55 protein-coding genes and 1 tRNA gene (1 of these 56 running past the window's edge) are annotated in these 57,671 nt (G+C 59.7%); 26 read left to right on the top strand and 30 right to left on the bottom strand.

What is annotated here, in order from left to right:
• The 3 genes from JQ609_RS20055 to JQ609_RS20045 form a co-directional block, all read left to right on the top strand.
• Positions 1-8,463 carry the final stretch of a leukotoxin LktA family filamentous adhesin gene (locus JQ609_RS20055; RefSeq protein WP_212274674.1) on the top strand. 9,840 nt of this gene lie to the left of the window's left edge, so 8,463 of the gene's 18,303 nt are visible here — the last part of the coding sequence; the start codon falls outside the window, past its left edge; its stop codon occupies positions 8,461-8,463.
• A 15-nt stretch (positions 8,464-8,478) separates the two neighbouring features.
• Positions 8,479-10,140 (top strand): ShlB/FhaC/HecB family hemolysin secretion/activation protein, encoded by a 1,662-nt coding sequence (locus JQ609_RS20050; RefSeq protein ID WP_212274673.1) that lies wholly within the window; start codon positions 8,479-8,481, stop codon positions 10,138-10,140.
• A gap of 141 nt (positions 10,141-10,281) precedes the next feature.
• Positions 10,282-11,094: an aspartate dehydrogenase gene (locus JQ609_RS20045; RefSeq protein WP_212274672.1), complete on the top strand. Its 813-nt coding sequence runs from the start codon at positions 10,282-10,284 to the stop codon at positions 11,092-11,094.
• 39 nt (positions 11,095-11,133) lie between these two features.
• Here the strand turns inward: JQ609_RS20045 and JQ609_RS20040 are convergent, their stop codons facing one another.
• On the bottom strand, positions 11,134-11,403 hold the full coding sequence (locus JQ609_RS20040) for a hypothetical protein (protein ID WP_212208668.1): 270 nt from the start codon (positions 11,401-11,403) through the stop codon (positions 11,134-11,136).
• A gap of 526 nt (positions 11,404-11,929) precedes the next feature.
• Here JQ609_RS20040 and JQ609_RS20035 point away from each other — a divergent pair.
• The 3 genes from JQ609_RS20035 (at position 11,930) to JQ609_RS20025 (ending at position 13,442) form a co-directional block, all read left to right on the top strand.
• Positions 11,930-12,295 (top strand): hypothetical protein, encoded by a 366-nt coding sequence (locus JQ609_RS20035; protein WP_212274671.1) that lies wholly within the window; start codon positions 11,930-11,932, stop codon positions 12,293-12,295.
• Positions 12,296-12,357: 62 nt separating this feature from the next.
• A complete protein-coding gene (locus JQ609_RS20030; RefSeq protein ID WP_212274670.1) occupies positions 12,358-12,903 on the top strand; it encodes a DUF2441 domain-containing protein in 546 nt (181 codons plus the stop codon).
• 80 nt (positions 12,904-12,983) lie between these two features.
• Positions 12,984-13,442, top strand: a complete 459-nt coding sequence (locus tag JQ609_RS20025) for a hypothetical protein (protein WP_212274669.1) — start codon at positions 12,984-12,986, stop codon at positions 13,440-13,442.
• Between the two features lie 805 nt (positions 13,443-14,247).
• Here the strand turns inward: JQ609_RS20025 and JQ609_RS20015 are convergent.
• On the bottom strand, positions 14,248-15,123 hold the full coding sequence (locus JQ609_RS20015; RefSeq protein WP_212274667.1) for a hypothetical protein: 876 nt from the start codon (positions 15,121-15,123) through the stop codon (positions 14,248-14,250).
• A 548-nt stretch (positions 15,124-15,671) separates the two neighbouring features.
• Here JQ609_RS20015 and JQ609_RS20010 point away from each other — a divergent pair.
• From JQ609_RS20010 to JQ609_RS19995, 4 genes are all read left to right on the top strand, one after another.
• Positions 15,672-16,181 carry a DUF6932 family protein gene (locus JQ609_RS20010; protein WP_212274666.1) on the top strand — a complete coding sequence of 170 codons (510 nt, stop codon included), beginning with the start codon at positions 15,672-15,674 and terminating at the stop codon, positions 16,179-16,181.
• Between the two features lie 41 nt (positions 16,182-16,222).
• On the top strand, positions 16,223-17,164 hold the full coding sequence (locus JQ609_RS20005; protein ID WP_212274665.1) for a hypothetical protein: 942 nt from the start codon (positions 16,223-16,225) through the stop codon (positions 17,162-17,164).
• Between the two features lie 100 nt (positions 17,165-17,264).
• A complete protein-coding gene (locus JQ609_RS20000; protein WP_212274664.1) occupies positions 17,265-17,711 on the top strand; it encodes a hypothetical protein in 447 nt (148 codons plus the stop codon).
• Positions 17,712-18,650: 939 nt separating this feature from the next.
• The gene (locus JQ609_RS19995) at positions 18,651-19,340 is read left to right on the top strand and encodes a DUF6602 domain-containing protein (protein WP_212274663.1); all 690 of its coding nucleotides are present in this window, start codon (positions 18,651-18,653) and stop codon (positions 19,338-19,340) included.
• Between the two features lie 654 nt (positions 19,341-19,994).
• Here the strand turns inward: JQ609_RS19995 and JQ609_RS19990 are convergent.
• The 14 genes from JQ609_RS19990 to JQ609_RS19925 all read right to left on the bottom strand — a co-directional run bounded on the left by JQ609_RS19990 (position 19,995) and on the right by JQ609_RS19925 (position 29,926).
• The gene (locus JQ609_RS19990; protein WP_212274662.1) at positions 19,995-20,147 is read right to left on the bottom strand and encodes a hypothetical protein; all 153 of its coding nucleotides are present in this window, start codon (positions 20,145-20,147) and stop codon (positions 19,995-19,997) included.
• Between the two features lie 63 nt (positions 20,148-20,210).
• Entirely contained in the window at positions 20,211-20,801 is a 591-nt protein-coding gene (locus tag JQ609_RS19985) for a hypothetical protein (RefSeq protein WP_212274661.1), read from the bottom strand.
• Positions 20,802-21,011: 210 nt separating this feature from the next.
• Positions 21,012-21,683, bottom strand: a complete 672-nt coding sequence (locus JQ609_RS19980; RefSeq protein ID WP_212274660.1) for a hypothetical protein — start codon at positions 21,681-21,683, stop codon at positions 21,012-21,014.
• A 465-nt stretch (positions 21,684-22,148) separates the two neighbouring features.
• Positions 22,149-22,493, bottom strand: coding sequence for a hypothetical protein (locus JQ609_RS19975; RefSeq protein ID WP_212274659.1), 345 nt, complete (start codon positions 22,491-22,493; stop codon positions 22,149-22,151).
• 295 nt (positions 22,494-22,788) lie between these two features.
• Positions 22,789-23,337 carry a hypothetical protein gene (locus JQ609_RS19970; protein ID WP_212274658.1) on the bottom strand — a complete coding sequence of 183 codons (549 nt, stop codon included), beginning with the start codon at positions 23,335-23,337 and terminating at the stop codon, positions 22,789-22,791.
• Positions 23,338-23,753: 416 nt separating this feature from the next.
• Positions 23,754-24,347: a hypothetical protein gene (locus tag JQ609_RS19965; RefSeq protein ID WP_212274657.1), complete on the bottom strand. Its 594-nt coding sequence runs from the start codon at positions 24,345-24,347 to the stop codon at positions 23,754-23,756.
• Positions 24,348-24,355: 8 nt separating this feature from the next.
• A complete protein-coding gene (locus tag JQ609_RS19960; RefSeq protein WP_212274656.1) occupies positions 24,356-24,556 on the bottom strand; it encodes a hypothetical protein in 201 nt (66 codons plus the stop codon).
• A gap of 14 nt (positions 24,557-24,570) precedes the next feature.
• Positions 24,571-25,380, bottom strand: coding sequence for a hypothetical protein (locus tag JQ609_RS19955; RefSeq protein WP_212274655.1), 810 nt, complete (start codon positions 25,378-25,380; stop codon positions 24,571-24,573).
• Between the two features lie 234 nt (positions 25,381-25,614).
• Positions 25,615-25,836 (bottom strand): helix-turn-helix domain-containing protein, encoded by a 222-nt coding sequence (locus JQ609_RS19950; RefSeq protein ID WP_212274654.1) that lies wholly within the window; start codon positions 25,834-25,836, stop codon positions 25,615-25,617.
• A 101-nt stretch (positions 25,837-25,937) separates the two neighbouring features.
• The gene (locus JQ609_RS19945; protein WP_212274653.1) at positions 25,938-26,462 is read right to left on the bottom strand and encodes a hypothetical protein; all 525 of its coding nucleotides are present in this window, start codon (positions 26,460-26,462) and stop codon (positions 25,938-25,940) included.
• A gap of 113 nt (positions 26,463-26,575) precedes the next feature.
• A complete protein-coding gene (locus tag JQ609_RS19940; RefSeq protein ID WP_212274652.1) occupies positions 26,576-27,814 on the bottom strand; it encodes a phage integrase central domain-containing protein in 1,239 nt (412 codons plus the stop codon).
• 163 nt (positions 27,815-27,977) lie between these two features.
• A tRNA-Ser gene (locus JQ609_RS19935) sits at positions 27,978-28,067 on the bottom strand.
• A gap of 78 nt (positions 28,068-28,145) precedes the next feature.
• Positions 28,146-29,375, bottom strand: a complete 1,230-nt coding sequence (locus JQ609_RS19930; protein WP_212274651.1) for a site-specific integrase — start codon at positions 29,373-29,375, stop codon at positions 28,146-28,148.
• Positions 29,372-29,926, bottom strand: a complete 555-nt coding sequence (locus JQ609_RS19925; protein ID WP_212274650.1) for a hypothetical protein — start codon at positions 29,924-29,926, stop codon at positions 29,372-29,374. The genes JQ609_RS19930 and JQ609_RS19925 overlap by 4 nt, the downstream gene beginning before the upstream one ends.
• Positions 29,927-30,079: 153 nt before the next feature.
• On the opposite strand from JQ609_RS19925, the gene JQ609_RS35925 reads away from it, so the two are divergent.
• The 10 genes from JQ609_RS35925 (at position 30,080) to JQ609_RS19875 (ending at position 40,434) form a co-directional block, all read left to right on the top strand.
• On the top strand, positions 30,080-30,253 hold the full coding sequence (locus tag JQ609_RS35925; RefSeq protein WP_212274649.1) for an excisionase family DNA-binding protein: 174 nt from the start codon (positions 30,080-30,082) through the stop codon (positions 30,251-30,253).
• 200 nt (positions 30,254-30,453) lie between these two features.
• Entirely contained in the window at positions 30,454-32,214 is a 1,761-nt protein-coding gene (locus JQ609_RS19915) for a YfjI family protein (protein WP_212274648.1), read from the top strand.
• A 1,637-nt stretch (positions 32,215-33,851) separates the two neighbouring features.
• A complete protein-coding gene (locus JQ609_RS19910; protein ID WP_212274647.1) occupies positions 33,852-34,355 on the top strand; it encodes a ferritin-like domain-containing protein in 504 nt (167 codons plus the stop codon).
• 424 nt (positions 34,356-34,779) lie between these two features.
• A complete protein-coding gene (locus tag JQ609_RS19905) occupies positions 34,780-35,277 on the top strand; it encodes a DUF4142 domain-containing protein (RefSeq protein ID WP_212274646.1) in 498 nt (165 codons plus the stop codon).
• Between the two features lie 1,272 nt (positions 35,278-36,549).
• Positions 36,550-36,693: a hypothetical protein gene (locus JQ609_RS19900; RefSeq protein ID WP_212274645.1), complete on the top strand. Its 144-nt coding sequence runs from the start codon at positions 36,550-36,552 to the stop codon at positions 36,691-36,693.
• Between the two features lie 339 nt (positions 36,694-37,032).
• A complete protein-coding gene (locus JQ609_RS19895; RefSeq protein ID WP_212274644.1) occupies positions 37,033-38,202 on the top strand; it encodes a hypothetical protein in 1,170 nt (389 codons plus the stop codon).
• A gap of 1 nt (position 38,203) precedes the next feature.
• The gene (locus JQ609_RS19890) at positions 38,204-38,830 is read left to right on the top strand and encodes a YtxH domain-containing protein (protein ID WP_212274643.1); all 627 of its coding nucleotides are present in this window, start codon (positions 38,204-38,206) and stop codon (positions 38,828-38,830) included.
• Complete coding sequence (locus JQ609_RS19885; protein ID WP_212274642.1) at positions 38,814-39,206, top strand: phage holin family protein; 393 nt, start codon at positions 38,814-38,816, stop codon at positions 39,204-39,206. The genes JQ609_RS19890 and JQ609_RS19885 overlap by 17 nt, the downstream gene beginning before the upstream one ends.
• On the top strand, positions 39,203-39,877 hold the full coding sequence (locus JQ609_RS19880) for a hypothetical protein (protein WP_212274641.1): 675 nt from the start codon (positions 39,203-39,205) through the stop codon (positions 39,875-39,877). Before JQ609_RS19885 ends, JQ609_RS19880 begins: the two co-directional genes overlap by 4 nt.
• Positions 39,878-39,990: 113 nt before the next feature.
• Positions 39,991-40,434 carry a hypothetical protein gene (locus JQ609_RS19875; RefSeq protein WP_212274640.1) on the top strand — a complete coding sequence of 148 codons (444 nt, stop codon included), beginning with the start codon at positions 39,991-39,993 and terminating at the stop codon, positions 40,432-40,434.
• Positions 40,435-40,903: 469 nt separating this feature from the next.
• Here the strand turns inward: JQ609_RS19875 and JQ609_RS19870 are convergent, their stop codons facing one another.
• The 11 genes from JQ609_RS19870 to JQ609_RS19820 form a co-directional block, all read right to left on the bottom strand.
• A complete protein-coding gene (locus tag JQ609_RS19870) occupies positions 40,904-41,242 on the bottom strand; it encodes a hypothetical protein (RefSeq protein WP_312014876.1) in 339 nt (112 codons plus the stop codon).
• A 16-nt stretch (positions 41,243-41,258) separates the two neighbouring features.
• Positions 41,259-41,693: a hypothetical protein gene (locus tag JQ609_RS19865; protein ID WP_212274639.1), complete on the bottom strand. Its 435-nt coding sequence runs from the start codon at positions 41,691-41,693 to the stop codon at positions 41,259-41,261.
• Between the two features lie 232 nt (positions 41,694-41,925).
• The gene (locus JQ609_RS19860; RefSeq protein ID WP_212274638.1) at positions 41,926-42,591 is read right to left on the bottom strand and encodes an ABC transporter ATP-binding protein; all 666 of its coding nucleotides are present in this window, start codon (positions 42,589-42,591) and stop codon (positions 41,926-41,928) included.
• On the bottom strand, positions 42,588-43,331 hold the full coding sequence (locus JQ609_RS19855; protein ID WP_212274637.1) for an ABC transporter ATP-binding protein: 744 nt from the start codon (positions 43,329-43,331) through the stop codon (positions 42,588-42,590). The genes JQ609_RS19860 and JQ609_RS19855 overlap by 4 nt, the downstream gene beginning before the upstream one ends.
• Entirely contained in the window at positions 43,331-44,287 is a 957-nt protein-coding gene (locus JQ609_RS19850) for a branched-chain amino acid ABC transporter permease (protein ID WP_212274636.1), read from the bottom strand. Before JQ609_RS19850 ends, JQ609_RS19855 begins: the two co-directional genes overlap by 1 nt.
• A complete protein-coding gene (locus JQ609_RS19845; protein WP_212274635.1) occupies positions 44,287-45,186 on the bottom strand; it encodes a branched-chain amino acid ABC transporter permease in 900 nt (299 codons plus the stop codon). Before JQ609_RS19845 ends, JQ609_RS19850 begins: the two co-directional genes overlap by 1 nt.
• A 55-nt stretch (positions 45,187-45,241) precedes the next feature.
• A complete protein-coding gene (locus JQ609_RS19840) occupies positions 45,242-46,543 on the bottom strand; it encodes an ABC transporter substrate-binding protein (RefSeq protein ID WP_212274634.1) in 1,302 nt (433 codons plus the stop codon).
• Positions 46,544-46,899: 356 nt separating this feature from the next.
• Positions 46,900-47,073, bottom strand: a complete 174-nt coding sequence (locus tag JQ609_RS19835; protein ID WP_212274633.1) for a hypothetical protein — start codon at positions 47,071-47,073, stop codon at positions 46,900-46,902.
• A 218-nt stretch (positions 47,074-47,291) separates the two neighbouring features.
• Positions 47,292-47,639, bottom strand: coding sequence for a hypothetical protein (locus tag JQ609_RS19830; protein WP_212274632.1), 348 nt, complete (start codon positions 47,637-47,639; stop codon positions 47,292-47,294).
• Positions 47,640-48,048: 409 nt separating this feature from the next.
• Positions 48,049-48,243: a hypothetical protein gene (locus JQ609_RS19825; protein ID WP_212274631.1), complete on the bottom strand. Its 195-nt coding sequence runs from the start codon at positions 48,241-48,243 to the stop codon at positions 48,049-48,051.
• A 592-nt stretch (positions 48,244-48,835) separates the two neighbouring features.
• Positions 48,836-49,069 (bottom strand): hypothetical protein, encoded by a 234-nt coding sequence (locus JQ609_RS19820; protein WP_212274630.1) that lies wholly within the window; start codon positions 49,067-49,069, stop codon positions 48,836-48,838.
• A gap of 816 nt (positions 49,070-49,885) precedes the next feature.
• Here JQ609_RS19820 and JQ609_RS19815 point away from each other — a divergent pair.
• The gene (locus tag JQ609_RS19815) at positions 49,886-50,059 is read left to right on the top strand and encodes a hypothetical protein (RefSeq protein ID WP_212274629.1); all 174 of its coding nucleotides are present in this window, start codon (positions 49,886-49,888) and stop codon (positions 50,057-50,059) included.
• Positions 50,060-51,419: 1,360 nt separating this feature from the next.
• Here the strand turns inward: JQ609_RS19815 and JQ609_RS19810 are convergent.
• Positions 51,420-51,587, bottom strand: coding sequence for a hypothetical protein (locus JQ609_RS19810; RefSeq protein WP_212274628.1), 168 nt, complete (start codon positions 51,585-51,587; stop codon positions 51,420-51,422).
• Positions 51,588-51,796: 209 nt separating this feature from the next.
• Between JQ609_RS19810 and JQ609_RS19805 the strand changes: the two genes are divergently transcribed.
• Positions 51,797-52,000, top strand: coding sequence for a cold-shock protein (locus tag JQ609_RS19805; RefSeq protein ID WP_212274627.1), 204 nt, complete (start codon positions 51,797-51,799; stop codon positions 51,998-52,000).
• Positions 52,001-52,666: 666 nt separating this feature from the next.
• Here the strand turns inward: JQ609_RS19805 and JQ609_RS19800 are convergent.
• Positions 52,667-52,873, bottom strand: a complete 207-nt coding sequence (locus JQ609_RS19800) for a hypothetical protein (protein WP_212274626.1) — start codon at positions 52,871-52,873, stop codon at positions 52,667-52,669.
• Between the two features lie 799 nt (positions 52,874-53,672).
• Here JQ609_RS19800 and JQ609_RS19795 point away from each other — a divergent pair.
• Complete coding sequence (locus JQ609_RS19795; RefSeq protein ID WP_212274625.1) at positions 53,673-54,236, top strand: hypothetical protein; 564 nt, start codon at positions 53,673-53,675, stop codon at positions 54,234-54,236.
• Positions 54,237-54,649: 413 nt separating this feature from the next.
• Positions 54,650-55,663, top strand: coding sequence for an alpha/beta fold hydrolase (locus JQ609_RS19790; protein ID WP_212274624.1), 1,014 nt, complete (start codon positions 54,650-54,652; stop codon positions 55,661-55,663).
• Positions 55,664-55,966: 303 nt separating this feature from the next.
• Here JQ609_RS19790 and JQ609_RS19785 read toward each other — a convergent pair whose 3' ends face one another.
• The gene (locus tag JQ609_RS19785) at positions 55,967-56,287 is read right to left on the bottom strand and encodes a VanZ family protein (protein ID WP_212215177.1); all 321 of its coding nucleotides are present in this window, start codon (positions 56,285-56,287) and stop codon (positions 55,967-55,969) included.
• Between the two features lie 531 nt (positions 56,288-56,818).
• Here JQ609_RS19785 and JQ609_RS19780 point away from each other — a divergent pair.
• The gene (locus tag JQ609_RS19780; protein ID WP_212274623.1) at positions 56,819-57,238 is read left to right on the top strand and encodes a hypothetical protein; all 420 of its coding nucleotides are present in this window, start codon (positions 56,819-56,821) and stop codon (positions 57,236-57,238) included.
• 228 nt (positions 57,239-57,466) lie between these two features.
• Positions 57,467-57,671 (top strand): hypothetical protein (locus JQ609_RS19775; RefSeq protein ID WP_212274622.1); only part of this gene is annotated, 205 nt, incomplete at its 3' end.

The following is a 57,671-nucleotide window of genomic DNA, read 5'->3' as shown; positions in this document are numbered from 1 at the left end:
ATCACCCAGAGGGCGACCACGAATATCGGCAGCGGCACGATCCTCAGCCTCAACGACGATCCGTTGACCTCAACGGCCAAGGTCAACATCGAGGCCTACAACTCGCTGCGCACCGTCGACAGCGTCAGCCTGACCGCGGGCGGCTTGTTTGCCGGCGGCGGGGCGCGGTCCAATATGACGGCGAACGCCTACGCCACGGTGAACATTGACGCGACCGAGATCTTCAGCGCCGGTAACCTCTTCATCGGCACGGCGTCGTCGCTGATCGCGTACAACTACGCCAACGCGAACCTCTACGGCGCCATCACCGGCGCCGGCGCCAGCACCAATACCTCGCTGACCGCGAACCAGACCGTCAACGTGAGCGGCGATACGACGCTCCTGGCCTGGGGCCTGCTCAATCTCACCGCCGGCCAGGCCGGCGACGGCAGCAAGTACAGCCAGGTGAGCGCCAACGCGACCACCGTGGTCTACAACCAGGCCTTGATCCCGATTACCGCCGTGTATAGCGGCACGGCCACGGCGCGCAGCTATACCGACCTGAATATCGCCGGCGGCGCGCGGGTGCTTGGTGTGAACAACGTCTCGCTTGCAGCGACCAAAGGCGCCGTATCCGCGAATGGCAGGGGCACCAATTACAATCCATATCTGACGCTGTTCAGCACCGAGAACCACGACAACCACAGCGATGCGACCCAGCTCCGCGGCAACATCTCGCAGAACGGCGTCGTGGTGGCCGGCATCTACAATCAGCAATCGATCCTCATCGCTGTCGGCGCCACCACGCCAACGCTAACAACGAACAGCCCGTACGCGCTGACTCTCGAACTGGTCTCCAATCCCAATAATTTCAGCACGGTCAAGAAGTACAATCACCAGACCATCCAGTACGCGGTCGTCAACGGGTTCAATCCCTATCAGACCATCGTCTCGCAGATCGCAACGTTGAGCGGGTTGTCGACGGCGGATGTGCAGACGGTGCTGTCGGGTGCCAATCCCACCATCACGATTGCCACTGCCAATGATCCGACCGGTGATATCCAGCGACAGGTCAACACGCTGATCCAGCAGGCGCCGTTCGCCGCCAACGTCGCCGGCGCGTCGATCGCGCTCGGCGATATCATGGTCTCGGGCGGCAACGTCTCGATCCTGGCCGATACGATGAGCGGCACGCAGGTGGCCGGCAAGGCCGCACCGCTTGTCTCGTCCCGGGACTCCGTCTCGATCAACATCGAGAACCAGGGCCTGAACTTCATGTCGGTGTCGAGGATGACGGTGACCGGGGTCAGCGGTGGCCACAATATCTTTACGGGTGCGGCGACCGACACCACGTCGCCCGGCATCACATTCCAGCAGGATCTGACGGGCTCGACGCCGGTCATCACCGTAAACGCCAGCTATAACCGCAAGGACCCGAACACCGGCCTCGGCGTCGATCTGAACGGAATCCCGCTGACCAAGACCCCCGATATCTACTTCAACGGCGAGGTCACCAACCTCAACGGCCTGCTCAACATCTCCAACGCGCTCGGCAACGTGGTCGCATCGAAGACCTACAACGCGGCGACGATCCAGGTGGTGGTCCCGAACGGCACCTTCACGTTCAATGGCGGGGTCGGCAGCATCTACAACACCAACGGCACCGTGTCGTCGCAGTGGGCGGGCGTCCAGTTCAGGCCCACCGACACGCTGACCGCCGTCATGACGGCGGCGACGTGGCTCGGAACGTACGGCCAGTACGTTCCAGGCGAGGTCTACATTGCCGGCAACGGCACCTACAAACCGTATACCCATTATTGCTGCAACGGCGGCAGCGGCAGCGCGGCTGCTGTACCGAACAGCGTGGTGTTCACCGCGCGCATGCTCAACCTGTTTTATGACGGCGTTTCGCTTTACTCGGCGATCTTCCTGCCGTCAGGCGAGGGCATTCCTGGAAACCTCGCTCAAATCGAGGGAGCCAATCCTGCCATCGTCTCGACCAGGCCTTGGGAGAAGAGCACCTATGACGGTCAGACCGTGTATGGTGACAACGGAAGCCCGTTCCATTGCTTGGGCTGCGCAGCCTTCTTCCAGGTCATCAACATCCAGTCCGCGGCGGTGACGCCAATAACCGCTGCGACGACCACCACGGCGGCGGCGCCCAACGCCTTTGCCATCGGCAAAGCCATCATCCTGTCGGCGTCGGTGCTCAACGTCAACGGAACCATCCAGAGCGGACAGAGCAGCAACTATTCGGTCAATATCGGCACCAACGTCAGGAACGCCATTGACAGCCTGCGCGCCGACACGCTGGCAAACTTGTCGCTCGCCCAGGCCCAGACCAATGCTCAGAACGGCAATTATCTCGACCTGACCCCGTATCTGACCAAGGTCAACGGCGGCGACGTGCAGGTTGGCGCTCGGTACAACGTGCTGACCGACCAGATCGTGCTGAACAGCGTGGTGCAGGGCACCGGTGGCTATGTCTACTTGAACGGCCGGATCATCAGCACGTCCACGAGCGGCACGTCGCAGGGCAACATCATCGTCAATGGCGGCGCCGGCACGATCACCGTCAACAACACGACCGGGACAACGCTCGTCACCAACACGATTAACACCGGCGTCAGCGCCGCAAGCGTCATCCAGATCGTCGACCAGCTCAAGCAGCAGACCACCTGGTACGTCTACAACGCCGCGGCGCCTGGCGGACAGCAGGTCAGCACCTACCGGACCGCAGGCGTCAACGCGAGCGGCTACAATTCGGGGATGCTGGTCGGCCTCAGCGGAACCTCGGGCGTGGTCTACCAGCCGCAGGCCAACCAATATTATCAATGGGTCGACACCGCGACGCTGACGCGTCCCGTCACCAGCACTGCCGCGGACTATGGCTGGACCTTCAGCGGCGTCTCGGCCAACTCGCAGACCTATCCCTACACACAGACCACGAGCCTCGTCTCGAACGTGCAGCAGGTCGTCAACGGCGTTGCGACCGGACAGTTGCAGACCGCCAACTTCCAGGAAGTCGTCACGGCGACCGGCGCTTACCATTCGAACAACTTCAACACCGGCAGTGGTGCATGCTGCGGCAGCCTCAAACAGTACAATTGGTACCAGCAGATCTACGACCGCCTGACCTTGACGTTGACGAACACCGTCAAGGCTTCCTACGACATCGGCATCCACTTCAACGGCGGCGGTTCCAGCTCGGTGGCGGTGACATCTGACGCCAGCATCGTGATCAATGGACCGATCAACAATCTGCAGGGCGCAACGACCGTCACCGCGACGGGCGCCAATTCGTCCATTACGGTCGGTGCGACCGCCAATAATCCGCTGATTTCCGGCACCAACGTCACGCTCAGGGCAGATGGCGGTATCGGCTCGCTCGCGGGGACGAAGACGCCGGTGCCGGTTCAGGTCTATGGCGGCAGGCTGAACGCAACATCGATCGACCGTGACATCGCCATTGCCGCGCAGGGATCGCTGGTGATCGGTCAGGTGAAGGCCAATTCGGCAATCGCGGGCAACGCGCCGCAAGGAAACATATTCCTGTCGGCGACCGGCGACATCAATTCGGGTTCACCCTACAACGTCGCCAACCCGGTCGTGGTCGGCAAATCGATCGAGATCAATTCGACGGGCGGCGCCATCGGCGCGGTTTCAGGTGTCAGCAACGGGGCAACGGTTCTCACCAACGTCAACCCGCTGGTGGTCCAGGCCACGGGGACGACCCTGATCAACGGCAGCGTCGATGGCGGGCTTCTCAACAGTACGTCCTCGACCGGTACCTACATCGTGCAATCGACCGGCGATCTCAGGCTCGGCAAGGTTTCGTCTGGCGGAGGAGTCTTCCTGGCGGCCGCAGCATCCGACGGTGGCACCGCCAACATCCTCAACGGCCTGTCGGCCGGCGGATTGACCGCCGAGCAGAGCGCGCACCTGCAGAGTGTCTGGACGGATCTGAACCTGGTAAGCGGCTCCGCGGCGGCTTCCGTGACCGCCTACGAGTCGATGATCAAGGCGGCCTACAACGATTATTGGCAGCTGCGGAATCTGGCGTTTGCCGACGGCAGCACCTACGCGCTCACCTCGCTGGGAGCCACCGTGCTCAGGGCCCAGGTCGCTGGCAAGCTCGACATCGATCCCGCTGCTGTCACGACGGCTCAGATGAAGACCGAGGCGGAAACGCGGTTTGAAAAGTCCCAATATCTGCTCGGCATCAAGACGGAAGCGCAGCTCACGAAAGATCTCACGACGCTGTTCGGCGCCAACCTTGCCAATAATGGAAACCTGCAGGCGGCGCCGGATCTGACTGTGTCGCTGACGGCCTACAACCCGAACTTCAGCTATTCGCTGTCGACCAGTTCGACGCTCTACGCGAAGATCACATCGGGTTCGCAGTGGACGCAGGACCAGCTCAAATACACCGTGAGCGCCGCCGCCAATCCGGCCACCGCTGTGGCGCCGGCGCCGATCGGCGAACTCACGCCGGCGAACGTCAGCGGCCGGCAAGTTATGCTCTATGCGCCGAACGGTTCGGTCGGCAACCTGGCCAGGCCCGTGGACTTCTCCTTCACCAGCAATGGTTCCTCGTCGTTGTCGGACGTACAGAAGGCCCTGCTGGCCTCGGCCGGTCCGTCACAACTGACGGTGACGCCGACAACCGACCAGGCTACCGGCGTCATCACGTATAATGTGAGCGTGTCGCAGCAGAGCTACGTCGTTCTCAATCCGATCGACGCCGTTGCCGCCAAGGTGCAGAGCGACATCTATCTGGCCAGCAAGTCCGACCTGAAGCTGGGTGGTATCGCCAACGCAACGTTTGGCCCGATCACGGCGGCACAGTCCAACGGCGTGCAGACCGTGAGTGGCGACGTCAAGCTTAACGCCGTCGGCGACATTTTCGCGGGCATTGCCAATCAGCCGGTAATCTCCGGCAACATCAGGGATCTCACCCTGATCTCGGAAACCGGCAACATCGGCCAGGCGCCGGCGGCCGGAACCAACCCGGCGAACAATCCGAACGCCCTCCAGATCGCTTTCGCCAACCCGTCGACCAACCAGCTCGACCAGGTCGTGGCGGCGCAGGGCGGCATCTATCTGAAACAGACCACCGGCGACCTTGTCCTCGGCAACGTCACCGCCGCCGGCGCGATCCAGTTCGCGGCGACCGGCAGCATCTATGCCCAGCCGCAGTTTACCGACCGGACCGCGGTCCATATCGCGGGCGCATCGCTGGACGTGCGCGCCGGTGGCAATGTCGGCTTCAACGGCACGACGGCCCAACCGCTGCAGGTCAAGATATCGGGCGCGATCACTGGCACCTCGGTCGGCGCCATGACGATCCTGGCCCCGTCGGACAACCTGAATATCGGTACGAGCGGAACCTACGGCGGGCTTTCCGCCGGCGGCGCGATGACGCTCCGGACGCCGGTTGGCGCGCTCAATATCAATGCCGACATCACCAGTGACGGCCTGATGCAATTGCTCGCCAACGGCGCGGTGACGTTCACGGCCGGTGCCAGCGCCGATCCGATTGTCGCCCAGAGCACCAACGGCGCGGTGACGCTGGCCTCGGCGTCGCTCACCATGGGCGCCTACACCGCCATCAACGCCGCGGGCGTGATCACCGTGGCGACCACCGGGGATGCCACGCTCGGCCAGCTCAACTCGTCGGCATCCTATGCCGCGGCCGGCAATGCGGCTTCCATCGTGGTTTCGGCCGGCGGCGTCTCCGCGGGCGCGATCCTGAGCAACGCCGACGGCCAGACCAACCTGGTAGCCTCGGGCGCCAACGCGCGGGTCGCGCTCAACGCCAACAGCATCGGGACATCGACGCAGCGGATCGCCTTGAACGCGCCATACCTGGCCGCCACGGCGACCGATGGCGGCATCTATATCGGCGCGCTGGCTGACCTTGAGGCGAGCCTGTTGTCGGCCGTCAAGGGTAGCGTGGACGTGCAGGGCAGCGGCAGTCTGACGCTGAACAGCGTCTTGGCCGGCACGGCGACCGGCGCCAACGGCACCTTCACCGCACGGGCAACCACCAGCGGCAGCAACATCGTCGTCGGGTCGGCCGCCAGCAGCGGCAGCCAGACGGTTCATGCCGACGGTAACGTGACCTTCAACCAGCTTGGCGCGACGGGCGCCGGCAGCGATCCCGGCGACATCACCGTCAACGCCGATCACGGGTTTATCCTGGCGCAGACGGTCACGAGCGGCGGCGTCACGACGCCGGGTTCGGTCGCGGCCAATGGTTCGGCTTCGCTGACGGCGGCCACCACCATCACCGGTTCAACGCTGTCCGCGACGACCGGATCGGCCTCGCTGCTGGCCGGCGGCCTGATCGACTGGACCGCGCTGACCGCGGGCACGACGCTGGGTGTCAACTCGACCGGCGGCAGCATCACGCTCAGGACCGCGCAGAGCGGCGGCAGCCTGACCCTGCATGCCAGCCAGAACGTCACGTTCATCCAGCAGTCCGCCACCGGCACCACCGGCGACGTCGGGAACGTCAACGTCAACGCCGCCAACGGCTTCATCCTGGCCGAGACCGTCGTTGCCGGCGGTGTCACGACGGCGGGCTCGGTCCCAGCCAATGGCTCGGTTTCGCTGACGGCCGCCACGACCATCACCGGCACGACGCTGGCGGCGACCACCGGTTCGGCCTCGCTCGTGGCCGGCGGCCTGATCGACTGGACCGCGCTGGTCGCGGGTACGACGTTGGGGATCAGTTCGACCGGCGGCAGCGTCACGCTCAGGACCGCGCAGAGCGGCGGTAGCCAGACGCTGCACGCCAGTCAGAACGTCACGTTCAACCAGCTGGCCGCCACCGGCATCAGCAGCGACGTCGGAAACATCAACGTCAATGCCGCCAACGGCTTCATCCTGGTAGAGACTGTCGTTGCCGGCGGCGTCACAACGCCGGGTTCGGTCTCAGCCAATGGCTCAGCTTCGCTGACGGCCGCCACGACCATCACCGGCACGACGCTGGCGGCGACGACCGGTTCGGCCTCGCTCCTGGCCGCCGGCCTGATCGACTGGACCGCTCTGACAGCAGGTACGACGCTGGGGGTCAATTCGACTGGCAGCAGCATCGCGCTTGCGTCAGCACAGAGCGGCGGCACGCAAACGCTGCACGCCAGGCAGAACGTGACGTTCAATCAGCTCACCACCAGCGGCATCGCGGGTGACGCGGGCAACGTCAACATCAACGCCGATACCGGCAAGCTCGCCGGCGGCTCGATCAATGCCCATGGTTCCGCCAGCCTGATCGCGGCGACCAGCAACACCGGCAACAACCTCACGGCCGTCACCGGCGGCGCGTTGCTGCAGGGAACGCTGATCGACTGGACCAACCTCAACGTTGCCGGCGCACTCGGCATCATCGCGACGGCGAACGGGATCACGCTGGGAACGGCGATCAGCGGCGGCACCCAGACCTTGCAGGCGCATGGCGACATCGTCTTCAAGCAGCTGACTGCCAATGGCATCCCCGGCGATGCCGGTGACGTCAATCTGAGCTCCAACTTCGGGTCAATCCTGGGCGGATCGGTCTATGCCAATGGCGACACCCGTTTCGATACGGCGGGCTCGATCAGCCTCGATCAGATCCGGGGCAATACGGTCGCACTGTCCGCGCCGGGCGACCTCACCATCAAATGGGTTCGCGTCGTCAAGCGACTGGATCTTGCCGCCAACACCATCAACGTCGTCGGCGGGCAAATTCCATCGACGCCGTCGATCCCGCTGATCATGAGCGTCACCGGTTACAAAGGCGGCGTCGCGACCTCGGCCAATCTCAACATCGATCCGGATACGATCATCGTGAACCAGTTCAGGGTCGTTGACGCGAACTTCGTCACCGACGCGCCGAACGTCACGATCGTCAACGGCTTCGTGCCGGGCCAGCTGATGCTGACGACGCTGACCCAACGGATCCTGCTGGACAACCGTTCGCCGTCGCCGTCGAACTGGGCGACGCTGCAGCTCTACCAGCCGGGCGGCGTGTTCACGATGAGCCACAACGGCAACGCCAACGTCACCGACAGCTACGTCGTTCTCTACAATGGCGACATCTCGGCGACCGTGACCAACTATATGGGTTCGCACACCTGCTGCAGCAGCTTCACCGGCTCGATGGCGATCCGCAACATCGCCAACGATACGGAGGGCACGGAAACGCTCAACACCTGGTTGGCGCAAAAGAGCGGCGCCGAAACGTTCTACCTGCTTGGCCTTGCCGGAAACGCGAGACTGGAGGCGCTGCTCACCCCGAAGCCGGTTGAGGTGATCGGATCGGGACCGGCCGTGAATATTGAGGGGCTTACGGAAGCCAGGAAGCTTCGGCAGCTCCAGCGTGAAGGGCGCAAGAACGGCCGTCCGGGCTGGAACAGCACCGGGCTTGATGGACGTGCAAAAGGGAATGCCAATCGGTTCGCGGATGCCAGGGAGAATGGCAATCCGGTAGTTCAGTTCTAAGGCAACAGGTTTTCAATGCGTAGGCAGGCAATAGCATTGGGCATCGGGCTTGCACTGTTGTGCAATGCATCCGCGCGCGCGCAGCTCGCCCCGCAGGTCAACCCCGGCGCCATCCAGACCGACATCGATCGCCAGCGGCAGCAACTCGAGCGGCAGAGCCAACCGCCCAAGCTCCAGGGCCCGGGCGTGGTCGGCGGCGAGCGGGAAAAGACCCAAACCCTGAAACCAGGTGGTCCAAAATTCCTGCTGCGCAAGCTTGAATTAGATTCATCCAAGTTCATCACGCCCGAAGAGCTCGACGAGATTGCGAAGAAATATATCGGCAAGAACGCCGATATCGCGACGCTTCAGCAGGTCGTAGCCGACATCAACGCGGTCTATGCCGAACGCGGGATCGTCACAGGGATCGCGACGCTGCCGGATCAGGATGCCAAGGGCGGGATCGTTCGTATCAAGCTGACGGAAGGTCGTCTGCAAAAGACCACCATCGAGGGCAACAAGCAGACGTCGACGTCTTATATCCTGCCGCGCGTCCAGGCGCCGGAAGGTGAAGTCCTCGATGTGCCGAAGCTCAACCGCGATGTGATCTGGTTCAATCGAACCAACGACGTGCAGATCAAGGCGTTGTTGCAGCCGGGGACCAGCTTCGGCCTGACCGACCTGCAATTCGCCGTTATCGAACCACCCACCGATACACTGCAATTATTTACCGACAATCAGGGTGTCCAGAACACCGGCCGGTTCGAGGGCGGCGCGTTTTACCGGCGTCACGGCCTGTTCGGCGTGGACGATCGCCTGACGTTCTATGGGGTGAGGTCGGACGGAAATCTCAACGGCAACGTCGCCTACAACATTCCGGTAAACCCCTGGGGCGGCCGCGTCGGCCTGAGTTACACGCAAGGCAAGATCAAGATCATCGACGGACCGTTCGTCGCGCTCGACGTAACCGGGCGGTCGACCCAGGCCTCCATCAATTTCAGCCAGCCGGCCTGGGTTACCCAGAATTGGCTGCTGCTGCTCAACGCGGCCCAGACCGACGGCAATACGGTAAGCCGGTTTAGCACCGTCGCGGTCACCAGCGACCGCTATCAGCGATCCACGGGCGGGTTTTCGTTGACCAATTCCGGCAACAATTATTCCATCACCGTCTCGCCGTCGATGAACTACATCGAGTGGCACGATTACATCCTGAACGGCAACCGAACCTTCAATACCTATACCGGCAGTGCGATAGCGTCGGGGGTGGGCCCTGCCAATTTCAGCGCCAATCTCTTGGGCAGCTGGCAATATTCGCCGACGAAGCTGTTGCCGGGCGACCAGATCTTTTCGATCGGCGGCCCGACCACCGTGCGCGGCTATCCCACCAATGCGGTGGCCGGCGACAGCGGCTACTACGTCAACGCTGAACTGCACTACAACTGGTCGGCCATTCTCAAGGGCCTGGACACGTATGTGTTCACCGATTGGGGCGCGGTGTACTCGACATTCCCCGGCATCGTGGAATTGGCTTCGATCGGGGTGGGTTTCTCGTGGACGATGGCGCCCTCGCTGACGTTCGAGGGCAGCTATGCAATGCCCCTGAAACTGGCCGTCTCCACCCAGCGGCACTACGAATACTATGGCCGGTTTATCTTCCGGCCTCTGCTGATGTTCCCCAAGCAGAACGTGCCCGGATAGGCACGCGGCCAGGATGCTGGCGAACCGCCCCGAAACATCTCCGGCAATCTCTGACGTCCCCCGTGGCCGCGTTGCCATTCTCGACGCGCGTCCGGGAAATGCTATGCAGGGCACCTGAGCGATTTCCAGGGAGTTCGTACGATGCCCACCCCATCGAGGCGCGTCGCCGTCGTCGGCCTTGGTCCGATCGGGCGTAAGGTTGTGGAAGCCCTGGATCAAGGCATCGACGGTCTGGTCCTCGCGGCGGTATCGGTACAGGACCCGGCGAAGCATGGCGATTTTCTCGCCAAGTTGAAGCGTTCGCCCGCCGTCTTGCCAATCGACGAGCTCTGCGCAGCGGCCGATATCGTGATTGAGTGCGCACCCAGCAAGCTCGTTCGATCGATTGTCATCCCGTTCGTGAGCCGCGGAAAGACCGCGATCGTCCTGAGCGTGGGCGCGCTTCTCGAGAACGATGATCTCATTGCGCTGGCCAGGCAGAACGGCGGCCAGATCGTGGTGCCGACCGGTGCGCTGATCGGTCTCGACGCCGTCACCGCCGCGGCGGAAGGCAATATCCAGTCGGTCAGGATGGTGACGCGAAAGCCGCTCAACGGCCTCGCCGGGGCTCCCTATCTGGTCGAAAACAACATCAACATTGCCGGCATCACCGAGCCCCTGAAGATTTTCGAGGGCACCGCGCGGGACGCCGCCAAGGGCTTTCCGGCGAATCTCAATGTTGCCGTGGCGCTTTCGCTGGCGGGCCTTGGGCCCGACCGGACCACGCTGCAGATCTGGGCCGACCCGACCGTGACCCGAAACGTGCACCGCGTTGAAGTGGAATCGGATTCCGCACGCTTTTCGATGACGATAGAAAACATTCCCTCGGAAAACCCCAAGACCGGCCGCATCACGGCACTTTCGGTCATTGCATATTTGCGCAAGCAGGGCGCAGCCTTGCGCGTCGGAACCTGAGCACTTCCGGATCAGGTCGTCACGGGCAGGGCAGGCGCCTCACTTCGTCAAGGCCATCCATCGCTCCGTGGCCCCGATCGCCGCCACCCAAAGCTGATCCGCAGGCTGACCGCGGTGCAGCGCCTTGCCGACCTCGCAGATCGCCATGAATGCACCAGAGCGCGCCTCTTCGACCTCCAGCGGCTGCTCGCCGCTTCCCTGTACCAGGCCGACCAGCCCGTTCAGTATCGGCAAGGCCTGTTGGGCCGGCTGATCTTCGGCGGCTTTCAAGGCGTCCAGCACGCGCGTCGCTTTTTCGAGATCACTCATGGCCACTTGCAAACTCGAGGGATGAAGAGCCCAGGATAGGCTGGATAATCGTCCAATATTGGCGGAAGGGGTGTCCTGTCAACCGCATTGAATTTACTTACTTTTTCGAGCGCCGATCGTCAAAAGCCACGGTCTCGACTACGGGCAGAGTAGGGCGGAATCGGGATTCGAACCCACAATTTTAAAGATCATTGAGATTGTGAGCGCCGTAGCCAACGGAGTGCCCTCCGAGCAGCCGAATTCCCTGGACGACGGTTTCCCGGGCGGATGAGGGCGGGCAGCTTCAGGCGCTTGGCGAGGGCCTTGCGATCGGCGGCAGATGCCTTCGCACTCGAGGAGGCCACCTTGTCCATTTCCTCAACAAGGCCCCTCAGCCAAGCAGTGCTTTGCTCGAATACTGGCCGGCCCATGGACTTACCCGCTCACTAGGGAAGTTAACCCTCGAGCTCAATGGAGGTTCCTGACAACGGTAGGCTCTGCACGAGTCCAGGAAGGCCGCTGCTGAGTCCGGGATTCGCCGGTCGCCATGCGCCGTCCGATCGGCGCCGGCGCAGCGCTGGACGCGCCGCAAGACCATTGGGCGATCCCACATCGGGCCTATTCGTTAGACAGCCTCTTCCCACTGTGGTTGTGTTACTGCACAACAAAACCATTGGGGGCTGGGAATGAAGAAAACGGGCCGATGATGACCTCTCTCTTGATCGTTGGTACGGTGGCTGCTGTGGCCGCCGGGTGGGGCGCGAACGGTCTGTGGGTCCAATGGGAGCGGGACTATCGCGAAAAGCATGGCGGGCCGCCACCGGGCGGCGATGCCACTGGGTATGCTGTTGTGATCGGAGCATTCTTCGCCGCCGCGACTCTCTCAACAAAAGTGCTTTTGTGGATGGGTTAGAAGCAGGGGCTGGAGTAGGTAGAGGCCTTACCTCTGATCGGGGAAGCGTTTGAGGAGAGGCAATGGTCGGCGACGTCGTTCAAGACTGGAATGGAAATAGCTTGATGCTCAGGCCGGGGAGTTACTGGCATCTCACCCCGGCCGTCGGCGGCCTTATCCGAAACAATGCGCGAGCAGGAAAGGGCGTTGTCTACAGCGTTAGCGCGATTGCCGCCCAGCCAGGGCTTTCTCAGGCATTTACGCCCTACGCCGCAGGGGCGATTGGGCAACCAAAAGAGATACTTTGGGAGCAGGTGCGCGCGCAGTCCTATCCAGCTTTGCCATCGCGGCTCAAATCTCTGTACTGCTTCGAAACAAAAGAGATTGCCGAACGCGCGGCTCGGGAATGGTTCGGTAACGAGGTCCGTATCCCATTGGAGCTTCGCATCGGGACAGCGGCTATCATGCATCGCTGTGACGCCAAGCTGCTGGAAGCGCCGGAGAGCGACTGGAAACAGAGCGCCGAACGATACTGGAAGGGTGAAATGACGGCTAAGCCAGTCCCGGAGACGATCGTGCACGGCCCCGTTTACTTCCCTGGTTGGGAGCAATTCCCAATCGGGTTTTAACAGGCGCGGGACCGGAGCCGTCGACACGCGGAATCGCGTTACTGACAAATTGTCCCGGGTCACGGAAAAGCGAAATCTCTATGGCTGCAAAAGCGATGCGCGCGAATGAAGAGTTCTTTGACCTGCTTGCCGGCGACGTCTTCGCGCGCCTCTACACCTCTTTTCCCGAACCGATCGACATCCATTCGGATGCGATAACGTACAATGATGCCTTAGGTGCGCAGGATGGGTTTGACGACGAGCCGGAGCGGCTGAAAAAGCTCTATCGACATGCCATCCAATGGCTGCAAGCCGAAGGATTTGTGCGCTTTGGATCCGTGGTCCCGGGTGATGAAGACGACGAGACCTTTTGCGACGTCGTCCTCACGAGCAAAGGATTGGCAGCTTTGCGCAAGATGCCCGAGTCTCTGACCGGCCCCGGTCTGACGCTCGGTGACAAGATCGAAGCGGCAGCAAAGGACATCGGAAGCGACGCCGCGAAGACTTCTCTGAAGCAACTTGTGCCGTATGCCCTCGGGTTGATCAAAACCTTGTTTTGAAGGGTGCCAGAGGGGGCGAGCGCAAGACCCGGGCCAACTGAGGCGGCAAGGCAGGACGATCCAAGAATCAGCTACCCTTGGAGCGGATCTTTTGGGGGATAGGATGCGAATTTCTGGATTGATTGCCGCGTTCGTTGCCGCACTTTCGCTAGCGGGCTGTTTCGAGGGCAAGCCCGGCCCACCTGGTCCCCCTGGCCCTCCGGGTGAACAAGGTCCGCCCGGTCCGCCAGGCCCGAAGGGCGAGAGGGGTGAAAAAGGCGAGCCTGGCCGCGATGCGGCGCCAGCACCGGCTGCAAAGAAAAAATGATTGAGGCCGACCGTCGCCTGATCTGCAACATCGCCCGGCCCAACTGAGGCGCTGAATGCCCGTCAAGAGTGAGAAAGCCAAGATAACCGCCGGCGCAATAACCGCCGTCGCTATCGTCGGATTGTTCGCGGTGATCGCGCTGGCCTTTCTCTGGACGACAACGCCACCGTAATCAGGCCACTGATATCAAACCGGGGCGAAATGACAGGTTCGCCACGGAGAGGCCTCGAGGATCGTCCTGTGCTAATCTGTTTGCTATGAACTGGATGGGCGCAATATTTGTGGCGGCGGTGATCGCGGTGGCGTTCGCCGTTTATTCGGACGTCACCATGACCCGGTGCGTCCCCAAGTCATTTGCGGCAGTCGTTGGATTGTGCACCGTCGTGGCTCAAGATTGAGAATCCGATCGGGCCGCCCGTATTTGTCATCCCTGTAGACTATGAGCGCGGGACCGTAGCCCCGCGCCCCTCGCTGAACATCTGATCGGAGCGTGAACGACTAAGCCACCGCGGTCGGGCCAGCGCGCAGAGCCGCGAGTCTCGTTTCCATTGCGTCCATCATAGGCCGCAAGCCGGTGACGTCGGCAGTCGCCCGCAATAAGCTTTCCGCTGACCTGTCGCCATCTCCAATGCTAAGATTTTCACCTCCCGCGAGGGCTGGAAGCGCCTCCCACAAGGACACCAACACCTTTGCGCGGAGACCTTGAAGCGATTCAGCAGTGGCTTCGGTTATCCGGTCGGCAAGAGGCTCCATCTTCTTCCAGAGGGCTGACATCTTGCGTTGAGAGGCGGTGGCCCCGAGACGCCTGAGAACCTTCGTGAGCAAGGCTTGCGCAGGGCTCGCGGCGAAAGTCGGCTTGGTCCAGGTATCGCTGCTATAGTCGCTACCGAACTTTGCGTACACTTCCGCTCGCGCAGAAACTGCAAGAAGCGCCCATCTCATCCGCTCATCAAAATATTGCTTCAGCAACGGTTCGAACTCTCGACCCAGATCGATCAATTCGGCATCTATCTTCGGCCAGCCCGGCGGCCGCCGCGGCGGGTTGCCCGTTTCCTCGTGATTGGACTCCCGGTCGTCCTTCCAGTCGACGCCCACGAGGCTCAGAACAGTGGCGGCGCGAGTGGAGGGTTGCGGAAGGTCCCGCCAGTCCCCATCACCGCGGAAGTGCCAATGCGCCCCGGAGTTGCTCCCGACGAAGCGCTCGGCGTTTTCCCAATCCGGCCAGAGTTCGCCGCACAGAAGGCGCCGCTCGTAGAACAGCCAAGACGCATAGGCCTCGAGCGCGCGGCGATCGGTGACGGGAGCACTTGCGAGCATAGCCGGTGCGGCGGTCGGGACGGCAGCGACGATCGGAAGGGACACGATTGAGTTCACGAAAAACCTCCTACTGATTGCAGCCCCGCCTGTATGAATCGTTGAAACTGCGATCGGTTCTGAACGCTCTGGGAGGGCCTGACATGCGTCAGGCTGGCTGGTGGGAATCACTGGAGGTGACAACAATTGAACAGCGCCTGGGGCGCTGGTGCTCTTTGCAGACATGGATTGATACCCCTCGGTTTGGCGTTCTACGGCCATGCGCCGGATCGGCCGGCAGCCGGGAGGTAGAAACCAGCCGAGAGACTGGCGGCGGCGCTTTTAAGGGTTTCCCCTCTGGACATGGCGCAGCCCTCCCGGCCATAATGGCCAGGTTGGAGCGCACGCCAATGCGCTACCTACGTTCAGCCGCAAACACCCGACGCCAATCGGGAGCACGCTGACCAAGCATGTGCGGCTATATCTCGGTCCGGGTTTCTACGCCCACGGACATCCTCAACTGATTTGCGTTAAAAATCTACCCCATTAACTGCGCGGCGAAAGGCTACTTCCTCGCCCCCTTAGGTTGAGCTATGGTCCCCCCCCGGAATCATGTGGGGGGGGCGACGTTGAGTTCAAAGTTTAATGGGCATGGATATCTTGACGCCGGGCTCCACGTTTTCGAGAGCGGCGAATTTGAAGCGCAATTCGTGACCAGTTTTCCGCATTCTCCGACGCGACAGTCCATCCTTAATGGGTATATTCAACACTCTAAAGATCTCGTCGGACTGGTTGGAGCTTGCGAACAATTCCTTGATGGAAGCTTTGTTACAAGCAAGAACGACCCGGGCGACATCGATTTTGTCATTTTTATTGATGCCACCGTCGTAGACGCTCTTCCACACGATAAGCAGCAAGAGCTGATGGATCTCGTGGCCGGCCCATCAACGAAGACGAAGTACCTTTGCGACGCTTACTTTTGTCCCATCTACCCGGCAGGCCATCCGATGAACGAGCCGGCTCGCGCCAAACGAAAATATTGGATGGGCGAATTTGGTTATGACCGAAGCGACGTTCCGAAGGGGATTGTCCACATGAAGTACGCCGCGCCCGCACCAGCCAATACCTCGGCTCCATGAACGTTTGGCAAAATATCGACCCGGCCAACGCGGAGGCTAGGATGCGCGGGCTCGTCCGGCGCCTTGCTGAGTTGGACGACGCCCTTGCGGCTGGTCAATACATAGCGGCGCAAAATCCAGACAGTTTTGCCGCGAAGCTGAGTCTGAACAGCTTGACGCATCTGCAACATCGGCTTGAAGCCGAGCGCGTCGAACTTGTCCAGCACCGAGTACGTGAGCGCCTTGAAATCAACCTTAGTGGACACGCATACAACGATCACACTGCTGGCGTCGGCGAACTCGGCGTCTTCCTTATTCGCATCCAGAAACTTTACTCGGCGATCGCGCAGGCAATAACAACCGGGCCACGAAGGCGCGGTCCGATTTCCCAGTACATTCTTGATGCGACGGCCATGCGCTTTGCAGACGTGTTTCCATCTTCATTTGGGATGGAAATTTACGTTCGACCTCAATTCGACGTCTTCGGCGAAAGCACAGCATCTACCACTCTGCAGACGCTGTTCACTCTTTTGAACGCCGCCAAGCAAGAAAAGGAAATTTCCCGGCTATCGGGCGAGCTCGGGCAGAGGGCCGTTGGTCATCTACGTCATATCCTTGACGATCTTTCGCGGCACAACGCCGGCTTTGGATTGAAGTGGATCGACACGTCAGGAACCCAGTTCGATTGGAGCGCCGACAGAGAGCAAATCTCGAGCCTTCAAAAAAACGTAGCGCGGTACCGCACGAAACAAAGCGTCGAAATCACAATCAAAGCTTTTTTGGTCGGCGCTAGTCTTTTGCGCGATCGTTTCGAGCTTTATGATGTTAATCGAGAGGTCATAGAAGGAAAGCTCGCGCGAGAAGTGAAGATGAAGCTACGCGAATTCTTCGGACGCCAATGCCTGGCGACGCTGGAAAAAGTAGAGATTGATGAAGCTGTGTCCGGAGACACGCGCACATTCTATACCCTAGTCGGAATTGCGCCTTTAGAAGTAGTGCCATGAAGAACGACAGTTTGACCCACGACGCGCTGTAGCTCAAGCCGTTCCGATCCCCAAGCGATTGATAATTTGCCGTACGCCGGTCGCCGCGCTTCAATGGGCCATGCCCGAACTCACCCGTCGCCCTCATCCCGAACGCTCCGACTGCTGGCACGTCTACTACGGTGACGTGCAGGTCGGCACGATCGCAGTCCAATCGGGCTTGCCGACGCACGCCAGGCAATGGCGCTGGGATTGCGGCTTCTATCCGCTGTCACACCGCGGACGGTCCCGCTCGGGGTACGCTGCAACCTTCGAACACGCCCGCGCCGGCTTCGAAGCCGCGTGGAAAGACTACCTGCCACGGTGCACGGAAGCCGACTTCGACGAGTACCGGCGCGAGCGCGCCTGGACGGCTTGGAAATACGCCATGCATGCCGCTGGCCTGCCACTGCCAACGCAATCAACCAGTGGACAGGCACGCTGTTTCTGTGGTGCCAAGATCGATATGGCGAGCACCGACCCACACATTCACAATGTGCATATGATTGCAGTTCCAGAATTAACCTGAAGCGCCGGCATTCAGGTTAACAAGCCCACTTCATTGCTATGCCGGTCCCAACAGCGTAGGGTTGTCTCGCCCGGACACACATACCGCGTGTCCGGGCGTCAGGTCGTGACAAAGCCGTCAGGTGTTCGCATCTGGCGGCTTTTTCTTGTTTCGCTGACAGGTCACCGGCTTGGATGTGGTGCGGCGGGCTGACTTGCTTAAAAACAATTCCTCCTCTCGGGGAAACGTGCTCGATTGGAGCGGAGAAACGACGTCTGCGGCGTGCTTAGGATTCCGACCATGCTCCGGACATTGCTAATCCTGTGCCCACTCTGCCTCTCGGTCTCGGCCTGTGCGAGCGGTCCCCATGTCGCTGACATGCCGCACTGGATGGGCGGGTTGCCGCCGGACGCGCCCCCGTGACGCGGGACGCCGGAGTATGATACCTGGCAGGCCGAGCGCGCGAAGGAGGCTGCGAGGCCGAAAACCGGGAATGCCAACCAGCTGATTTGCTATGGAATTCATCCCCTCGCGGGAATTGCTGATTCACGTCTGGAGCACCCACATGGGCACCGATGAAGACGGCCGAGAATAGGAAAAGCGCATTCACTTCACCGACAAAGAAAACGATGTGGCTACCGCTCTTTGGGAGGCTCTTAGAGAGCAAGCCGTTTTCGTTGGAGGGCACGATCTGACCGAGGTTTGTGCCCGCGATGGCACAATCGATCTGATGAAGATGGCGTTGCGGCTGATAAAGCAGTTTCCCCAAATAATCGGCGAAAACTGACGGCAGTGCCGATTCAAGGTACAACAGGACCCCATATCGGCCGGCGCACCGCGATCTGCATGCTGGTACTACTCGTAATCACGATTCTCTGGGGAGCGTTGCGCTGAACCACGGCCAAGGCTTGCGCTCGCCCCGCGGTTGCGGTTGGATCGCGAGGGAGTTGGGGGATAAAAGTGGCAAATCAGCATGTGATCGGTCGGCTGCGCGGAATTATGACGCAGTTGATGGGCGCACACCAAGCAAATGCAACCATGTCGAACACGACAAAAGGTGCCGAGCGGGAAGCATTCATCAGCCAGTTTTTGCAAAATGTTCTGCCTCCAATCTATCGATTCGGAACAGGCGATGCGACCGACGTCAATGGCAATCGAAGCGGTCAATTGGACGTGGTTGTGGAGTATCCCTTCGGACCTTCGCTGCCAGCCGTCGGTGGTTCTGCGTCCACACGATTGTATTTAGCCGAAACAGTCGCTGCAGTGGTCGAAGTAAAATCGTCTCTGCCTGCACAGATGGCAGAAGCTCTCTACACCCTCAAGCAGTTGAGCCCCCTGCGCCGAAGTTATGGTTCAACCATGTCATACGGTTCTTTGTCTCGTGAAACGATCCCTTTTTTTGTAGCCACTTACAAAGGGTGGAAAACCGTCGAGACAGTGCGCCAGCACGTGGATGACAATCCCGGGATCGAAGGGATTCTCGTTCTCGACAATCAAATTTTTGTCTCGTCGGTCCAGCTTGGGAGCATTCAAGCGACGGGCCCCCTCGCGCTGCTTGGCCTCATCCATTGTCTGCATCGTGTCACCAATTCGCTGCAGAGCGCGTCGACGAGCCCGATAGCTTACGGGCTTGATACGCCTGGTGAATAGAGTCCGCCCACCTGACTTCTATGAAACTGCGCAAAGTGCCATGGCCGCTGGCCTACCGCTCCTCGTCCGGATGCACCCACTGATACGGCGTGATCTCCTGCGTCGCGGTGAGCCTGATCATGTGCACCGGCGGGCGCGTAACGGCCTTTCCGAGCATTCAGCGCCGCTTCCAGGTTCCAGATCCGGGTATCTCGCGGCCGGCGGAGGCTTAGGCGGCTCAGGCTTCTTCGGAATGGGGGGATCGTCGCCATCAGCTCGCCGCCTTTTCGTCAGGCTTCCGACGGGGGAATTCGCCGACGTGTGTGGTCGTCTGAGCCAGGGGGTGTTGCATGGCGTTCCACAGTGCTTCGTGATGCAAGGCGGACGGCTGGGGTCGTTCCACAGCCGAAATTCGCCGCGCATGAGCGAGAATACGACCCCGATCAGGGGACCTCATAAAACAGCGTGAAAGCGAAGCTATCGCCTGTGCCGCCGGGATATGTCGCGTCGTACTTGAAAAAGCGCGCATTCGTGGAACTGGTCAGCAAATAAGTCACTACCGCGCCTGTGGAGTAATTAACCCTGCGCCTGCGTTCCGTGTATCGGTGGCATTGGTCGTCGCAGACGCTACCGGTAGGCTGACGTTGATCGCCGTGGCCCCGGTGCCATTGTCACCTAGGGCGAAAGAAACACGATCGCTTTCCCGATTCGTTTGTACGTGCTGCCGAGCTGATTAACAGTTGTAATGGTGCGGGTTACTGAAGTCACCGTCGGCGTGTAGAATGTCCATGCCGTATTGTCGACACCGCCTCCAGAAAATCCGCTCATCGAATGCCTCCCTTAAGAATCGCTGTCTAACTTGGAATGAGAACCACCATTCCGCACCTCCTCTCACTCCAGAGCGTCGAGCAACGCACGTTGTGGCGCGCTACGAGCGGGACGAGATTCCGGCCGTTCTGTTTTCTGCTGAGCGCGGAGCAGCCTATTCTGCCGGCGCGTTTTGCGAGCTTTCTTGGCGATCCGCTGGCGCTCTTCGGAGCTCATGTTCTTGTATTTGTCGCGCCGAGCTTCTCCGCCCAATTTTCCCAAGGCGCGCATCAAATCGCGCTGTGACCGGGTGTCGCCGCCCGACGCTGAGGCAAACGCGATCTTGCATCGCAGATCTCCGGGACCCAGCCGCAATCCCTTTCGGGGCCGAATCTCAAGGTCGTAACCCTCGGGATACAAGCAATCCACCACGTCTTGGATCGTTTCCCAGCGGCTTTGGCGGCCGCTGGGAGCGTCAGCGGCCACCATCTTATTGTACAGACGATCAGCTATGCCGGCACGATCACTTGTCTCGTCCATGCTGATGCGGAGGGCAATTCGGCGTCTTTCTAGCTCAAGCACGATCGCCCTGTAGAAAGGCATGACCTGCCGGCTGTTCTCGCCGACTGGGCCCGGGCTGCGCCGGCGGTGGTCGATGATCTCGTCGAGACTCACCTAGCTACTCCCCAAGGTCGACGAGCCACTGCCGAACGAGCCGAGCAGGGAGCGGATGCCCAATCGGTGGCCGCGCAGCAGAGTCTCTTGCGTAAGCTGATCTTGCATGGCATGCAGCCGTGCGTTTTCGGCGCGCCGCTGCTCCTCCTGGCTGTTGCCTCGCAACAACAGGGCTTTGCTGTGGGACGTCGGGTTTGAACAGGCTGGACATCAGGCCGCGGGCCATCCGTTGGAAATGTCCCTGACCGGCTTGCGGCCGGCGGCGCCGTTCGCCAGCCACTTATCGTGCTCGATCTGGGAATCGAAGCCCGACCCGCCGGTCATCGGCGCAGGATTGTTTGATGATCGGAGCATTGCCTTTTCGGACGCAGTCAAGGGCCGCTTGCCTCGCGCGGCCTGGCCGGGCGTCGGCCCGCGTTCGAAATGGCGGGAATCCCAATCGGCCACACGCACGATCGTTGAAAAGCTCGTGTTATGGCGGTCAACGAAAAATAACTCTCGATCGAAGTAGCTAAGGATAGACATCCCGACTTCGCGATCGCGGACGACGAGGGCGCCGGCGAATTTGGTCTTGGCATTCCGCAGGATCGGCGCGCGCGCGAGCTCCCGGCGCTCCTCGAGCAGTTTGCGAGCGTGTTCGAGGGCGATATCGCATTCGTCATCCTTCTCGAGCAGCGCGTCGATGGCCGACGATAGCTCCTCCTCGTGTTGCCTTTCGGCTTCCTCGTTCTCTCGGCCCCGCAAGGTGCTGTGGAGCTCCTGCATCTCGCCGATAACGATGTCCAAGTTCGTCAGGGCGCTCCTGGCCGAAGCATCTTCCGCCTCGATCTGCCGCAATGCCTCCTTCGCGGCGGCGTCGCCAAACTCGGCGGCGGTCGCCAAGCCCCGGCGGCGGGACTCGCTGGAATTGATGGTTTGAACGAGGCCAGCGCGCGCTTTACTTTCAGCGTCTCGATCATGGTGGCGGCCTGGCCGGCGGTCTTGGGTGTCGTCGTCGACGTCATGGGTTAGGTTCCTGTTGCGGTTGGGATGTGGGATTTTTCGATAGCCATCGCTGGATTTGGTCGACCATCTCGTCGACCGTTCCGACACTGCCTCCAATTGACCTGGTGAGGGTGGTCAAAACGCTACGATCGCCGGCGGACGGTTGGCGCAGTCTGCTGATGCCGTGCGCACGGATCGATGCAGCCTTCGCGGCGACAGCCGGGGCGTTCAACGGGACCATCCCAAACGTCGGAGGGCCTTCGAATGCGATCTCCGCGCCGGCATCGAATTTCGACGGGCCAGCGGAGCAGGCGGGCTGAAGGTAAGCCGCCTCCAGGAGCCGGTAGCGGGGAATGACCGGCTTCATAGCGACACCGGCCGGGGATTTCGGAGCCAGACTTCCACGAAGGCGCAGGCCTCGATGTGCGTCAGCGGCGCCGCGCCGAGCGCGAGGGCGGTCAGCGTCGCATCAGGCAGCCAGCCTTCGTCCCGAACGGTTTTGCGGATGGCCGCTTGTTTTGCGTAGGCCGCCTCGTGGTTGAGCGGCTGCAGTGCCGCCGCCGGATAGCCAGCAGCCTCGCAAATCGCACCAGCGTCGTACTGGCGCAGTTCTGCGGTACCGCGGATCTTCACCATCGCCGGTGCGATGAGGCGATAGAGCGCTACTGGCACGCCGTCTCGAAATTGTTCATGCCTCGGCTCGATCATCGCTGCACTCCATCAATGGTTTTTGGAAAAAATTTTGGAAGACGGTTTTCGGAAATGGCGCGAGGAGAAGGGGCGGGGGCGGGATTCCTTGCTGGTTTTGACCCCCGGTCACCCCGGTGCGATCGCAGGGAAAACGCAACCCCGGGGGCCTCGCTCGCGTGGGTGCACACGGGCGCCGACTCTTCCAACAGTGTGAAAGACGTGGCGAGAACGCGAGCGTGTAACCCCTTCGCCGCGGCGCCGATCACCGGCAAAACGTGGTTTGCGACCGTGGCTTCTCGGATCCCTTGCGACGTCATTTTCGATAACCGCTTGAATGAGCGTTCGAAAGGGCAGGGGCTGCGGAGGATGGCCGATCATCCGCGTTCGGCGTGGCGTCGATCACAACGCCGCCAGCTGGCCCAACTTCGTGCAGGCGCGGTGTGTGGTCGCCTGGCCCGCTTAGATCGATGATGTAGCCGGCGCCGGCGCCTATCCCGATGTTGACGATTGGTCCGCGGTCACCGGTGGCGTGGAAGCCGCTATAGCCGAGCAAAGTGGTCGCGACATCCTTGCGAACGTGCTCCGATTTGGCCTGCTCGAGCAGCGTCATCAGCGTGGCGGCCGCAGGTGCGCGGCTCTGCGCGAGCAAAACGCGTGTTTGGCCATCCAGATATTCGATGACGTGACTTTCCTTCAGGGCTCGGCAGAAGCGCTCGCGGGTCAATCCAGCCTTTTCGGCAGCATCTTTTTGCGTTTTTGCCTGGCCAGAAATCATCAGATCAATGGCGTGACGAACGCGACGGCTGACCACTCGGGTTTTCGCCGGTTTCTGTTCGGGATCGATCGGTGCAAGGTTGTTCATGGGCCGAACGTGTCCGATTTGCGGATCGGACGGCAACGCACGGAACGTCACCGCTGTGACCTTCCAAGCCGAGTCCAACAGGGGTGGCACAGGTCCGGGATCAATATATAGAAGGTGATTATACTGTAGCCGGACCTGTGCCACTGTTTCCGAGGAGCTAACTTGATGTCTCGAATTCCCCGCCGCCCTCCACCCACAAACGTTGGGAAGGTTATGACCTCGGTTAGGCCAGATTCGCCGCGCAGGTACCGCGTAACGTATGCATTGGGTGGCGAACTGAACGATTGGGTAACTGTCGACGTGGGACTGGGCGTACCGCGCCCCGGCGCCGAGATGTCCGCCGACGCGCAAAAAAAGCTCGTGAGAAAGAGGGCGCGTGCCCACTTGGAAGCTATGCTGAAGAGCTGGCCGGAGGACTAAGCACATCGGCGATACCAGGTTCGTCTGCTGATCCCCAACGGCTCCCAAGGCCGTTGGCGCTCGGCGGATTGCCCCTCGAACTGAGCTCGGCCACGGCTGCCAGATGCTCGGCGTTTCTGCTCTTTTGCGAGGCGCTGCATCTCGCGCCGGTGCTCCTGGCGTTGCTTGGCTGGGAAGTCGATGGCGCCGATGGTGCGGAGGCCAAGTTCGGCTCGTTCGGCCGCGGTGACGCCGAGGCGCTTTGCGATCGTGTCCGCCTTGAAGCGGCGGGGATTGTCGACGACATGCTGAATCAGGCTGGAGAGCTCGGGGCCGGGCATCCACGGCGCCCAGGTCACCGCGACGGCGGCCATCTTTTCCGCGGCGCTGCTGGCATTGCTGAGCACCTCGAATACCAATTTCATGTCATCGCGGCCGGCGTCGTCATCGGGCAGGGGAGCATGGCCATATCGGCGGTTGAATACGCGGTAGAGCTCGGCCATCCGCAGCGTGACGAAAGAGACGGGCGGGCGGAAGCTGCGCCGCGCCTTTGCACGGCGGTTAGCCCGGGACACCCGCTGATCTTCCGACGTCGGCCGCGACTTGGGCATCTGCGGCCCTATGCTGCGGCCTGAGAGGCTGCTAGCCGCTCCGCCTCCGCTTTCGCGGCGCGGGCAAGCTGGCGGAGCTTGGGGGCCTTGGCGGCCTCCGCGCGGCGATCCAGCCGGGAGATCTCGAGGCGCTTGGCCCTTGCCAGCCTCGCCATGGCGGCGATGAGCGTGCCCAGGGCGGGGCGGTCGACCGGCACCACGATGATCATGTTGCTCTCCATGATCATCGAATCGGCCCATAACCCGGTGTTTCGCGAATCTCATCCGGACTGTCGCCATCCTCGAGATCGACGCAGCCGCCGCCCTTCACGTAGGCGAAGATGCCAATCGACTTGAAGCCGGCAGCCCACAGAATGCGGCGAGCCAAGGCCACCGAGTTGTTCACAGCAACGTGGATTCGGTCCGCGTTGCCGCCGTGCTGGTCCTCCTGCCAGATTTCGACCACGCCGTCGGCGGTCATGGACGTCTCGATGCGCGCCTGGTGCGGGATGAACCAGAAGCCATCCTTTGCACTCACATCGGCGTCAGGAGCGAGGCTTACAATGCCTTTGGCGACCGCGTTGTCGACGGCTTCTTCCGCGGTCGGGACGTCGGACGGCCCGGGCGGATACTGGTGGTCAAAATCCTTGACGCCGGCGATCAGCATGTCGCGGCGGCTGGCCGGAGAAATTTCCGCACACGGCGCCAATTTTGCGCGAACTGCGGAAACCGTCTTGCCGTCCACTCCGCAAACACGGCCGATCTCGCGATCGCTGCGGCTGGCATCCTGACGCAGTTCGGTTTCGATCAGCGCGCGCTTGGCGGCGGTGTCGAGTTTCGGTTCAAAGTCCAAGGTATCAGTCATCGCATCATCCTCTCTGTCTCGACCATCTGCTCGATGGTGAGGGTTTGTGATCCGGACAGACCAAACCCAAGCCCGCGGCAAAGCAGGTTGAGCGGCCGTCCGGGGAAGTCCTGCTCGACGGAGCCGGGCCCGCTTACCGGAGGCGCCAGGCGTGGATGCGCTGACGGCCGCCAGGACTTGTTCGTCCATTCCAGACGGTGACGGGGGCACCCTGCTTTCGACCAGACCCCCCAGCGCTGAGTCACAATCCATCCATCGCGCTGTTGCAGCACGCCTGCCGGATCGGTTTCCGTATGAGCAGGCGCGTAGTGCGCCCGTGCGGAAATTTGCTTTTCGGGAATCCAGGGGATATGAGGAGGGTCTTCGAGGTCCTACCGCATTTATCCCGACGGCCCCGTGGCAATAGCCGCGCGGGCCGTTTTATTAGGCGGCGGCTTTCTGGTTGCGGCGCTCGACTTCGGCCGCCAACCGGCGCTCCTGATAGGACGCAATGGAACGAGTAGTGATGCGACGCGCGCGGCCTTGCGTGTAGCTCTCAAGCTCGCCGGTATTGAGCAGGCGATAAAGTGTTTCGCGCGAAATCATCAGGACCTTCATCGCCTCATTCGGCGAGGTGACGGCAAGGGCGGAAGGTGCGATCGACATGTCTCTATCCCCGTTGTTCGTGTTGATGCGGGGACGTTCGGCGATTTGGTGACGGTTTACACGCCGGACATTTAGGACATTGCAGCGGACATTTAGGACATTCAGTTGGTTGAGCGCTTGACGTCGCGCCAAATCGTCTTGTCGTCGAACCCTCTTTTGATTGTTCCTTGTTTCTTATCCACCCAACCGTCGGCGAGATCGCGCACCCGTTCGTAGAATGCCGCCCAAGATACGGTGTTGGCCGGCGTCATTCCTTGCTCCAAGCACGTCCGAACAGCGTCGATTCGCGTCATGGTCGCCTGGGGTTCATTCTCACCTTTGTCGGACAATCCGCACGCGAGTTCGAACTGAAAACGCACGCCTCCGATGGCGTCGTCCTTCACTCTCAGCCAACCCAAGTCATTCCGGGTAGTTGCGACCCCTGCGGCACGATCGTGAAGCATCTCTGCCATAAAGGCGTAGTCACCTTCGTTCAGGGTGTTCCCGTGCCTATCGGCGAGGCGAATTTGACCGGTCTGGAACGCGCGCCCGAGCTGGCTCGCGGCTTCCTGCGCGGATCGGCCATTTGCGATTAGGGTTGTGAGCATCTCGCTGATGCCCACGAATTCGAGAGCCTTGCCGTCCATGGAATCACCGCGCACCGCAGAGGGATCGCGCGGGGCAAGCTGCTGGCGGTGAAGCAGCAGCGACGGCTGGCCGGCCGGCCCCGCGCAAGCGGGATTCTGAACCTATAGCTCTCTCATGCCAACAGCCTTGGGGGCGATGGTTGTGGAAACTCGAGCGTGTCACCGGGCCGGCTGACATAGGCCGCCCAATCGGTCATGAGCGCGCGCCGCTTTTCCAGCTTCTGGCCCCGCTGATAGGCGGCCGTGGTCTCGTCCTTGTATTTGTGCGCCAGCGCCGCTTCGCGCACACCGTCCGGATAGTCGGTGCATTCCTCTGCCCAGGTCGCGAACGTCGCGCGGAAGCCGTGAACCGTGACGTGGCCGTAGCCCAGCCGGTCGAGCACGGCGAGCATGGTATTTTCCGAGAATTCCTGACCGTCGGCATTTGCGAAGATCAACTCGTCTTGAGCGCCCCGGCTCATCTCGTCGAGAATGTCGAGTGCCGGCTTTGACAGCGGGACGTTGTGATCCTCGTCCATCTTCATGCGCTCGCCCGGGATCTTCCATATCGCTCCGGTCGGGTACGATCGATCGATTTCGGTCCACCGGGCGCCGACAACCTCGTTTGTCCGGGCCACCGTCAGAATCAGGAATCGGAGCGCTACAGCGGCGCGGCCCTCGGCGCCGGTCAGGTCGGCCATGAACTGCGAAGCCTCGGCATAGGGCAGGGCCGGGTGGTGGCGTATCACGCGCTTGGGCCTAGTCGGCAGCTTCTCTCGCAATTGTTTGGTGAGCTCGGCCGGGTTGCGAAAGTTGGGGTCATTGATGTCGACATTCTTCGCAATGATTGTTTCGATGCGGCCGCGGACTCGGTTCGCGGTCTCTCGCTTCGCTACCCAGATGGGCCTGAGCAGTTCGAAGATGTGGCTGGGCCTGATCTCGGTGATCGTCAGGGCGCCAATGGTCGGATAGGCGTAGGTCTTCAAGGAAGAGGGCCATTGGGCGCGGTGCTTTTTGCTCCACGCCGGCCACTTTTCATCGATGTACATTTCGGCACACTGCTGGAACGTCGGCGCCGCGGTTGCAGTCTCAACCGCTTTCGTTTCTTCCCGGGCTTCCCGTTTGGCCTGGACGATGTCGACGCCGGCGCGCACCTGCTGGCGCGCGGTGTCCCGCCTGATGCGCGCCTCCTTCAGTGACACGTCCTGCAGCGATCCCAGGCCGTGCCAGCGCTCCTTGCCGGCGATCCAGTAACGGTACGACCAGTTCCGCGACGTCGGTCCGGCGACGACGAGATAGAGGCCATCGCCGTCCGGGTATTTTCCGGACGTGATCTGGCGCTCGACTTCTAACGGTTTCAGCTTCCCAGCCATGTTCGTTCTCCATCAAAACCGTCCGCCGAACTCACGGTCCAAAACTACGGTCAGTGCTTTGATTATGGAGAACACCGGAGAACAACTTAGTACAGCGTTCCGGCGCAAGGCTCTGCTTTTGTTGGGGATTCCGAACAATGGCGAACAAGGGAGAACAGTATACTGGCGGAAGGGGTGGGATTCGAACCCACGGTACCCTTGCAGGCACGCCGGTTTTCAAGACCGGTTCCTTAAACCACTCGGACACCCTTCCAGCTCAGGAATTTCAATCGCTTAGCGCAGGACAAAACCGAACGCAATGTGAACATGGGGCCAAGTTGGGGCCAATCGATCATTTACCGAGAAATCCGGCAACCAGCGCATTGATGTCCGCAGATATCGAATCGTTGGCTGTTTTGTTTCGCTTCCGTTTTGCATAGTTGCGTAGAAGCACCGCTGGGTCATCGCCGAGTCGCTCGGCGACTACGTGGACCGGGACTTTCCGGTCCAGGAGTAACGTGCCGTGAGTGCCCCGAATATGGTGGAATGTGAAGCCTTCGAAACCGAGCCGCTTGGCCCGGCGGGCAAACTCTTTGCTGAAGTTCCGTGGGTTGCGCGGCGTGGTGAACGAAAACTTCTCGCCGGGCGCGGGCAGGGCAGGAAAGATCAGCGCGTCCTCCGGGAGCCCAATCAGCGACAGGTCGACGTCAACTCCGTCCGGAATGCCGGCGTAAATGCGAAGCTGCCTCTCTTTTTCTTCCAAGAGGATTGTAAGGCTGACGTCATCAAGCGCGATCGTGCGTAACCCCCGCTTCGTCTTCGGGAGCTTAACGCGGATGCCGAACTTTTTAGTCATCTCGAGCGCCCGCTCAACCCGAAGGGTCTTTTTTTCGACATCGAGGTCAGTCCAGCGGAAGGCGAGCAATTCGTTACGCCGGGCGCCAGTCGCGGCGTCCACGGCTACCGGCGCGTACATGGTAGCGGATGCCCTGAAGCCGGTGACCAAGGTCGCGAGATCGGCTTGCTCCAAGGCTTCGCCATGGTCTCCCTCGCAGCCGGAAGGCACCTGTTCAGCGCGCCGCATGGGGTTGGCTCTAAGCAGCCCTTTGCGTTCCGCCGTCGACAGGCAGGAGTTGAAGCATACGTGGACGTGATGCAACGTCATCGGCGCGATTAGGCGTTCTCCTTTCTCATCAAGAAGTGCGTCTAGTTCGTTGTAAAGCTTATCAATCTGCGTGGCGGCAAGCTTTTGCAGAGGGCGTGCGCCAAGAGTCGGTTTTATGTGCACGCGAAGCAGTTGTTCGTATCTCTCAAGAGTTGATTGACCGACTCGCTTCTTTTTCCGACCCGGCGCACCGGCATGGATCCACTGATCAATCCACTGTCCGACCGTCATCTTGGTCGGATCGACGTGATCGTCGGTGTCGCCAGATCTGATCAGAGCTCTCAATTCCTTTCGAGCATCAGTGAGCTTGCCGCGAACTGTTTTCGAGAATTTGCGGCCGCCAATGCGATACCGCAGCCGAAAAACATTTTCACCGCGTTGTTCAATTCCACCGTCACCATAGGACCTCTTGCTCATTTCAGCCGCCCCAAGTTGTTCTGGATTCGTTGAAGCATTTCTTCCCCAAGCATTTCGCGGACCAAGTCGTCATTCGGAATGGTCTGGTATTCGGGCTCGCGCCTGCCCAGGTTGCGCATTTCACCGCGACCATTCATCCGGCCCATGTCAGCGATGGCCTCTCGCAACTTGTCATGATCAGCGCCGAGCTTGGGAGGCGCTTCTTCTCCCTCAGGACGAAACAAGTTTAGCACTTCTGTCGCGGCTTCGACGGCGCGGGCGTAAGCATAAGGATCGCGGTGCCATTCCCTTTCGTTCTTGGTGTGGTCAGTTAGCAGAAGCACCGGCATTCCGGTCTTCATCATCGCCTTCGCGATCACGATGATCATCCCGAATAGGACCGAGTCACTTAGCACTGGGTCTAATTCTCTCCGCGGATCGAATGACTCGGCAAGCCGCCGATTCACCTCTTTGTTGAAGGTCAGGCCATTGCTTTCAGCAGCCGCCTCCAGCCGCGCTTTCATCTCAGGCGTCGTCCGGAAATTGGTTTGAATCTGCTTTTGCTTGGCCATTGATTGTCCCACCGCCATTCCCAGGAAAAAGTGTTACCTCTTTTTCTGGTGGACAGCAACGCATTTCGCGTTGACCCAGCTATTTAAATTACATTGCGGAGTATAGGTACCATGTAGTGACAAAACCCTAACACCTGAGGAGGGACGATCATAATGGAAAGCACCAGGAACACCCAAGAGGCCCGGCCGGATGTCCTAACTGTCGAAGAATGGGCGGCGAAGATGCGGATCAGCCGCAGCGCTGCGTATGACGCCGTGAAAAACGGCGACGTCGCGGTGATCAGAATTGGGCGACTGATCCGTATCCCAAATCGAGAGGTCGCTTGAACAATGGCCTCGATAGATACGGCGAAGCCCGCCACCGCATGTGCAGCGAACGGGCTCCATTCTGATCAGCTTGGCGGCCAGATCGAGAACGAAGATACCCGCAGCATCCAAGATATTCAAGCGTCTCGGCTAAGCCGCCAATTTGGCTTTGCCTTTGAAGTCTCCCTCGTGGTCGCGGGTTTAGCGTGGGGGATCGGTCGATGATGCAAGAAAGTAGTCCGCTCGATTTCAGCCCCATCGCCGAACTAAGGCCATCAATTGCAGACGCTGAATATTCGAACGCCGGTCAGTATCTCAGCGGTCTGGATGAAAATCAGGAATTGATTGTTCTGGCTCAGGTTGGCCGGAGACTGTCGCAAGTCAAGGCCCTCGGTTTTCTTGGCAGTAAAGACGTGCGAGCTCATCTAATTGAGATCGCGGACTCACACGGCATTGTCGAACGCCACAGCATCGAAACTGTCAACAATGTACTGACAGGCGCGATTAACGCCGGTCTTGCGAATCCAACCGAGGGGCAATCGAAGCGATCGCAAGATGGTCCAATTCCGTTGATCGCCGAACTGGGTGAACCGGCGCCTTTCCCCATCGATGCTCTTGGGCAGGATCTCGCAAGCGCCGCTGAAGCGATAGCGTCAAAGGTGCAGACATCACGTCCCATTGCGGCGCAGTCGGTACTGGCGGCGGCATCGCTTGTTGCTCAACCCCATGCGGACATTCAAATGCCGTTCGGGCAGAGCCGGCCACTCTCGCTGTTTCTGATCACTATCGCGTCTTCGGGCGATCGGAAGAGTTCGGCTGATAACGAAGCGTTGTGGCCAATCCGCAGGCGCGAAGCCGCGCTGGTCAATGATTACGATCAGGAACTGCCGGTCTGGAAAATCGATGTCTCGGCTTGGTCGTCTGAGAAAAAGAAGATCGAGGCAGACAAGAAGCTCACGTTCGATCAGCGGAAAGCGTCACTTGAACGTCTCGGCTCCGAACCACTACCGCCACTGCTTCCGATGCTCACTGCGCCCGATCCAACGATTGAGGGTCTGGTTAAGGCATGGCCGCAAGCGCCAGCCTCACTCGGCCTCTTCTCTGCAGAAGGTGGTCAATTCGTTGGGGGTTACGGTATGGGCCAGGATCATAAGCTGAAGACCGCCGCCGCCTTATCCGAACTGTGGGATGGACGCGAAACCCGGCGTTTGCGCGCTGGCGACGGATTGACGACGTTGCGCGGTCGACGTCTTAGCACTCACATCATGCTGCAGCCTGCCGCGGCGAACGCTTTCCTTTCGGATCCGGTGCTGCGTGATCAGGGTCTGTTGTCCCGCGCTCTGATTGCCGCGCCGACAAGCATTGCGGGCAGTCGTCTGTATCGCGCCTGTAAACCGGAGGACCAGGCAACGATCGCTTCGTATGGTGCGAATCTTTTGCGGTTGCTTGAACGGGGGTGGCCTCTCCAGGAGAGAACGCGCAATGAGCTGGTCCCGCGCGTGCTCAGCATTGGTGCCGCTGCTGAAAAAGTCTGGCGCGAATTTCACGACCACATTGAGGGGCAATCCGGAAAGCATGGGGAATTAGCCGTTGTCCGCGACTTTGCTGGGAAGGCAGCGGAACACGCGGCACGCATCGCCGGAGTGTTGACGATCTTACGCGATGTAGATGCAGTCGAGGTGGAAGTGACTGAAATGTCGAATGCCACCCGCTTGGTCGATTGGTATCTTGGCGAAACGCTGCGGCTAGCCGCAGCGTCAATGACCAGCCCGGCGATCGCCGCCGCAAAACGTTTGCTGGATTGGTTGCATTCCCGCTCTGCTTCGACGGTGGCCTTGCGGGACATCATTCGCCTGGGGCCGGCAGAGAGTCGTAGCAAGGCGGCTGCAGAAGCTGGTCTTAAGATCTTGGTAGATCATGGATGGGTGACGGAAGGCAGCCTACGGCCACGTCTTTGGAACGTGGTCAGGACGGAGGGATGATGGCCTATCGTCACTTCACTCCTCCGACTGTTCCGGCCGTTACCCCTGCGACAGTTGCGACAACTGCGACACTTGCGGGGCAAACTGTCGCAAAGTCGCAAATGTCGCACGGGGTAGCCTCCGCTGCTAGCGAGCCAAGTGTCGCAAATGTCGCAAGCAATGATGACGCTGCCGAATTCGAGGAACGCGCTGCGCTAGTCCAATATGGCGCGGAGGTACCTCGCTCATGGGCAGAAGGGTTTGGGCGCCTAGATCTTGCAAGCCCCCCGAGAGGCTTCAGCAAAGACCGCTGGCGCGGCCTGATCAATGACGCGGGAGTATTTCTAGATAATTGGGCAAACGAGGCCGCGGCTTGTGGCTGGAGCGTCTCGGACGTGTTTGGCGTCGACGCGGCGGCGCCGGCCGCGCGGTTCGATCGCATGGGTCTGGTGCCGCCAATCAGCGGTGGGGCAGTAGTTGCAATAGACGTGAACTGCGCAACCATCAGAACCGCGACGGGCGGAATCCTGCGCTACCGCCGGACGGCGCTCCGCAACGCGGTGCCGGTCTGGCAGCTATCGAGGCCGCGCGCATGAGTGAGGTAGATCCACCAAAACTTAAAGTGCGGCCCCGGCCGAAAACCGGCGCCGAGCGCGCTAGGTCATGGCAATGCGCTGCTGGGTCGCGGCCTGACGTCAATGGAGAAGAATTTCGGAACTCGATGCTGCGATATGCGAGCGACCTCGAGGAGTGGCGCTGGAATTCATTGATTCGACTTGCGCGACTCGTCCAGCCGGCAATGGTCGGCCACGCAACGGCGAGTTTGTATTGAAGGTTTGATGCCGGGGGGGCGGGTTGGTCTTGGAAGGTGAGCTTTGGGTTTCCACCACAGGGGCTGGCACGCAGAGATTTTTTCGCCCCGGGGAGATCCTCAATCACCTATTCAAAGGGGTGAAATGTACAGGAAACCACCGATCTACTGGCACTTCTCGTAGTTTCAAATCATACGGAAAGGTGGAAAAGCAGTGACGAAATCAAAAGGCACGGGCCGCGGTGGCTTTAGGAAGGGTGCAGGCCGCAAGCCGCGGGCCGCTAGTGCTAATTGGGATGAGATTGGCAAGGCTTACTTCGCCGGGACGAACCAGCCCCTCGAGGAGATCCTTGGCGCTTTTGGCGTGAACTATGGCGATTTGCTCGCCCATGCAACGCGGAGCCACTGGCTGCTTCAGCGACCGTCAAAACCGCATCCGGACGACTTGGGGAGCTTGGCTAGCGCACTGGCAATGGAAATGTATTCAGTCCAAGGGGTGGCAAATCGAGCTCCGCGGTTTGTTTCGGCAATGGCCGCCCTTGGCGCGCGGGATGTCGACATTGCTGAGGCCTTGGGAATCGGGCTACCGGCTTTGAAAGCAGAATTCGGAAGCGAGCTTACAGCAGGCCTGCCAGCAAACTTGCGGAGGATCAGGTGATCGCGGGGGTGGCCCGCAGGCCTGCGGGAGCTCGGCGGCCCTGTCCCTAGGTGCCGATCAACCGCAGCTATTGAGGCTGCCCAGAAGATCGCCTTGGAGTGGGGTCCAAGAATTAGCCTTGTAACGGCGATAGGAACACTAGTTCTCCCAACTGGTTTGTTTCTCAATGAAACCCTCAGGGAGGAAGCCATGGGCTTTTTTACCAAAGACATTAAAACCCTCGACGATCTCTTCGTCCATACTCTGCGCGATATCTATTACGCAGAGCAGCAGATCGCGAAAAGTCTTCCGGACATGATCGAGAAGGCGACTGACCAAACCCTCAGGAACGGCTTTGAGACCCATCTTGCCCAGACCGAGGAACAGATTGTCCGCCTCGAGAAAGTATTCCAAATGCACGGTGTCGAAGCCACGGGCGTCGATTGCCCCGCCATCGACGGCATCCTGGACGAAGCCAGCGAGGTTGCCGGCGACGTGGACGACAAGAGCGTGCTCGACGCGGCCCTGATTGCTGCAGCCCAAGCAGTCGAGCACTACGAAATCACACGTTACGGAACGTTAATCGCATGGGCGAATATGCTTGGCCGCAGTGACTGCGCGTTACTGCTGCAGCAAAATCTCGATGAGGAAAAGGCGGCTGACAGCAAGCTGAACGCGATGGCACTCAAGAGTGTGAACCGCAAGGCGGCGTAATTTTTAATGAAGCGCAGGAGTGTAGGGCTGTCAGATTCCAGTGGCAGCCCTCTCTCTTACATGAGGTCGCGTGAACGCTGCAAACCATCCCGGTGATTCATCCTATGAGCGTCGTAGCTTCTTTTTTGGGGCTAATTACCTAGCGTTCGCGGGAACGTTCCAGTGGGAAGGGAGCCGGGCTAGCCGTTGGCTGGTTGGTTCGTGTGCTTATCCCGGCAGATAAAGAAGCATTGCAGCAGCCGTTACGCCGCACACAACTATCTTTATTGTGATGCCGATGATCAGACCGGTGTTTTGCATCGACGCTTCCCCTTACACCTAGCAGCAGCGTCCAATGATGCTTGCTAAAAGAGCGCCCTTGTAAAAATTTGGAACCTCTTTGGTCAATAGTGCGTTCAGGGAATAAATATGTAGGAGATTTCCTATGACAGGAATCATATCGTCCCTTGGGACAGCAACCATCCTGTTTTCGATCGCGATAGCCAGCGCTCAGGCGAAAGACAAGCCCAGCCAGGCCTTCCTCAAGAAGGCAATCGAGGGCAATTTCGCTGAAGTTAGCATGGGAGACCTTGCACAAAAGAATGGTCAAAGCGATGACGTCAAAGCGTATGGCAAGATGCTTTCTGCAGACCACGCCGCCGCCAATCAGAAGGCTTTGGACGCTGCCAAGGGCGTGGGGGTAAACCCACCAACCGGCCCGAATGCGAAGCAAAATGCCGACTATGACAAGATGTCTAGAATGTCCGGTTCAGCTTTTGACAAAATGTTCGCTACCCACATGGTGGCCGATCATCAGAAAGATATCGCCGAATACATGAAGGCGTCTAAGCTCAAGGATGCAGCCGGCGAATATGCCTCAGGTCAAATCGATACGTTACGGAAACACCTCGATGGCGCAAAATCGTTGCAGGTCGGTAAGTAATAATTGCCGCCGGTAGGCTCCCAGAAGGCCGTCTGCACCTAAGTAATGTCTTACCGGTGCTTGAAATCTCTCAGATGGAGGGTCTTCTTATGAGCAAGGTACTCAGGCTAATAGCCGCGGCGGCTTTAAATAATGACAAGCTGGGAGAACAGGGCGAAGGAAGCCGCTGCCGTTACCGAGAGAAGTGCAGGGGCCCCCGATGACCCGCCGAAGAGTGCTAGTAATGTTTACCGGCTTGGTCATTGCTATGTTGTATGGAATCTTTGCATTGAACGAAAATCTTTGGATGGAGGCCAAAAATGGGCCGCCATCAACAATCGGTAGATCCGGAGACTTTAAGTCGCCGGGCGGAACTACAGAAGCAAGTGAGCGAAGCCGTATCTAGATGCGTTTTGGCAATACGCTGAAATTGTTTTAATTTGCTCAGTGGACGCCTGGTCCACAATCACGTCGGATCCTGCGCCTAACCGTGGGCGCTTTTAACATCCCTTGCAGATACTTTTCACCTTTGCATCGACCTTGGCGTTCTCTTGGCTAATTACCGCGTCAGCGGGAGTGGATGGGCCGCCTGGCGTTACCGTACCATCGATGCGGCCAGTGCTTGTGCCGCCAGCTCTGTTACCTGCCGTTCCTGTTGTAACAGAACCGCGAGGTGCAGAGTTTCTCCCGCCAGCATTTCCAGGCGAACCACCAGAATTGGCGGTCCCCACCGTATTCGTGCCCGGTGCATTCGGAGCTGCAGCAGAATTGGCCGCCCCACTGGGGTCGTTCAACGAATTGTTGAGGCCCGCAGGATTGCCGGGCCCGTTCGGGGCACCGCTGATGGCCGAGTTACCGGCTCCAGCGGAGCCTGCGCTAGGGGCTGCAGTTCCGGGACTGGTCCCTACAGACCCTCCCGAAGCGCCGCCGGCAGACGCGCCGCTTGACGAACTGCCCCCAGCGGACGCTCCGCCCGAGCTTCCACCACCGCCTCCGCCTCCACCACCTTGAGCAAATGAGGCAATGGGCGAAAGCACAAGAGCTGTGATGAGCAATTTGACAGGGAGGCGTATCGACATAATCAATCTCCTTCTCCGCACGACAATCAATTGAGCGATGGGTTGTTCCTATTTCCCGAAGGGGTCAGCCCCGGACGCATCCTAGAGGTGCTAGACGTCACCGCAGCGGATTTCGTGAGCGCCGATACGAGCGGCGAGCCACTGGCTGTTCAAGGGCCGTCGGAACGAACTCCGCTATGACGACTAAAGAAATTTTAACTGGGAGGAGGGGTCCATGAAAGAAATAGTACTGGCGGCAGCACTTTCCTTTTTGGCAAGACCTTCATTGGCGTTGGCTCAGACCGGCGGACCAATGATGGGAAAAGACACCAGCAAAACCGGCACCCAACGCAGGTGCCAGTGTGCCGACCACAGTTGACCCAAAGGCCAAGAAACCAGCCCTCCTGCCAGGCGCTGATGTCAGCAAACCAGGCGCATCGCCGCCCAACGCAGAGCGAGTGTGCGTCGCGGCTGAGGCTAAGAAAAGGAAGTAAGACAACATCAGCTTGTGCGGGCGGTCTGAACTGGGTGCAGAATCCTGGGTGTTCCGCGCCTATGCCGGAATAAGCTCTCCGCGCACCCAGGAAGCCGCGCTCCGCGAGCGCGTAGCCACCTGGATCGCGACCGTGATCGCCGCCGTCGCCAAAAGTGCCAGCGTCAAAACGCGTCGGGAACAATAAGAATGTCCCCGAGTTCGGCACAGGAAGGAGTCAAGGTCATGCAACAGACGGCCGATCGATCGCTCCGAGAGCTACAGCGCGAGACCGAGCAGACGCGCGCAGGTCTGACCCAAACGGTCGATCAGCTCAAGGCGAGCGTAACCGACACCGCGAGCGAAATTCGCCAGCGCATCAGTCCCGAAAGCATCAAGGCGGAAGTCAGGAGCTACGTCCGCTCCAAAGGCGAAAGCATGTTGGAGGACATAACGGCGGCCGCGCGCCGCAACCCGATGCAGGCGGTGGCCGTGGGCGCAAGCCTCGCCTATCCGCTTTTCAGGTTCGCAAGGGCTATTCCCTTGCCCGTGCTGATGGTCGGCGCGGGAATCTTTTTTGCCGGCACAAAGAGCGGCCAATCGATCACCCAAAAAGCCTCCGACATGGCCTCCGATCTCTCGGACGAACTCGGCCGGCGTGGCCAGGATATGTCGGCACAGGTTGGAGAGGCTATCAGCTCGGCAACGGGTGCGGTTTCGGATGCCGCCGGACGCGTTAGCGACGTGCCGTCCGCGGGCGCGGACCAGGTTCGCCGCACCGCAACGTCCTCGACGCCAGAGCTCAGTCTGGCAGACCGGCTAAGGGACTCGGCCGCCTCGGCAGGCGACGCGATCAACACGCGTGTTTCCGATATGAAAGACAGTGCGTCTGAAGTGGCTGGTTCCGCGATGGATTCGTCGCGTGATATCGCCGTTGGTGCAGCCGCCGCCACGCGAAGCGCCGCCTCGTCGGCGGCGAATGCGGGGCTGGAAGCGGCCCGGGATGTTCGGGACAGGGCAGCGGATTATTCCAATCGCGCCGGAAAGACCATGTTGGATACGATCCAGCAGAATCCACTTCTGGTCGCCGGCGTCGGCCTGTTGGTCGGAGGTCTGATTGCGAGTGCGCTTCCCAAGAGTGAGTTGGAGGAATATCTCGTCGGAGACGCAGCCGCGGCCGCCCGAAGGCGGGCGAGCGAGGCGGCTTCCAAAGGCTTCGATGCTGCCAAGGGCTTAGCGGGCGAAATTTTTGAAAACGTGGCGCGGCAGGCCGGCGCGGAAGGCCTGACCCCGGACAAGCTGGACGAGTCGGCAAGCGAGATCCTGCAACGCGTCAGGCGCGTGGCGGAAAGCGCTGTCACGACGGCGTTCGATCCGGACAAGACACCCCATTCACATCCCGGCGGAGGAAACTGACATGGCTGACCTCATTGGAACTGCACATCAAGGCACGGCGTCTTCCGGCCAGGACTCCGCAAGAGCGAAGTTTGACGACGCGGTTGCGTCAACGAAAAGTTTGAGCGAGCAGGCCATGTCGGCGGGCCGAGACCTCACCGACAAGGCGAAGGATCTTGCTGAAAGCTCGACCGACGCCATCAAGGGCCAAGCCTCCGATCTCGTCGATGCGGCCAAGGATGTTGCATCTCAGGCTACTGACAAGCTCAAGGACGCGGTCAACAGTCAAAAATCTTCCGGCGCGGAATACGTTGGCAACCTGGCGGATACAATGCGGCGCGCGGCACGGGAGTTCGATACGGATCTCCCGCTCGCGGGCACCTACATCCGGAAGGCGGCCTCCCAGATCGAGGGAGTTTCTGATCACATCCGCAACGGCAACCTGAACGACGTGGTCCGGAAAGCGCAATCCTTTGCGCGCCGTCAACCCACGGCCTTCCTTGGCTTGGCGGTCCTCGCGGGTTTTGGAGCCGTTCGGTTCCTCAAGAGCTCCTCCAGTGACGACGGCCCGAGTTCGCAAGTCCTGAGAACGGACAGCCGCTCCTCCGCAACAGACAACCGAGGGTACCGCGATGACTTCTCGAACTGATCGTTCGATCCCGGAACTGTTCAGCGATGCGGTCGGTCAGCTTGCAAAGCTGATCGGAAACGAATTTGTGCTGGCTCGCGCCGAACTGTCCGAAAAGGCCGGACAGGCCGGGAGAGCCGCCGCAATGATGGGTGCTGGGGCAGTCATCATGATTCCCGCGCTTGTCCTACTGTTGTTTGCCGCGGCGGCTGCCCTCATACAGGGCGGGCTTTCCGAGCCCATCGCATATCTCATCGCCGGTGGCAGCGCAGCGGTCTTATCGACCGCCCTCATCGTGGTGGGCCTTAACCGCCTCTCGGGCGATGCATTGAAGCCGACGGCAACGATTGAAGAAGTACAGCGTGACAAAGCGGCAGCGAGGGAGATGGTCCGATGACCGACATGACTGAAAAGGGCTCGGACTTTATCAAGGATCTTGGCAACGCAGCGCGCCGTAATCCGGTCTCCGCGGCACTCATCGGAATGGGACTGGTCTGGCTGTTCGCCGGCAAAGCGGGTGCACCTGGCGATATTCTTCAGAAGACCGGCCTGGATCGCCTGCCGGACGCGGCAAGGAATGCGATGAGCGCCACACAGGACCGCGTTGCATTCGCTGCCGGAACGCTCCGTGAGACGGGCAGCGATGGTATCGAAACCGCGACCCGCATGGCCTCGGAATACGCAAAGGCCCTGCCGGATTCAGCCGACGTTCTTGGCACGGTGCGGGGCAATCTGACCGATCTGTTAAAGGCACAGCCCCTGGCATTGGGCGCCATTGGATTGGCCATCGGCGCCGGCATCGCCGCAGCCTTGCCGAACACCGACATCGAAAAATCATACCTTGGCGAAACCAGCGAGACCCTGAAAAGCAAGGCTGCCGAAATCGCAGGCCAGCAGATCGAGAAGGCGGCCACGGTTGCGGCAACCGTCGTGGAAACCGCGGCAGACGAAGCGCGCAGGCAGGGCCTCACGATCGACGGCGCAAGGGGGGCGATGGACGACCTTTCAGGCAAGGTCAGCCGCGTGGTCGACGCGGCGGGAAAGAGCGCATCGCAGAGCGCAACATGAACTGCAAGTGCGATCGTAGCGAAACGAGGAGAGAAAATTGAACGGTTTGATTTATCTGGTTGGATTAGTCGTCGTCATCCTGGCCGTATTGTCATTCTTCGGGCTGCGCTGACATGGTAAAACAGATTGAACACGGCGCTGCTCCCATTAAGGTTCCCTCCAGGTATTTGAACTGGTCGCCCGCGATATTGGGTGCGCTGGTGGCAACCGCGCTGTCGTCGATTCTGTTGGCGTTCGGCGCGACGGTCGGGTTGGGGATTTCGTCGACTGCGCCGACGTGGCGGGACGCGTCGGCCGCACTTTGGATTTTGTCGGGACTCTATCTCATTATCCAGGCTGCACTGAGTTTCGGCGTGGGAGGTTACATTGCGGGGCGAACGAGTGTCGCTCCGGCCGCCTCGGATGTTGACGAAATCGAGCATCGCGACGGCCTACATGGCCTCGCTGCCTGGGCGCTTGCCGTCGTTCTCGGAGTGGGGCTCGTGGCCTTGCTTGGAAGCGCGTCCCTGGCGCGGTCCAACGGCAACATGTCCTCGGCAGACGCATACTGCTCATGATGCCCTCGGAAGGGAGCTTGATGGGTCTGCTGGGCATTGCACGTCCTCATGCCGTTTGCCCTACCCGAATAGATCACGTCGGATCCGGAAAATCGTTCCGCCCCAGGTGTATAAAATTGAACACTGGGTTCCATTGAGTCCCCCATCCGCGACCGAGAACCGGCACAGGCGTTCGCACGAAACGCACTCCGAGGACAGGGACCACCCCGACACCACCCGTACCCTTGCACCGAGCCACGAACAGGCCCGCCTGGGTGAACTTTCTCGATATGTATGTGAGCTGACGCACAGTGCTCGGTCGCGATAGGTCAGACAACGCGGTTTCCCGTGGATGGAGGGTTCAGCCATGACCGAATCTGCCAAGCGACGCGTAACAGTTGATGTGATAATCCCAGCGGTGGGAGCGGCAATCTTGATCGTTTCTGCCTTTGTGGGCGTGCTATAACTGAAGGGGCGGCTTTTCGCGTTCTCAGGCGAACAGTTCGGCCCCGGCCGGGGTGAACTTCACGAAGGTGCCGCTCTCGTGCAGCAACAGCCAACCCTTGTCGATTGCAAAGCGCAGCCCGGCGCCGTATTCCGCGGGCGAAGCGCCTTCCTTGTACAGCATCGGAGCGTTGATCTTCTCGATGTGGATGCGGCCATCCTGGATGGCTTCCGTCGCATTAGCAATCTCTAGGATCTTGCGCGCGGCCTTCTCTGGATCCGCATAAGGTCGTTCAGTCGAAAACTTCATCTCAGCATGCCCCATAGCCCCACGAATCCGCAGATGATTACCATGGCAATGATCGTGCGAGCCGATCCGATTCAAGTTTTCCGCTCCCTATTCAGGCGGGCTCAGGATGCGCCTCATTAACGTGCGCCGCGGCGCTCGCTACATCGATCGAGGAGCCGCAGAAACAGCGCGCCCGTCCGTTGGTCGATTGCGTCGGCAGAGCTAGGCCCCCCTCATGCATGCGGTACTTCCAAGCCGTCCAGGCGCGTTGGCGGCGATACTCGTTGAAATCAGCTTCCGTGCATTTCGGGAGGTAGTCTTTCCAGGCGACCTCGAAGCCCGCCCGCGCCTCATCGAAGCTCGCCGCATAGCCGGAGCGGTTATGCCCGCGGTGAGATGCTGGGTAGAAACCGACGTCCCATCGCCATTGCCTAGCTTTGACAGGCAAGCCCGATTGGACCGCGATCGTGCCGACCTGAACGTCACCACAAAAGACATGCCAACAGTCGGAGAGTTTGGGGTGAGGGCGGCGGGTGAGGGTGGGCATGGCCGATTGAAGCGCTGCAATGCCTCTAAGGGAAGCCGCTACGGATTGCGGTTTGCGAGTGCGATCAGGCACAACGAAAGAGGCCGCCCACGGACGGCGGCCTTATCTTTCTAGCTGCCGCTTCCTTTGGTCGCGCGTCACCAACACCAGCCCGACCAATCCAATGAGTAACGTCAGCAGCATTACTCTGGCGCTCTAAGACCGGGCGATGAAAGCCATTGCTTCACTTAGTTCACCGTGCTCCTTCTATCTCGCCTCTTTCGATCGTTAGAGTCACGTCCGCGAATGTCTCGAGCAGCTTCGGATTTGATTCGGTGATGAGGAGCGTAATGTCCTTGTCCTGCGAACGAAGCCGTCGGAGTGCTTCCGCGTATCGCTGCGCCAAGACAGGCGCAAGCCCTTGAAATGGCTCGTCCAGGATAAGCAGCCGGGTGCCAAGCATAAGCGCCCGGCCAAGCGCCACCATCTTGCCTTGTCCGCCCGAGACCGATCCCGCCGGACGCTTTGCAAGCTCCTTGAGTTCTGGCAGCACCGAATAGGCCCGCTCCAACCGCCGTCGCGTCTCTTCCGGACTCAGCTTACCGACGCGGCCGGGAAGCAAAATGTTTTCTTCGACGGTAAAGGCGGAAAACAGGCGCCGATCCTCAGGCGCGTAGCCAAGACCAAGCGACGGCCGGCGATGCGGCGGGACCGGTCCAAGATCCTCGCCGCCCAGCCGAACGATGCCGCTCGCCTTCGTGAAGCCCATGATGGTGCGCACGGTCGTGGTTTTGCCGGCGCCGTTTCGGCCGATGAGCGCGGCGCTTACGCCTGGAAGCAGCGAGAAGCTGACATTGCGCAGCACCGGCGCGTCCGCAATCGCTACGTTGACGTTCTCGAAACTCAGCATCGGTGTCATATCCCGATCACCTGTTCCCGGACCTTCGGGTCCGCCAGCACCTCCGCCGGCGTGCCGATCTTCTGGATCTTGCCGACGTTCCACACGGCGACGCGGTTGGCGTAGCGCTCCACCATATCCATGTCGTGTTCGACGAAGACGGAGGTTACTTTCTCCTTTGCGAGCGCCGTGGTGAGAATGTCCATGATGGCTAGTTTCTCGGACGACGCAACGCCCGAGGTCGGTTCGTCCATCAAAAGCAGCTTTGGCTTCAGCGCGAGCGCGAGCGCGATATCGACGAGCTTGCGCTGCCCCTCGGGCAGCTCCCGCGCAGTACGTTCTGCATACGATCTGACACCGACGAGATCCAGCAGCCGCTCCATTTCCGGCACCTCCGGCATCCGCGATAGGGCCTGGAAGCCGGACGGGCGTCCTCGCAGGGAGGCGGCCGCGATCAGCATATTCTCCATCACGGTCTGATCGAGGAATAGCTGCGGAATCTGGAAGGCGCGGGCTATGCCGAGCTTGGTGATCCTGCGCGGCAGCTGCGCGGTGATGTCGTGGCCGAGAAAGGTTACGGAGCCGGCTTGCGGCCGCAGATAACCGGTCGATATGTTGAGGAACGTCGTCTTGCCGGCCCCGTTCGGCCCGATGATGGCGAGGTTTTCGCCCTCGAGGACATCGAGGTCGATTCCATCGGCGGCGATGACGCCGCCGAACCGGATCTTGATGTTCTTTGCGGAAAGCAGGACGTGGGCCATCAATGCCCTCTCTGCCTGGATTGACCGTAGCGCTGGCGGAGGCCGATCAGGCCGTTCGGCGCGTAAAGGATGATGACGATCAGCACAACGCCGAGGATGAGCTGCCAGGAGTCTGCCAGATGCGCGGCGGCATAGAACCGCACGCATTCGAACATCGCAGCACCCGCGAAAGCACCGAAGGCATGGGCGCCGCCGCCGAGGATCGCGATGAACACGAACTCGCCGGACTTGGTCCAGAAGCCGAACTCGGGCGTCGCGATCTGCTGAATGATCGATACCAGCGTACCGCCAATGCCGCCTAGAAACGCGGAGATCACGTAACCGATGAGCAGCACGCGCCGCGCCGACATTCCCAGATATTCGAGCCGGGTTTCGTTTGATTTCATTGCCCGCAACATGTGACCGAGTGGGCTGTCGAGATAGCGTTGCACGCCGTAGAACGCGGCAATCGCGATCAAGAGGCTGACATAGAGAATGACGTACTGGAACGTCTCCGGCGTGAACGAAAATCCGAGCAAGCCGGGACGGGCGACCCGGATGCCGTCAGCCCCGTTGGTGTAGTGGAACATTTTCTCAAGCAGCGACCACAACACCATCGAGAAAGCCAGGTTCAGCATTCCGAAGAAGATTTCCCGGTAGCGAACCACGAACAGACCGACGATCAGGCCGAAAACAGTGGACGTTAAGCCACCGAGCACGAGATAGAGCAGGATATCGCCACCGCCGATGTATTTGCCCCAGAACGCCGCGGTGTAGGCGCCTGTGGCAAAGAACATCGCGTGTCCGAACGACACTTGTCCCGCCTGCAGCAACAGGACGATACCAAGCACCACGACGCCCTTGGCGAGAATGAGCGCGAACAGCGTCGACCAACTCGCGACGAAGAGCGGCAGTATCGCACTCGATAGAAAGAAGATGATTGCGACTGCCGTGATCGGCTTGATGCGGCCCACCATCAGATTTTTCTCACCTGCACGGCACCGAACAGTCCGAACGGACGCACCAGAAGCACCAGTACCATCAGCAGATAGGGTACGAGGACTTCGAACTCTGGCTGCAGATAGATGACGAAGGCGCGCGTCAAACCGATCATGAGGGCCGTGAGGGCGGTGCCCTCGATCTGCCCCAGGCCCGCAGTGGCCGCCACTGCGAAAGACAGCACGATCATGTCCGCGCCCATGCCGGGCACCAGCGACGTGGTGGGCGAAGCAAGGGCGCCGCCGAGCGCCGCCAGGCTCGCCCCGATGATGAACGTAATGGAGTAGACGCGCTGGGCGTCGATCCCGATCGCGGTTGACGCCTCGCGATCCTCAGTGACCGCCAGAATCACGGCGCCAGCAAGGGTTTTCCGCAGAAAGTAGCGCAGTCCGAGCAGTGTCGCGACCGCCACGCCCGGTAGCAGGATGACCTGGTAGGACGTATAGTTTACGCCGAATACGCTGATGTTCGGCAATAGCCTCAAGGGCTCGGCAGCGAAAATCGGCTGGACGCCCCAGATCAGACGCTGCAGATTGTCCATGATCATGAAGGCTGCGAAGGTGATCAGAAGCTGCAGCACGTCGTCGCGTCCATAGAGCGGCCGCAACAGGAAGCGCTCGATGAAACCACCGCACACGATGCCGATTACGATGGAGGCGGCCAGCAGCGCCAGATAGGTGAGCCACGGCGACACCTGTGCGATCGCGAGGCTGAATGTCGCGGCGAGATAGGCGCCGAAGGCATAGAGCGAGCCGTGCGCCACGTTTACCACGCGCAGCACACCGAAGATCAGGCTGAGCCCGACGGAAACCAGGAACACCAAGGCGGCGTAACTGATCCCGTCCAGGACGGCCAGGGTGGCGAGAGTCGAGTTCATGAGGACCTTCAGGAAAGCCCGTCCTCCGGTTGAAACCGAAGGACGGTGATCAGGACTACTGCTTGAAGGTCGGCACGTCCATCTTGACGAATTCCGGCTTGAGCGTCTTCAGCCAATCGACCGAGCGCACGCCCGCCGGATTGGTGATCACCTTTGGATCGAAGATCATCATGTTGTCGAGAAGTTTGAAGTCATAGCCCGGAAAGGATTTGGTGACGCCGACGAGTTGCGCTTCCAGACCCTGATTGTCCTCAGGCCTTAGCGTGATTGGCCTGCCGAAACCGGTCGCGAATTCGGTACCGGCAGTCGCGTCCACGACCTGCTCTCGCGTCGGCCAGTTGCCGCCATTGGCCTTGATCGCCTTGTCATAGGCCGTCTGCAATGCCGTGAAGGCCTGCGCCATATGGTAGACCGGGTAGATCGGCCAAGCGCCAGTCTTTGCCTTGAATGCCTCGGCAAAGGCCTTGAAGGCAGGATCGTTCTTTTTTTCGGGATGCAGGAACCAGTGGTCCCCGCGCGCGCCAACGATCAGGCCTTCCGGCAGATCCTTGCCCAGTCGTTGGATCGAGGATTCGCCGATACCCAGCACAAATGTCGATTGCTGCAACAAGCCGCGTTGGCCTGCCTGTCGCACCAGTGTGTCGAGGTCGCCGCCCCAGGAGGTAGTGAGGACGACATCTGGCCGCAGTGCCAGCAAGCGGGATACCTCAGTGGAATAGTCAGGGGCGCCGAACTTCGGAAAGAGCTCCGCCACCACCTGAACGTCAGGCTTCATCGCTTTCAATGCGGTCGAGAATATTTCCCAGCTTTCGCGGCCCCACGCGTAGTCCTGGTTGACGACCGCGATGGTCTTGAAGTCGGGCTTTGTCTTGAGGAGATAGACGAGCACCGCGAGCATCTCGGGCGTGCCGTTCGCCTGCGTGCGGAAATTGTAGCGATACTTCTTCGTCTCGAGGATTGAGGCCGCGCCGCAATCCCACATAAAGTTCATGACCTTGAGGTCTTCGGCAACCGGAACAAGCTGGTTGCAGCTGCCGGAAGAGATCGAGGCGAATGTCGCGTCGACTTTTTCGTCCTGCACCATGCGCCGGTAGTTGGAGACCAGCGCTTCGCCGCCGGCGCCCTCATCGATGAAGGAAAGCTTCACGGGGACACCGCCGATGCCTCCCTTCTTGTTCAGGTCTTCCGCTATCATCTCAGCCGCTGCCTTTGCCGGCACGCCGAAGACGGAAGCCGGCCCGGACAGGAATGTGGTGATACCGATCTTGATCTCCTGCGGCTTGCTCTGTGCAAGTGCTACCCCAGCAAACGCTGTGACGGCGACACCTACCGCAACTGCAGCCTTTAGAAAATGCATCGAAAGCTCTCCCTTTTTTAATTGGCCTGGCCGGGCGGCCGTGCAATTTTTTCTTGATGTGACGCTACTATAATCGGAGCCAGCTGCAAGTCTATCCGCCGACCTTGCGACAGTAGGCGGGGTATGGGAACCTGGGCGACGGTTAAATCCCTTTGCTGTCCCCGAAGGAAGCGATCGCGTGAGCAGCTCGCCGTTCCGGCGGATGATCGGATCGGTGCCCCGGACTTCTGGCGCTCTGCGAGCAGCGCGTTGGCGGGCAAGAAACCGGCCCGACTTTAGGAGGTGTGGAAGCCTCCCGGCAACAACCCATGTTAGGCACAAAGAATTATTCAGAACTCATTATAGGCGAGATGCTGCTAAACCGCCCAGGTCGACCGGTAGGATTTCAAATCCTCCGCTAGCTGACGATATTCAATCGCAAGTTTTCTTTTTTCCTGTTGTGCGTGCTGATCGGTGGCCAAGTCGGAAATCAGCGCGCATTCCGAGGCGCAGCGTTCCAGAAGCTCAATCTCCCTGTTGAGATCTAACATGGCATTCCCCCACGCCCCGGCGGCGGCGCTTCAGCAGCCGCGTTTTGATTGTCATGGCATTAACCTGCGAGGCTGAAAATTAGAATTGGGCGCGGATTTTCGTCTGTTCAGTATCTGACATTACGGAATAATTTTTTTGCCACCCTGTGAGACTACGCGAATAGCTGCCCGCCGGGGTGAAATTTCCGCTGCCGGTTTCTTCCGCTGGAAGGCCACGGTCAGACCAAACGCATCGGCAGCGGCAACTGCACGTCGCGATACCGGCCTTCATAGCGGTCGGTGAAATCCTGAAGGAAGAACGGCACGTCCCGCATCTGCAGATCGCAGCGACGCCGGAGTTCGTGAGCTACGTCTTCGGAAACGTCTTCGGACCAGCGCTCGGCGGTGTTGAAGGCGACGACACGGATCGGGTTGGTGTACTGGCCTGTGAGGAGGTCCTGGATCACGGTCTCCAGGTCGGTGGTTTCGTAGTCGGCCTCGACCCAGGCGCGGCCACTGGCGACCAGATAGACCGTCTGATCGGTTTCGTTGGGCACAATAGACGGCGTCCAGTTGGACCTACGCATAACGCAACCTCACGCAACAGAATTTTGACTCAAACGGGGCTGCCGCGATTTGTTCCAGATCGGAACGGATGCGGGCTCAAGTAATTACCTCTGCTGGAGGAGCCCATGCGGGGCGGCGAGGAGCTACCTTTTTTCGTGTCTGTGGAGATCCACGGAACGCTGCCAGCGCTTATTGCGGCCGGCTCGGTTGTTTGAAATACAATCCCACTTCACCAGTTGGGTGCGGAACGTGTTTCCTTTCGATTTCACCCGCTGCGGCCATCTTCTTCAAAGTGTGTTTGACACTAACGGGTGACCACATGCCCAGCTGCTGCCAGAGCACTCGGCCCGAGACCGCGTTCGCTTCGCCCTCAGGTACCAACTTGATGAGTTTAGCAGATATGGACATGGTTGGCTTCAGTCCCTCAATCTAGCGCGGCCTTTTGTTAATTTCCTCGATGGCGACCTGCAGAAAGCGCGCGATGTGTTCTGGTGTGGCGCCCATCGAATAAAACTTCTCAACTGTCTCGACCATGATTGGGATCATTTTAGCCGTCAGGTCCATGCGGGCTGTTTTTTCCTGCTGCGCTTTTAGCTTATCTCCAAGGTTCACGATGTCAGCCAATGAAACCTCCTAACGCTTCGCCTTCAGCCCCATCGCTAAGCGGAGTTTTCCGCAACCAGAGTGGGCCAGCAAGCGATCCGGTTACCGCGAGATCGGGGTGATAAAATCCCTGTGCAGGGCAGTTGGTCTGCTGGCCCCGCCGAACAAGACGGTAACGCCCGTGTTGCTGTGGCTCACCTCGACAACGATCCCTGTCTGCCCTGCTAGATCCGGGCATCGAGCGACTCCGAGTTCACTCATCTTAAAACGACTGCCGACAACCAATCTCTTGGTTTCGTGATTCATTTTTAAAATTCTTTCGAAGCGAATAACGTCTTGGCTAAAAATGCAATGCTTTTACCTGATAAAATGACCAGGCCGGGGGGCGTCTGTCCGAGAGTTAAACTTACCTGCAGAGGAGCGAAGCGACAACTACAATCTGTAATCATGTCAGGCGCAGAGCGTCGCCCCGAGAGGCTTGGTAACGGATCAGGGTTGGGCTTCGCTTTGCAGCCCAATTCTACAAGCCGGCGGAAGCCGGCGGAAGCCGGCGGATGGCGCTGGGGGATCAAGCGCGGAGGTACTCCAAAGTAGCTCCGAACGATCAACCGACTTACGGTAATTTGGCTCGCCGTTGGTCGCTTTTTCGCGTTGCCCGCGGTTGAAATGAACGGCCCCAGCGCGGCCTAGGGGCTCGAAGCCCATACCTTGCCGCGCGATCGGCTGCTAGTTTTCGATAGGCGGCTGCCTGCTCCTCGAACTGCGCTTTGACTTCCGGCCTTTCCTCTTGGGCCGCCAACTGTTCAAACGAGAGCGCGTGGTCCAAATATTCGTTGAGCAGTTTCATCGCAGTTTCCCCAGACCACGCTCATAATAGGGTTGCTCAATCCATCACGAAGAGCAGCGTCGTATGACGAATCGCGACAAAGATGACCAAGCAAGCAAGACTAGCGCCGTGAGCGCTCGACCCCAAGGCCGAATAGTGACTGAGCCCGCGGGTTCACGCCGGAAGGCTGTGCGATTGAGCCGCCCCGTTAAAGGGAGCGGAACGATTCCTGACCGGATCGACTTAGTTGTGCACGACCGAATGGATGCAACGTCCCCCCGCGCTTCATTCGAGGAAATGTCGGCCCCAGTGTTCGCCCACCGCGCACGTTGGGGCCGTTTCTTTGGCACTCCTGAACGCCCTAGCAATTTAACGAGAACATTAAGTTTGTGAGGGGACGCTCTGATTTTACTAGAAATTCAGAGGCTGCTCGTTCCTGAATGTGCCGCACGGCCGTGCGGCCGAGTAGCCGGCGCTACCCCGAAGGGGTGAGTGCTCGGTTATTTCGCGCGAAGTAGTGCGTCCATCAGGAAAACGCATCCTTGGCCCGCAGCATGGCGGGAGAGGCGGGGTTTTTGACCTTTACCCGGTTGGGTGACCGGCCCGGCCGGTACGGTCGATCGACGAGCTTCGACACACCAGGCCCTCAAGAAATACCTCTGGTCCGATCTCGCCGCGCTCGAAGAGGTTTGTCTTCCGCATAGTGAGCGGTAGCTTTCGAATAATGCGCAAACAGATTCCCGACTTTCATTGGGCCTCGGTTTCGCAAGCATTTCGCGAACCACGACGCGCATGTGGCCTGGCCGGCCGAGCGCCCAATGGAGTGTATTCAACGCAATGTCCCGCGGCGCGCACAAGTTCAAGCAGGGTGACGTCACCAAGGCCGTCAGGGGCGCGGTGAATGCTGGCTTGGCCGTGCAGCGCGTCCAGATCCAGGAAGGCAAGATCGTCGTATTCACCGGCCGGCCCGATGACCGGGCGCAGGGTAACGACTGGGACGATGTGAAGTGAGGTAGCCGCATTCACGGTGCTCTGGTGCGGCTGACACCGAGCTGCGGCACTACCCAGTCGCCATCTAGTGCCCGCTGGCGCGCTTCCATGAACTCAGGGGACCACGGCAGGCCAGGCAGCGGCACGCGCTTGCGGCCCGGCGCTCGGAGGTAGAAACGGGGTTTCCGTCATGGTCGATAAAGCTGTGAGTGTATTTCGGATATAGTCAGCTACTACGGATCGACTGCGTTTAAGGAGGGCCTGGCCGAGGGCACGCGAAAGTCCAGGCGGGCGATGCGCCTGATCCGACTGTACGCAGGCCGCGCCTGCTTCAAGATCAGCATCGCGCTTGCGCTTCTCGGCAAGTGCCTCACTGGCATCTGATAGTGCTCCCACCTGTGCGCTTGGCCGCGCACGGGTGGGGTATCCGCGTTGTTGCGGGTCGTATTTTGATTGGAAATGCTAGGTGATTCACGACACTCGCGTTAGAGTTGCTTTTTTCTAAAGCACTTTGCATCACCGGTGCCCGGCTCAAACCGGCCGGGCCTTATTAACAGCGAGCCAGCAAGGATGGCGAAAACCAAAATTTCGAGCACTGATCTCGCATGGTTATTTTACGAGGAATTGCAGGCGTTCGACGACTTTCCTCTTCACGGGATCTCGATCGCGATTGTGCCAACGGCGAATGCAGGTTGGCGAGCAGTAACGACTCGCAATGTCAGGGCAGGCCGTTGGATAAGCCGCATAGAGGCAATCCAAGAACGACTTCAAAAGACGTACGCATTGATCAGCTAAAGTTCTTTAACCACCGATCGATATGCTGGCAGGCAATCGTGGAACGGACCCCAAAGCCCCCGCGAGAGTAATGCGTAAAGGAAACCCGCCGGGGACAGTTACCGGCGGGTTTTTCTTGGAGCTAGGAACGATCACGCGCCGGAGGAATCAACTCTGCGCTCCCGGGGTATGCCCCTAACCTCCAACCGGGAGAAAAACCCCCATTGGGTTGGCGGCCTCGGTGCAGCATAACGTCCCCCGCGCCGGGGCCGTTTGTGCAGTTGGCGGGCCAAAAGAACTAAAGATGTTCGAACTGCTCACGAAACGCGATTGGGCGCTGGTGGCTTTAGTCGCCGGGCTAGGGGGCTAGCTGTTTATTGGATGGCCTTCGCCAACTGAGACAGCCTTACTTCGGGCGCGGGTCAACCGCATCCGCTAGCCTCAGCCATTCCTGAGCGATCCGCAGCCAAGCCTCTTTGTCGAGAGGGCTTACAACGCGCGCCGCGTGCTCTCTGGCTTCTTCAGCTTGCTTGCGGAATCGGGCTACGTCTTCGGACATACCAAACGGCATACCGGACAATTGAGATTAGCGCCAACTGAGGCGGCCTTACTTCTTACCGGTAATCCCCCGGATAATGAGCGTTGACAGCTTGATCACAAGGTCTTTAAGCGAGCGGTTCTCCTTCTCAAGAGATTCAATCGCCGCCTTTATGCGATCTTCGCCGCCCACAATCTGAGGGTGGCGTTTGTCCGGTGTTTGCTCGGGAGGTTCCATTCGCTCTCCTCCGCCCCAAGCAACTATTTACCACAACCCGACGAGTGGTCCCAATAAAAACAACCATGCCGCGAACCGTCGAGGGGTTCGAACGTGCCCGCGCCCTTACCGGCGGGGTTCTTCGTCCGGGGCTTTTTCGCGGGATTCCTTGCCGAGCACTGGTTATCCGAATTAGGCTACCAGACTTGCTTCAACAGGGAGTGCGGCCCGTGGCGACAGGCACGGTTAAATGGTTCAACCCGAACAAGGGTTATGGATTCATCCAGCCAGACAACGGGGGCAAAGACGTCTTCGTCCATATATCGGCCGTTGAGCGGGCCGGCCTGAGCAGCGTCAACGAGGGCGCCAAGGTTAGCTACGAAGAGACGGAAAATCGCGGCAAGACGTCCGCGGAAAACCTGAGAGTCGGCTAGACCAACGCGCTTCTTGCCGTATCTAAGATAATCGCCGTCGTGGGCGAGGGCCGCTCTTTTGCCAGCCTGCTTGGGCGCTTACGGCACTGAGACCGTCGTTTTTGCACCCGCGTAGGGAATGCACTTGAGTACACAATTGTGCTGAACGATCAACCGAGCTGCGGTAATTTAGCTGGCCGTTGGTCGCTTGTCTCCGCGTGACCGGCGGTTGGAATGGGCGGCCCCAGCTCAAACCCAGCCCCAGATGTTGGGGCCGCTTCTTAGCGCATGTCGAAGGACGCCAGGGTGGCGAGGAGCGCCGAAAGGCATACTTGCCCCGCGCCGATGTGAGCGCCAGCGGACTCTGGCGGCGGCGTGGAACGCAAGTGATTCCATATGCATATTAGGGGATGGGAAGTAACGGCGAAGTCCACTTGGTCAGGGTGAGAACCGATGGTCAGAACCATCGGATTTATGCCGTCGCCTGCGCCAGAGAGGATGCTTTAAACGAGGTGCTGAACGTGGTTCCTGAAGGCTGGTCCGCTTCCTTGCTCAACCAGTTGACGGCCCGAGAAATGGCGGCGTTAAACCTCAGACCCGGGGAAGTCAGGGACATCACGCAATGATCCCGAACCTCCCGCGACAATCTGAAATTTCCCCCGCCACGCAGCATTCTTTGCCGGCGGGTTATTCTATCCCGCTGCCGCCGAGTTGTTCAGCCTTCACGGTGAGCACCATAGCCACGGCGAACAAAGCCAAGAGCGCTACGATTGGTATGGCCACCACGACGCCGATTATGGCGAGAACCATCGGGTGAACGTCGAACGCTAGCAATAGGGCGGCGAGGGCGAGCAATGGCAGCGCGGCTACTACCTGCAGGGCTGGCCGATTCATGGGCGCGCCCGAACGTTCAGTTTGACGATCGTCGGCTTGATTGCGCGCAGGTGCGCTAAAGCGAACGAAGCGTGAAGCGCCGTGTTGTGCCCGTGTTGCACGGAGGCACTGGTAGCGAATGGTAAATCATTGAAATCGCTGTCACCGGTTTGCAGCGCCTCGCAACACGAATCGAGCGAGAGAACGAAACGAGGATCGAGCCAAGTAATTGAATTATCAACTGAATTGTTGGCGATCCCAGCAGAACGGACACATCGACTAACCTCAAGTACTTAACTTGGCAAACTTAGCTATCGCGGCTGGCTGACACTATTGAGCTTTCACCAGCACTGGCAAATTTGCGGTCGCGCCAATCCAAAGTAGAGGGAAGTAGAGAAGGGCGCCAGCGGTAGCTGATTGAGCGCGGGCTAAAGAACGGGTTGGTTTGACGACTGTCCCCGTTCTCGTCCGCGCACTGGGCCTTCTCTGCTCGTGGACGCCATCAGCCGTTAGGTTACCGGACCAAAAATCCGGAATGCACCGCCGGAACTTCAGGTGAAAGCCCTTCCGACGGCCCGACTGCCCGAGCATGGGCTGAGGGATATCGAGGATCACGAACCCCGGTGTTGTTACTGTGTTGCGCAACGGGGAGGCGGCTGGCCACCGATAAAGGGCAGTCCTCGGTAAACGGTGCTGAAATGTGCTCCCTCTATACCGCTCCTCTTTTCAGGGCAGTTCCTGGGGAGGGGGAGGACGCGGAAGGCGGACTATTGTCCTAATTTAGGAGGAGTGAATGGCTAAAAGCCGTCAGCGGGTTTGATTGAAGCTCGATCTAAATAGGCTCGCAAAAAGAGGGTTCATTCGCCGTGACGCGAACATCGGTCTCCGGGGGATTACGTGGACGCATTCGTATTGGGGCGACGTTGCGACTGGTCTGATCACGGCCGATATGACCGCGCCGCATGCAGGTTGGTTTCGAATTCAGGTCGGGAATCTTGACCAACGGATCACGCTCGTATCGGAGGAACGGCATTTTGGTGGCTGGCAATGGTACTTTATTTGCCCAGTCAAGAATCGACGGGCTTCGGTGCTATGGAAGCCAAATGGTGCAACTCGATTTTGCAGCCGCCAAACCTGGGGCAGGCAAGTTGCTTACCAGTCGCAGTTCAATGACATCACAAATCGGGCGCACGCGGGCAAAGCCCGGATCAAGTCACGGCTAATCGCGGACCTTGATCCTGAAGAGTGGGATTTCCCACCGAAGCCGAAATGGATGCGTTGGGAAACCTACAAGCGCTACGAAGCGCTTTACGATCACTATGAGGAGATTTTGGACTATGGATGCATCGCTCTCGTTGCAAAGCTAGGGAAAAATTTCTTTTGAAATCAACGGCTGTGGGCGAGTTAGACAACATATTTCGATTCCACCGGCAGCCCCAGCCCGCCCTTCGATCATCGTAGCGTTCGTTAACCGACCGGCAGTCAGCCTCACCTGGCGTGCTAGATGCGCCTTTTCTTGAGACCAAAACCCGCTAAGCAGCGTGCCTGCTCTCTTCCGTACTTTTTTTGCCCTGCCTAGTTTGTCCTCGCGTGGGTTTGCCATCATTGTTCTCCGATGATTGCGTTGACGATTTACCCCAGCTTCGTGTCGAGCAACGCGATCTGCGTGCGACCGTGGCCCCCGGTTTTTTCCATGAATGCGCGATGCCTCTTAGGAACGACGGCAATATGTTCCGGTTATGCCGCAGGTCGCTCGCCGCAATTCGGTTGGCTATTCACGTCGCGAGGCATAACAAAATGTTCTCTGCTGAACTTGTCTCTGTGTTTATTGTAGGCATTCTTGTCCTGGTGATCGGGAATATCGTGTTCTCGTTCGTGGCGGAACAACGGAACCCACCCATCGGCAATTTCATCGACTGCGAAGGCGTGCGCCTTCATTACTTGGAGCGTGGTGATAAGGCGGCGCCGACCGTAGTGCTGTTCCATGGCAACGGCTCGCTGATTCAGGATCTAATCATCAGCGGTCTGGTGGACCGTCTTGCTCGCCGCAACCGCGTTCTGTGCTTTGATCGGCCGGGGTTCGGATATAGTCAACGGCCCCGCGGGCGCATCTGGACTGCGGCATCCCAAGCGGCGCTGTTCGTGAAGGCTCTTCATCATCTCGGCGTGCGCGAACCTGTCGTGCTGGGCCATTCATGGGGTGCGCTGGTCGCTATCGCCATCGGATTGCAGGACACCTACCCCGTCCGTGGTCTTGTGCTTGCGTCCGGTTACTACTTTCCAACGGCGCGTTGGGACTTCTGGATGATGTCCGGTCCAGCGGTACCGGTGCTGGGTGATATGATGCGCTACACGCTAGCGCCGATTATATCATGGGCCATTCTGCCTGCTCTACTTCGCAAGATGTTTGCGCCTTGCGCCGTTCCTGGCAAATTCAAGGATAACTTTCCAGCTGCCCTGACACTCCGGCCGAAGCAACTGAGGGCGGCTGCGGAGGAAAGCGCGCTTCTCATTCCGGAAGCCGCGCGACTTCAGTCTCGCTATTTAGGCATTCGGTGCCCGATTCATATTTTCCACGGAGCAGGGGACCACCTCATCGAATCCGAACAGGCTCGACGTCTACACAAGGTACTCGGTCGGTCCAGCCTGCACCTCGTGGATGATGCCGGGCACATGGTGACTTATGCCGACGGCGACACCATTGAGCAGGCCGTCAATAGCCTGAGCGTTTGCCTCGAGCAGCCGTTACGGATTATCTCGTCGCGGGATGAAAACGGAAGTTCTTCTGCGTCCGGTAAATCTACAGGCTGATCCAAGTCGAACGTCAACCTGGCCCGACGTGATCGGCTGCGCACAGGATGAGCCGTGGGCGCCGCAAAGCGTTACTCGGAACGTAAAGCCAAGCGAGAGGCAGGCCGCGCTAGGCTGGTAGCACGCGCCCTGCAGATACGCCGATTATGATTTGGAGGAGAGGACACTCCGCGTGTGGCACTATTCGGCCACGAGACCTACGGGCGTTTAGCCGAAAGAGTTGATTCTCCTAAGTTCATCTCGCTCTGGTGACAACTGTTTGATTACGTCCTCGGCTGAGTGTGTCATCGACAAAAACGAGCGCTACGCTTTCGGCTTGAACGCCAGCTTCCCCAGAGCGAAACAGGCGACGCCCGCGCTGGCCCCGATGACCTTCATCATTCCATCAATGATGCGGGGGTCACGCCCAGGACGCAGAAATTGAAGCGTTTCAGAACCAATCGCTAATACAATCGATACGAGCAAAACGATCGGAAGATGCTTGGGGAATGCGAAGGCTAAGAGGAAGCTCAGCATCGCGAAAGCAATCAATCGATCGAAACCAGGGTAGGGGGAAAAATGTGGTCTGTGAGCGGCAAGCGTGAACCATAGGATAAACAGGCCACAGATTGCTCCGAGAAGCATCGCTAATCGTCCCAAAGTCACCCCAACCGTCGTCGTTTGGCCAGCGTTAGGGTATCCGTTAGCAAGTTCGTCACTCCCTTCCAGGGCGTACAAGAAAACACTTGCGGCAGAAAACCGGACTTACGCATCGAACAAACTACGCAATATAACGGGGTTCAAGCGGACCGCGCTCATTGTTTCCAGACAACGAAAAGACGAGTAAATCTCCGGCCCAAAGGCCGGGCTATTAGACGCAATAGTATCAACCTGGATTGGCAATGCAAAAGCTATTTTCTCGACTGAGATCCTGTCAGTCCGTTAGTCGACATTGCGCGAAAAAATCGGGAATAAGTGGCAACCACCGGCGTTTGAGTATCGTGCCTTTTAGGATTACCAAGAGGCAACACAAGGCACCTTCCCCGACCTCGGTGGTGAATGAGCCCGGCGAGGTGACGGCGTCCGCTAACGCCCGAAAGCGGTTCGACCAAACGCTTGGTCTGCCAAATGTTCAGGTTAGTCAGGCGTTGCCGTCGGCTTCTTCGGCGCCGGACGTTGGCCGGCAATTCGGGCTTTAGCGCAGGCGAGCAGCTGGTGGAGGACCATCTCGTCGACGCCGTTCCTTATTGCAACCAAGACGACGCCAACCACGACAGATTCGAGCAGCAGCATGACGTCGGTCATGTCACCGCCGGCCTCGAGTGTCGGCTTTACGATCGAGCTGGCCGTGGCATTGTGGATATCGAGAGGTGTCATCGGGTGAGGCAACCTTCGCTGTTCGGAAAGCGGACGGGTTATTCAGAGGCCTTTCGCTTCCGGCCAGTCGTCCTCGAGACGCTCGACGCCTTCACCAAGCGTGAAATGCAAATTTGGAAAGCCATCGCAGTGGCTGTATTCCTTGCCAATGAAGAATTCGATCTCCCTAGCAATGCATTTTTTTTTGCACTAAGCCTGAGTCAGGTAGCGGACCGATAGGAAGCGAAAACAGGATAGCTTTATGGAGGGCCGGCCGGAAGCCGGCGCGATAGATCGGTCCGGCGAAGGCCTCCAACGGTCCCCAGCGCTGGGGCTTTCTAATTCAAGGCGCGAGCGGCGCTGGCGCCGGGAGGTGCAAAGCGCAATTGAAATCACGGGGTACCTCCTGTGGCCCGTCGCCGTTGCCACTTTTTCCCGATAAGTTGATAGCTCTGGAGGAGCAGCGTAATGGACGGTCCAGCGCCGGTCGTGCCGGACGTAATTAATTACGATTGGAAGCGGCGAGGTGAATTTACTGACGAGGGAATCGCCTCGTATAGCCTTGAGTGCTCGCTAGGCCAGGTCATCGGTCGGACTGCCAGCCGGTTCCCGGACCAGCCTGCGATTGTCTCCACCAATTTTGCGCCGCTGACGTACCGCGACCTTCAGCGCC

This window comes from Bradyrhizobium sp. AUGA SZCCT0169 (genome assembly GCF_018130085.1).
Classification (GTDB): Bacteria; Pseudomonadota; Alphaproteobacteria; order Rhizobiales; family Xanthobacteraceae; genus Bradyrhizobium.
The sequence above is the reverse complement of the archived record's forward strand: the minus strand, read 5'-3'. Positions and strand labels throughout refer to the sequence as shown.

Coding starts and splice junctions, on each gene's coding strand:
- JQ609_RS20050 (WP_212274673.1), top strand. CDS start 8,479: ATGCGTAGGCAGGCAATAGCATTGGGCATCGGGCTTGCACTGTTGTGC.
- JQ609_RS20045 (WP_212274672.1), top strand. CDS start 10,282: ATGCCCACCCCATCGAGGCGCGTCGCCGTCGTCGGCCTTGGTCCGATC.
- JQ609_RS20040 (WP_212208668.1), bottom strand. CDS start 11,403: ATGAGTGATCTCGAAAAAGCGACGCGCGTGCTGGACGCCTTGAAAGCC.
- JQ609_RS20035 (WP_212274671.1), top strand. CDS start 11,930: ATGCGCCGTCCGATCGGCGCCGGCGCAGCGCTGGACGCGCCGCAAGAC.
- JQ609_RS20030 (WP_212274670.1), top strand. CDS start 12,358: ATGGTCGGCGACGTCGTTCAAGACTGGAATGGAAATAGCTTGATGCTC.
- JQ609_RS20025 (WP_212274669.1), top strand. CDS start 12,984: ATGGCTGCAAAAGCGATGCGCGCGAATGAAGAGTTCTTTGACCTGCTT.
- JQ609_RS20005 (WP_212274665.1), top strand. CDS start 16,223: ATGCGCGGGCTCGTCCGGCGCCTTGCTGAGTTGGACGACGCCCTTGCG.
- JQ609_RS20000 (WP_212274664.1), top strand. CDS start 17,265: ATGCCCGAACTCACCCGTCGCCCTCATCCCGAACGCTCCGACTGCTGG.
- JQ609_RS19990 (WP_212274662.1), bottom strand. CDS start 20,147: ATGAGCGGATTTTCTGGAGGCGGTGTCGACAATACGGCATGGACATTC.
- JQ609_RS19975 (WP_212274659.1), bottom strand. CDS start 22,493: ATGATCGAGCCGAGGCATGAACAATTTCGAGACGGCGTGCCAGTAGCG.
- JQ609_RS19970 (WP_212274658.1), bottom strand. CDS start 23,337: ATGAACAACCTTGCACCGATCGATCCCGAACAGAAACCGGCGAAAACC.
- JQ609_RS19965 (WP_212274657.1), bottom strand. CDS start 24,347: ATGCCCAAGTCGCGGCCGACGTCGGAAGATCAGCGGGTGTCCCGGGCT.
- JQ609_RS19960 (WP_212274656.1), bottom strand. CDS start 24,556: ATGATCATCGTGGTGCCGGTCGACCGCCCCGCCCTGGGCACGCTCATC.
- JQ609_RS19955 (WP_212274655.1), bottom strand. CDS start 25,380: ATGGACGAACAAGTCCTGGCGGCCGTCAGCGCATCCACGCCTGGCGCC.
- JQ609_RS19950 (WP_212274654.1), bottom strand. CDS start 25,836: ATGTCGATCGCACCTTCCGCCCTTGCCGTCACCTCGCCGAATGAGGCG.
- JQ609_RS19945 (WP_212274653.1), bottom strand. CDS start 26,462: ATGGACGGCAAGGCTCTCGAATTCGTGGGCATCAGCGAGATGCTCACA.
- JQ609_RS19940 (WP_212274652.1), bottom strand. CDS start 27,814: ATGGCTGGGAAGCTGAAACCGTTAGAAGTCGAGCGCCAGATCACGTCC.
- JQ609_RS19930 (WP_212274651.1), bottom strand. CDS start 29,375: ATGAGCAAGAGGTCCTATGGTGACGGTGGAATTGAACAACGCGGTGAA.
- JQ609_RS19925 (WP_212274650.1), bottom strand. CDS start 29,926: ATGGCCAAGCAAAAGCAGATTCAAACCAATTTCCGGACGACGCCTGAG.
- JQ609_RS35925 (WP_212274649.1), top strand. CDS start 30,080: ATGGAAAGCACCAGGAACACCCAAGAGGCCCGGCCGGATGTCCTAACT.
- JQ609_RS19915 (WP_212274648.1), top strand. CDS start 30,454: ATGATGCAAGAAAGTAGTCCGCTCGATTTCAGCCCCATCGCCGAACTA.
- JQ609_RS19910 (WP_212274647.1), top strand. CDS start 33,852: ATGGGCTTTTTTACCAAAGACATTAAAACCCTCGACGATCTCTTCGTC.
- JQ609_RS19905 (WP_212274646.1), top strand. CDS start 34,780: ATGACAGGAATCATATCGTCCCTTGGGACAGCAACCATCCTGTTTTCG.
- JQ609_RS19900 (WP_212274645.1), top strand. CDS start 36,550: ATGAAAGAAATAGTACTGGCGGCAGCACTTTCCTTTTTGGCAAGACCT.
- JQ609_RS19895 (WP_212274644.1), top strand. CDS start 37,033: ATGCAACAGACGGCCGATCGATCGCTCCGAGAGCTACAGCGCGAGACC.
- JQ609_RS19890 (WP_212274643.1), top strand. CDS start 38,204: ATGGCTGACCTCATTGGAACTGCACATCAAGGCACGGCGTCTTCCGGC.
- JQ609_RS19885 (WP_212274642.1), top strand. CDS start 38,814: ATGACTTCTCGAACTGATCGTTCGATCCCGGAACTGTTCAGCGATGCG.
- JQ609_RS19880 (WP_212274641.1), top strand. CDS start 39,203: ATGACCGACATGACTGAAAAGGGCTCGGACTTTATCAAGGATCTTGGC.
- JQ609_RS19875 (WP_212274640.1), top strand. CDS start 39,991: ATGGTAAAACAGATTGAACACGGCGCTGCTCCCATTAAGGTTCCCTCC.
- JQ609_RS19865 (WP_212274639.1), bottom strand. CDS start 41,693: ATGCCCACCCTCACCCGCCGCCCTCACCCCAAACTCTCCGACTGTTGG.
- JQ609_RS19860 (WP_212274638.1), bottom strand. CDS start 42,591: ATGACACCGATGCTGAGTTTCGAGAACGTCAACGTAGCGATTGCGGAC.
- JQ609_RS19855 (WP_212274637.1), bottom strand. CDS start 43,331: ATGGCCCACGTCCTGCTTTCCGCAAAGAACATCAAGATCCGGTTCGGC.
- JQ609_RS19850 (WP_212274636.1), bottom strand. CDS start 44,287: ATGGTGGGCCGCATCAAGCCGATCACGGCAGTCGCAATCATCTTCTTT.
- JQ609_RS19845 (WP_212274635.1), bottom strand. CDS start 45,186: ATGAACTCGACTCTCGCCACCCTGGCCGTCCTGGACGGGATCAGTTAC.
- JQ609_RS19840 (WP_212274634.1), bottom strand. CDS start 46,543: ATGCATTTTCTAAAGGCTGCAGTTGCGGTAGGTGTCGCCGTCACAGCG.
- JQ609_RS19835 (WP_212274633.1), bottom strand. CDS start 47,073: ATGTTAGATCTCAACAGGGAGATTGAGCTTCTGGAACGCTGCGCCTCG.
- JQ609_RS19830 (WP_212274632.1), bottom strand. CDS start 47,639: ATGCGTAGGTCCAACTGGACGCCGTCTATTGTGCCCAACGAAACCGAT.
- JQ609_RS19820 (WP_212274630.1), bottom strand. CDS start 49,069: ATGAAACTGCTCAACGAATATTTGGACCACGCGCTCTCGTTTGAACAG.
- JQ609_RS19815 (WP_212274629.1), top strand. CDS start 49,886: ATGTCCCGCGGCGCGCACAAGTTCAAGCAGGGTGACGTCACCAAGGCC.
- JQ609_RS19810 (WP_212274628.1), bottom strand. CDS start 51,587: ATGGAACCTCCCGAGCAAACACCGGACAAACGCCACCCTCAGATTGTG.
- JQ609_RS19800 (WP_212274626.1), bottom strand. CDS start 52,873: ATGAATCGGCCAGCCCTGCAGGTAGTAGCCGCGCTGCCATTGCTCGCC.
- JQ609_RS19790 (WP_212274624.1), top strand. CDS start 54,650: ATGTTCTCTGCTGAACTTGTCTCTGTGTTTATTGTAGGCATTCTTGTC.
- JQ609_RS19785 (WP_212215177.1), bottom strand. CDS start 56,287: ATGCTTCTCGGAGCAATCTGTGGCCTGTTTATCCTATGGTTCACGCTT.